53 protein-coding genes and 2 tRNA genes (2 of these 55 only partly in view) are annotated in these 56772 nt (G+C 68.7%); 27 read left to right on the top strand and 28 right to left on the bottom strand.

Going from position 1 to position 56772, the window contains the following annotated elements; all coding sequences use genetic code 11:
- The 6 genes from AWB89_RS06295 to AWB89_RS06270 form a co-directional block, all read right to left on the bottom strand.
- Positions 1–660: the 5' portion of an oxidoreductase gene (locus tag AWB89_RS06295; RefSeq protein WP_085172258.1), read on the bottom strand. The gene continues 213 nt to the left of window position 1, outside the view; only the first 660 of its 873 coding nucleotides appear in the window; it begins with the start codon at positions 658–660; the stop codon falls past the left edge of the window.
- A gap of 94 nt (positions 661–754) precedes the next feature.
- A complete protein-coding gene (locus AWB89_RS06290) occupies positions 755–1405 on the bottom strand; it encodes an LpqN/LpqT family lipoprotein (RefSeq protein WP_085172256.1) in 651 nt (216 codons plus the stop codon).
- Positions 1402–1746 carry an arsenate reductase (glutaredoxin) gene (gene arsC / locus AWB89_RS06285; protein ID WP_085172254.1) on the bottom strand — a complete coding sequence of 115 codons (345 nt, stop codon included), beginning with the start codon at positions 1744–1746 and terminating at the stop codon, positions 1402–1404. The genes AWB89_RS06290 and arsC overlap by 4 nt, the downstream gene beginning before the upstream one ends.
- Positions 1747–2727, bottom strand: a complete 981-nt coding sequence (locus tag AWB89_RS06280; RefSeq protein ID WP_066915287.1) for a ribose-phosphate diphosphokinase — start codon at positions 2725–2727, stop codon at positions 1747–1749. It abuts the gene before it with no gap.
- 88 nt (positions 2728–2815) lie between these two features.
- Entirely contained in the window at positions 2816–4291 is a 1476-nt protein-coding gene (glmU, locus tag AWB89_RS06275) for a bifunctional UDP-N-acetylglucosamine diphosphorylase/glucosamine-1-phosphate N-acetyltransferase GlmU (protein ID WP_085099283.1), read from the bottom strand.
- A gap of 174 nt (positions 4292–4465) precedes the next feature.
- Positions 4466–4537 (bottom strand) — tRNA-Gln (locus tag AWB89_RS06270).
- A gap of 143 nt (positions 4538–4680) precedes the next feature.
- Here AWB89_RS06270 and AWB89_RS06265 point away from each other — a divergent pair.
- On the top strand, positions 4681–5274 hold the full coding sequence (locus AWB89_RS06265) for a TetR/AcrR family transcriptional regulator (RefSeq protein WP_139830735.1): 594 nt from the start codon (positions 4681–4683) through the stop codon (positions 5272–5274).
- A gap of 3 nt (positions 5275–5277) precedes the next feature.
- On the opposite strand, the gene AWB89_RS06260 is transcribed toward AWB89_RS06265, so the two are convergent.
- The 3 genes from AWB89_RS06260 to AWB89_RS06250 are packed head-to-tail and all read right to left on the bottom strand — an operon-like array spanning position 5278 to position 7840.
- Positions 5278–6171: an SDR family NAD(P)-dependent oxidoreductase gene (locus AWB89_RS06260; RefSeq protein WP_085172250.1), complete on the bottom strand. Its 894-nt coding sequence runs from the start codon at positions 6169–6171 to the stop codon at positions 5278–5280.
- 2 nt (positions 6172–6173) lie between these two features.
- Positions 6174–7220 carry a TIGR03617 family F420-dependent LLM class oxidoreductase gene (locus tag AWB89_RS06255; RefSeq protein ID WP_085172248.1) on the bottom strand — a complete coding sequence of 349 codons (1047 nt, stop codon included), beginning with the start codon at positions 7218–7220 and terminating at the stop codon, positions 6174–6176.
- A 14-nt stretch (positions 7221–7234) separates the two neighbouring features.
- Positions 7235–7840 (bottom strand): TetR/AcrR family transcriptional regulator, encoded by a 606-nt coding sequence (locus tag AWB89_RS06250; RefSeq protein WP_172405592.1) that lies wholly within the window; start codon positions 7838–7840, stop codon positions 7235–7237.
- 144 nt (positions 7841–7984) lie between these two features.
- Between AWB89_RS06250 and AWB89_RS06245 the strand changes: the two genes are divergently transcribed.
- A complete protein-coding gene (locus AWB89_RS06245; protein WP_241520433.1) occupies positions 7985–9238 on the top strand; it encodes a sulfotransferase family protein in 1254 nt (417 codons plus the stop codon).
- Complete coding sequence (locus tag AWB89_RS06240) at positions 9235–10395, top strand: hypothetical protein (protein ID WP_085172244.1); 1161 nt, start codon at positions 9235–9237, stop codon at positions 10393–10395. The genes AWB89_RS06245 and AWB89_RS06240 overlap by 4 nt, the downstream gene beginning before the upstream one ends.
- Before the next feature lie 9 nt (positions 10396–10404).
- Here the strand turns inward: AWB89_RS06240 and lysA are convergent, their stop codons facing one another.
- The gene (gene lysA, locus AWB89_RS06235; protein ID WP_085172242.1) at positions 10405–11745 is read right to left on the bottom strand and encodes a diaminopimelate decarboxylase; all 1341 of its coding nucleotides are present in this window, start codon (positions 11743–11745) and stop codon (positions 10405–10407) included.
- Positions 11746–11852: 107 nt separating this feature from the next.
- Here lysA and mfd point away from each other — a divergent pair, with 107 nt between their 5' ends.
- From mfd to AWB89_RS06195, 8 genes are all read left to right on the top strand, one after another.
- On the top strand, positions 11853–15506 hold the full coding sequence (gene mfd, locus AWB89_RS06230; protein ID WP_085172240.1) for a transcription-repair coupling factor: 3654 nt from the start codon (positions 11853–11855) through the stop codon (positions 15504–15506).
- Complete coding sequence (locus tag AWB89_RS06225) at positions 15503–16537, top strand: nucleoside triphosphate pyrophosphohydrolase (protein WP_085172238.1); 1035 nt, start codon at positions 15503–15505, stop codon at positions 16535–16537. The genes mfd and AWB89_RS06225 overlap by 4 nt, the downstream gene beginning before the upstream one ends.
- A 116-nt stretch (positions 16538–16653) precedes the next feature.
- On the top strand, positions 16654–17382 hold the full coding sequence (locus tag AWB89_RS06220) for a lytic transglycosylase domain-containing protein (RefSeq protein WP_142282473.1): 729 nt from the start codon (positions 16654–16656) through the stop codon (positions 17380–17382).
- A 44-nt stretch (positions 17383–17426) separates the two neighbouring features.
- Entirely contained in the window at positions 17427–18716 is a 1290-nt protein-coding gene (gene eno / locus AWB89_RS06215) for a phosphopyruvate hydratase (RefSeq protein ID WP_085172234.1), read from the top strand.
- 12 nt (positions 18717–18728) lie between these two features.
- Positions 18729–19364, top strand: coding sequence for an FtsB family cell division protein (locus tag AWB89_RS06210; RefSeq protein WP_085099309.1), 636 nt, complete (start codon positions 18729–18731; stop codon positions 19362–19364).
- Positions 19357–19845: a DUF501 domain-containing protein gene (locus AWB89_RS06205; RefSeq protein ID WP_085099312.1), complete on the top strand. Its 489-nt coding sequence runs from the start codon at positions 19357–19359 to the stop codon at positions 19843–19845. Before AWB89_RS06210 ends, AWB89_RS06205 begins: the two co-directional genes overlap by 8 nt.
- Positions 19839–20783: a Ppx/GppA phosphatase family protein gene (locus AWB89_RS06200; protein ID WP_139830712.1), complete on the top strand. Its 945-nt coding sequence runs from the start codon at positions 19839–19841 to the stop codon at positions 20781–20783. The genes AWB89_RS06205 and AWB89_RS06200 overlap by 7 nt, the downstream gene beginning before the upstream one ends.
- Positions 20784–21001: 218 nt before the next feature.
- The gene (locus AWB89_RS06195) at positions 21002–21289 is read left to right on the top strand and encodes a hypothetical protein (protein WP_085172232.1); all 288 of its coding nucleotides are present in this window, start codon (positions 21002–21004) and stop codon (positions 21287–21289) included.
- Between the two features lie 301 nt (positions 21290–21590).
- On the opposite strand, the gene AWB89_RS06190 is transcribed toward AWB89_RS06195, so the two are convergent.
- From AWB89_RS06190 to AWB89_RS27885, 7 genes are read right to left on the bottom strand one after another with little or no spacing between them, the layout of a single operon-like run.
- Positions 21591–22271: a response regulator gene (locus AWB89_RS06190; protein WP_066965965.1), complete on the bottom strand. Its 681-nt coding sequence runs from the start codon at positions 22269–22271 to the stop codon at positions 21591–21593.
- Entirely contained in the window at positions 22268–24844 is a 2577-nt protein-coding gene (locus AWB89_RS06185) for a sensor histidine kinase (protein WP_085172231.1), read from the bottom strand. The genes AWB89_RS06190 and AWB89_RS06185 overlap by 4 nt, the downstream gene beginning before the upstream one ends.
- An 11-nt stretch (positions 24845–24855) precedes the next feature.
- Positions 24856–25779 carry a potassium-transporting ATPase subunit C gene (locus tag AWB89_RS06180; protein ID WP_085099324.1) on the bottom strand — a complete coding sequence of 308 codons (924 nt, stop codon included), beginning with the start codon at positions 25777–25779 and terminating at the stop codon, positions 24856–24858.
- A gap of 1 nt (position 25780) precedes the next feature.
- A complete protein-coding gene (gene kdpB, locus AWB89_RS06175) occupies positions 25781–27931 on the bottom strand; it encodes a potassium-transporting ATPase subunit KdpB (protein ID WP_085099327.1) in 2151 nt (716 codons plus the stop codon).
- Entirely contained in the window at positions 27931–29601 is a 1671-nt protein-coding gene (gene kdpA / locus AWB89_RS06170; protein ID WP_085172228.1) for a potassium-transporting ATPase subunit KdpA, read from the bottom strand. The genes kdpB and kdpA (AWB89_RS06170) overlap by 1 nt, the downstream gene beginning before the upstream one ends.
- Positions 29601–29690, bottom strand: a complete 90-nt coding sequence (gene kdpF / locus AWB89_RS27890) for a K(+)-transporting ATPase subunit F (protein WP_139830713.1) — start codon at positions 29688–29690, stop codon at positions 29601–29603. Before kdpF ends, kdpA (AWB89_RS06170) begins: the two co-directional genes overlap by 1 nt.
- Positions 29687–29788: a potassium ABC transporter ATPase gene (locus AWB89_RS27885; RefSeq protein ID WP_241519386.1), complete on the bottom strand. Its 102-nt coding sequence runs from the start codon at positions 29786–29788 to the stop codon at positions 29687–29689. Before AWB89_RS27885 ends, kdpF begins: the two co-directional genes overlap by 4 nt.
- A 270-nt stretch (positions 29789–30058) precedes the next feature.
- On the opposite strand from AWB89_RS27885, the gene AWB89_RS06160 reads away from it, so the two are divergent.
- Positions 30059–30628 (top strand): DUF6611 family protein, encoded by a 570-nt coding sequence (locus tag AWB89_RS06160; RefSeq protein ID WP_085172223.1) that lies wholly within the window; start codon positions 30059–30061, stop codon positions 30626–30628.
- Positions 30629–30644: 16 nt separating this feature from the next.
- On the opposite strand, the gene kdpA (AWB89_RS06155) is transcribed toward AWB89_RS06160, so the two are convergent.
- From kdpA (AWB89_RS06155) to AWB89_RS06145, 3 genes are all read right to left on the bottom strand, one after another.
- A complete protein-coding gene (gene kdpA, locus AWB89_RS06155) occupies positions 30645–32297 on the bottom strand; it encodes a potassium-transporting ATPase subunit KdpA (protein ID WP_085172221.1) in 1653 nt (550 codons plus the stop codon).
- 162 nt (positions 32298–32459) lie between these two features.
- Positions 32460–34007 carry a sensor histidine kinase gene (locus tag AWB89_RS06150; protein ID WP_085172219.1) on the bottom strand — a complete coding sequence of 516 codons (1548 nt, stop codon included), beginning with the start codon at positions 34005–34007 and terminating at the stop codon, positions 32460–32462.
- Positions 34004–34777 carry a response regulator transcription factor gene (locus AWB89_RS06145; protein ID WP_085099342.1) on the bottom strand — a complete coding sequence of 258 codons (774 nt, stop codon included), beginning with the start codon at positions 34775–34777 and terminating at the stop codon, positions 34004–34006. The genes AWB89_RS06150 and AWB89_RS06145 overlap by 4 nt, the downstream gene beginning before the upstream one ends.
- A 704-nt stretch (positions 34778–35481) precedes the next feature.
- Here AWB89_RS06145 and AWB89_RS06140 point away from each other — a divergent pair.
- Positions 35482–36804, top strand: coding sequence for a PPE family protein (locus AWB89_RS06140; protein WP_085172217.1), 1323 nt, complete (start codon positions 35482–35484; stop codon positions 36802–36804).
- 67 nt (positions 36805–36871) lie between these two features.
- Here the strand turns inward: AWB89_RS06140 and AWB89_RS06135 are convergent, their stop codons facing one another.
- The 4 genes from AWB89_RS06135 to AWB89_RS06120 form a co-directional block, all read right to left on the bottom strand.
- Entirely contained in the window at positions 36872–37156 is a 285-nt protein-coding gene (locus AWB89_RS06135) for a WXG100 family type VII secretion target (protein ID WP_085099041.1), read from the bottom strand.
- A gap of 51 nt (positions 37157–37207) precedes the next feature.
- Positions 37208–37504, bottom strand: a complete 297-nt coding sequence (locus AWB89_RS06130; RefSeq protein WP_066914021.1) for a WXG100 family type VII secretion target — start codon at positions 37502–37504, stop codon at positions 37208–37210.
- A 131-nt stretch (positions 37505–37635) separates the two neighbouring features.
- Positions 37636–38841, bottom strand: coding sequence for a PPE family protein (locus AWB89_RS06125; protein WP_085099349.1), 1206 nt, complete (start codon positions 38839–38841; stop codon positions 37636–37638).
- A gap of 57 nt (positions 38842–38898) precedes the next feature.
- Positions 38899–39744, bottom strand: a complete 846-nt coding sequence (locus AWB89_RS06120) for a PPE family protein, SVP subgroup (RefSeq protein WP_085099352.1) — start codon at positions 39742–39744, stop codon at positions 38899–38901.
- Positions 39745–40101: 357 nt separating this feature from the next.
- Between AWB89_RS06120 and AWB89_RS06115 the strand changes: the two genes are divergently transcribed.
- Both AWB89_RS06115 and AWB89_RS06110 read left to right on the top strand, forming a co-directional pair.
- A tRNA-Leu gene (locus AWB89_RS06115) sits at positions 40102–40178 on the top strand.
- 55 nt (positions 40179–40233) lie between these two features.
- Positions 40234–40998, top strand: coding sequence for a methyltransferase domain-containing protein (locus AWB89_RS06110; protein WP_085099355.1), 765 nt, complete (start codon positions 40234–40236; stop codon positions 40996–40998).
- A 31-nt stretch (positions 40999–41029) separates the two neighbouring features.
- Here AWB89_RS06110 and AWB89_RS26915 read toward each other — a convergent pair whose 3' ends face one another.
- Positions 41030–41455 (bottom strand): hypothetical protein, encoded by a 426-nt coding sequence (locus AWB89_RS26915; RefSeq protein WP_139830715.1) that lies wholly within the window; start codon positions 41453–41455, stop codon positions 41030–41032.
- A gap of 202 nt (positions 41456–41657) precedes the next feature.
- On the opposite strand from AWB89_RS26915, the gene AWB89_RS06105 reads away from it, so the two are divergent.
- Positions 41658–42437 carry a hypothetical protein gene (locus tag AWB89_RS06105; RefSeq protein ID WP_085099358.1) on the top strand — a complete coding sequence of 260 codons (780 nt, stop codon included), beginning with the start codon at positions 41658–41660 and terminating at the stop codon, positions 42435–42437.
- Between the two features lie 19 nt (positions 42438–42456).
- Positions 42457–44061: an esterase-like activity of phytase family protein gene (locus AWB89_RS06100; RefSeq protein WP_085099361.1), complete on the top strand. Its 1605-nt coding sequence runs from the start codon at positions 42457–42459 to the stop codon at positions 44059–44061.
- Between the two features lie 9 nt (positions 44062–44070).
- Here the strand turns inward: AWB89_RS06100 and AWB89_RS06095 are convergent, their stop codons facing one another.
- On the bottom strand, positions 44071–45261 hold the full coding sequence (locus AWB89_RS06095; RefSeq protein ID WP_085172215.1) for a cytochrome P450: 1191 nt from the start codon (positions 45259–45261) through the stop codon (positions 44071–44073).
- Between the two features lie 295 nt (positions 45262–45556).
- Here AWB89_RS06095 and AWB89_RS06090 point away from each other — a divergent pair, with 295 nt between their 5' ends.
- From AWB89_RS06090 to AWB89_RS06045, 10 genes are all read left to right on the top strand, one after another.
- Positions 45557–46324: a dienelactone hydrolase family protein gene (locus AWB89_RS06090; RefSeq protein WP_085172213.1), complete on the top strand. Its 768-nt coding sequence runs from the start codon at positions 45557–45559 to the stop codon at positions 46322–46324.
- 12 nt (positions 46325–46336) lie between these two features.
- Positions 46337–46612 (top strand): DUF6295 family protein, encoded by a 276-nt coding sequence (locus AWB89_RS06085; RefSeq protein WP_085172211.1) that lies wholly within the window; start codon positions 46337–46339, stop codon positions 46610–46612.
- Positions 46609–47376: a DUF427 domain-containing protein gene (locus AWB89_RS06080; RefSeq protein ID WP_085172210.1), complete on the top strand. Its 768-nt coding sequence runs from the start codon at positions 46609–46611 to the stop codon at positions 47374–47376. The genes AWB89_RS06085 and AWB89_RS06080 overlap by 4 nt, the downstream gene beginning before the upstream one ends.
- A 154-nt stretch (positions 47377–47530) precedes the next feature.
- The gene (locus AWB89_RS06075; protein ID WP_085099387.1) at positions 47531–48946 is read left to right on the top strand and encodes an ammonium transporter; all 1416 of its coding nucleotides are present in this window, start codon (positions 47531–47533) and stop codon (positions 48944–48946) included.
- A gap of 15 nt (positions 48947–48961) precedes the next feature.
- On the top strand, positions 48962–49300 hold the full coding sequence (locus AWB89_RS06070) for a P-II family nitrogen regulator (RefSeq protein ID WP_085099390.1): 339 nt from the start codon (positions 48962–48964) through the stop codon (positions 49298–49300).
- A 408-nt stretch (positions 49301–49708) separates the two neighbouring features.
- Positions 49709–50806 carry a YncE family protein gene (locus AWB89_RS06065; protein ID WP_085172403.1) on the top strand — a complete coding sequence of 366 codons (1098 nt, stop codon included), beginning with the start codon at positions 49709–49711 and terminating at the stop codon, positions 50804–50806.
- 143 nt (positions 50807–50949) lie between these two features.
- Complete coding sequence (locus AWB89_RS06060; RefSeq protein WP_085172208.1) at positions 50950–52581, top strand: long-chain fatty acid--CoA ligase; 1632 nt, start codon at positions 50950–50952, stop codon at positions 52579–52581.
- Positions 52582–52594: 13 nt separating this feature from the next.
- Positions 52595–53650 (top strand): NAD(P)H-dependent amine dehydrogenase family protein, encoded by a 1056-nt coding sequence (locus AWB89_RS06055; RefSeq protein WP_085172207.1) that lies wholly within the window; start codon positions 52595–52597, stop codon positions 53648–53650.
- A 34-nt stretch (positions 53651–53684) separates the two neighbouring features.
- Complete coding sequence (locus tag AWB89_RS06050; RefSeq protein WP_085099399.1) at positions 53685–54554, top strand: class II glutamine amidotransferase; 870 nt, start codon at positions 53685–53687, stop codon at positions 54552–54554.
- Complete coding sequence (locus AWB89_RS06045; protein ID WP_085172206.1) at positions 54551–55420, top strand: patatin-like phospholipase family protein; 870 nt, start codon at positions 54551–54553, stop codon at positions 55418–55420. The genes AWB89_RS06050 and AWB89_RS06045 overlap by 4 nt, the downstream gene beginning before the upstream one ends.
- A gap of 4 nt (positions 55421–55424) precedes the next feature.
- On the opposite strand, the gene AWB89_RS06040 is transcribed toward AWB89_RS06045, so the two are convergent.
- Together AWB89_RS06040 and AWB89_RS06035 are read right to left on the bottom strand one after the other, a co-directional pair.
- Complete coding sequence (locus AWB89_RS06040; RefSeq protein ID WP_142282464.1) at positions 55425–56450, bottom strand: patatin-like phospholipase family protein; 1026 nt, start codon at positions 56448–56450, stop codon at positions 55425–55427.
- A gap of 75 nt (positions 56451–56525) precedes the next feature.
- Positions 56526–56772, bottom strand: the 3' portion of a protein-coding gene (locus tag AWB89_RS06035) for a lipoprotein LpqV (protein WP_085099404.1). It continues 197 nt past the right edge of the window; only the last 247 of its 444 coding nucleotides appear in the window; its start codon lies beyond the right edge, outside the window — the gene reads right to left on this strand; it ends in the stop codon at positions 56526–56528.

Raw genomic sequence — 56772 nt, 5'->3', positions numbered from 1 at the left:
GGTGGCGGCCGACATCAGCGCGTCGCCCAGCTTGCGGCCCGAGGCGCCCTGCAGGTTGGTGTGCGAGTAGCCCGGATGCACGGCCAGCGCCCGCAGCGGCGACCCGGCGGCATCGAGGCGGCGCTGCAACTCGCTGGTGAACAGCAGGTTGGCCAGCTTCGACTGGCCGTACGCCAGCCACGGGGAGTACCGCCGGTTCTTCCAGTTCAGGTCGTCGAAGTTGATGCGGCCCGGCCAGTGGGCCATCGACGACACCGTGACGACGCGGTCGGTGAGCCTGGGCAGCAACAGGTTGGTGAGCGCGAAATGACCCAGATGGTTGGTGCCGATCTGGCTCTCGAAACCGTCGACGGTCAGCGCGTAGGGCGCGGCCATGATGCCGGCGTTGTTGATCAGCACATCGACGTCAAAGTCCACCCCGTCGGCGAACTCGCGCACCGACGACAGGTCCTGCAGGTCGAGCCGGCGCACCTCGACGTCCCCGGTGATCTGCCCCGCGGCGGCCTCGCCCTTGCCGGTGTTGCGGACGGCCATGACGATCTTCGCGCCCCGGCCGGCCAGCTCGCGGGCCGTCACCGCGCCCAGGCCGCTGTTGGCGCCCGTGATGATCACCGTGCGCCCGGCGAACGACGGCAGGTCGGCGGCGGTCCAGTTCGTCATGACTGATGAGCTTAATGAAGCCGTGCCGCGAGGGTGCAACTACCGACGGCGGCACTCGAGAAACGCGTCGCCAGTTGCACTTTCGCGACGCGAATTACTTTGCGGCCACCACGAATCCGTGGATGATCGCCTCGATGTCGGGGGCCTGCGCCGCCGCCTGGTCGGCCAGGCTGGTGATGGTCAACTGAACCAGGTACCGCTGGTTGGCGGGCGGCGACCCGGTGGGCAGCACGATCCGGTTCCAGCTGTGCAGCCGCGTGCCGTCGAGGTCGTAGCTGCCCTGGATCATCGACGACGGGAAGCCGTTGTAGTTCGCGGTCGAGGCGTCCAGCTGCTTGAAATCCTCGAACAGCTGCGCGTCGTCGTTGCCGTGCTTGATCACCTGGGCCGGGTCGAAATCCCCGACCAGCTTGAAGACCACCAGCCGGGCGGTCGGGTACTTGCCGCCCCGGGAGATCATCACCGTCTCCTTGGCGATCTTCGGGCTGGTGAACGGCGACCAGCCCGGCGGTGTCGGTATCGACACGGTCAGGTCGGGCAGCGAGCCCGGCGCCACCTGTTGCCCGGTGACGCCGTTGTCCTGCAGGTACTGCGACAGGGGGACGGGCTTCTGCGTCGTCGTGGGGGCGGCGCTGGTGGTCGAGCTCCTCGACAGCACCGACTGGTAGTCGGGGGCTTTGGGTGGCGAACAGGCCACCGCGCACAGCAGCACAGCCGCCGCGAAAGCGGCGGGCCGGACCTTCACAGAATCTCGCGCACCGCGTCGATCGGCCGCGCCAGCCGGGTGCCCTTCGGTGTGACGACAAACGGCCGTTCGATCAGGATCGGATGCTCGGCCATCGCGTCGAGCAACTGGTCGTCGGTCGCGTCGGCGAGATTCAGTTCGGCGTAAAGCGGTTCGCGTTTACGCACGGCCGTGCGCACCTCGATGCCGGCGTCGCGGATCATGCCAACCAGCTCGGCCCGCGACGGCGGCGTCTTCAGGTACTCGACGATGGTGGGCTCAAGGCCGTTGTCCCGCAGCAGATCCAGCGTCTTGCGGGAAGTGCTGCATTTGGGGTTGTGGTAGATGACGGTGTCGGCCATCTAGGCGTCCCCGTCGAAAAGCCCTGTCACGGAGCCGTTTTCGAAGACGGCACGAATGGTGCTGGCCAGCAGCGGCGCGATCGACAACACCGTGAGCTGCGGGAAACGCTTCTGCTCGTCGATGGGCAGCGTGTTGGTGACGATCACCTCGCGCGCGCCGCAGGACGCCAGGCGTTCGGCGGCCGGGTCGGACAGCACGCCGTGGGTCGCGGCGATGACCACGTCGCTGGCGCCGTCGTCGCGGAGCAGGTTCACCGCACCGGCGATGGTGCCGCCGGTGTCGATCATGTCGTCGATCAGCACGCACGTGCGGCCCTCGACCTCGCCGACGACGCGGTTGGACACCACCTGGTTGGGCACTCGCGGGTCGCGGGTCTTGTGGATGAAGGCCAGCGGCACGCCGCCCAGCGCGTCGGCCCATTTCTCGGCGATGCGCACCCGGCCCGAGTCGGGGGAGACCACGACCATGTTGCCGTCGGGGTAGTTGTCCTTGATGTAGCCGGTCAGCAGGTTCTGGGCCCGCATGTGGTCGACGGGCCCGTCGAAGAAGCCCTGGATCTGGTCGGTGTGCAGGTCGACGGTCACGATCCGGTCGGCGCCCGCGGTCTTGAGCAGGTCGGCGACCAGGCGCGCCGAGATGGGCTCGCGCCCGCGGTGCTTCTTGTCCTGCCGGGCGTAGGGGTAGAACGGCATGACCGCGGTGATCCGCTTCGCGCTGCCGCGCTTGAGCGCGTCGATCATGATCAGCTGTTCCATCAGCCAGTTGTTCACCGGCGCGGGGTTCGATTGCAGGACGAACGCGTCGCAGCCGCGCACCGACTCGTGGAAGCGAACGAAGATCTCGCCGTTGGCGAATTCCCGCGCCGTCTGCGCGGTGACGTGGACGTCGAGTTCCTTGGCGACCTGTTCGGCCAGCTCCGGGTGCGCGCGGCCCGAGAACAGCATCAGATTTTTTCGGTTATCGGTCCAGTCGTGGCTCAACGCACTGCCCTCGTTTGGGATCGAAATGGAAGCCTCATCGTACGTAGCGAATCGTACGGAAAGGCGGGCGGGTTACCAGGGACCAAATTCACGGTGTCGGTTCGGGCTCCGGTTTGTCTTGGGTTTTTTCCAGGGCTTTCTCGGCCGCCTGCGCCGCCGCGCTGCCCGGTCGCTTGCGCTGCACCCAGCCCTCGATGTTGCGCTGCGGGCCCGCCGACACCGCCAGCGCGCCCGGCGGGACGTCGTCGCGCACCACCGTGCCGGCGCCCGTGTAGGCGCCGTCGCCGACGGTCACGGGCGCGACGAACATGGTGTCCGAGCCGGTGCGGACGTGCGAGCCGACCGTGGTGCGCCGCTTGGTTTCGCCGTCGTAGTTGACGAACACGCTGGACGCGCCGATGTTGCTGTGCTCGCCGATGTCCGCGTCGCCGACGTATGTCAGGTGCGGGACCTTGGTGCCGGTGCCGATGTTGGAGTTCTTGGCCTCGACGAACGCGCCGAGCTTGCCCTCGGATCCCAGCGCCGTGCCCGGCCGCAGGTAGGTGTACGGGCCGACGTTGGCGCCGTCCCCGATCGACGAGGAGCTGCCGTGGGTGCGGACCACCGACGCGCCGTCGCCGACGGTGACGTCGGTCAGGGTGGTGTCGGGCCCGACGACGCAGCGGCCCCCGACCTGGGTGCGGCCGTGCAGCTGGGTGCCCGGGTGGATCACGGTGTCGCGGCCGATCGTCACGTCGACGTCGATCCAGGTGCTGGCCGGATCGACGATCGTCACGCCGGACATCTGGTGGGCGGCGACGATCCGGCGGTTGAGTTCGGCGCCCAGTTCGGCCAGCTGGACGCGGTTGTTGACGCCCGCCACCAGCGCGCTGTCGGCGACGTGCTGGGCGTGCACGGTCCGGCCGTCGCCGCGCAGGATGGCGATGGCGTCGGTCAGGTAGAGCTCCTGCTGGGCGTTGTTGGCGCTCAGCCGGCTCAGCGCCGACCGCAGCGCCGCGATGTCGAAGGCATAGACGCCGGCGTTGACCTCGTGGATCTCGCGCTGCGAGGGCGTCGCGTCGGTGTGCTCGACGATCCCCATCACCTCGTTGTCCTGGGTGCGCAGGATGCGGCCGTAGCCGACAGGGTCGCTCAGGGTCGTGGTGAGCACCGTGACCGCGGCCGCCTGGGCGCTGTGGCTGGCGATGAGCCCGGCCAGGGTGTCGGAGTCCAGCAGCGGCGTGTCGCCGGAGGTGACGACGACGATGCCGGCGTAGTCGTCGGGCAGGGCGGACAGGCCGCACAGGACCGCGTGCCCGGTGCCCAGCGGCCGGTCCTGCAGCGCCACGTCGATCGGGCGGCCGAGGGTCTCGCCCAGCTCGGCGACCAGCGGTTCGACGCGCTCGTGGTCGTGGCCGAGGACCACCACCAGGTGCTGGGGCGCCACCTTGGCGACGGCGTGCAGGGAATGCGACAGCATGCTGCGGCCGGCGATGGTGTGCAGGACCTTCGGGGTGTCGGAGCGCATCCGGGTGCCGGGTCCGGCCGCGAGAACCAGGACCGCGGTGTCACCACGAAACGACATCAACTCTCCTATTGCTTTGTGGCCGACGCCGTCCAGCGTGTCATCTCACCTGCGGTGAAGGCAAAAGCCGCGCCGTGCGGGCGGCCAGTGCGGCCGGTTCGCCGACCGTGGGCCGCAAGTACGCAGACTGCCTCGGATCCGTGCATAGGCCCCACGCTCGGCTGGGAAAGGTAGCTCCGTCGCCAGGACTCGAACCTGAACTCTCAGAACCAAAATCTGATGTGCTGCCGATTACACCACGACGGACTGCAGGGCCATCGGCCCGCGCCAACAAGACTCTAGACGGGACGGCCGCGCCGCGCCGAACCGATACGCTGATTGACGTGGCCGTTCTGGACCCCCAAACGCACAAGGAGCCGGACAAGGAAACGCGGGCGCCACGAGCCCGGATGACCGGTAGCGAGCGCCGCCAGCAGCTCATCGGCATCGCCCGCTCCCTGTTCGCGGAGCGCGGTTACGAGGGCACCTCGATCGAGGAGATCGCGCTGCGGGCCAACGTGTCCAAGCCCGTCGTCTACGAACACTTCGGCGGCAAGGAGGGCCTGTACGCCGTCGTCGTCGACCGCGAGATGTCGGCGCTGCTGGACATGATCACCTCGTCGCTGACCAACAACCGGTCCCGGGTGCGGGTCGAGCGCGTCGCCCTGGCGCTGCTCACCTACGTCGAAGAACGCACCGACGGCTTCCGGATCATGCTGCGCGACTCGCCGGCCGCGATCAGCTCGGGCACCTACTCCAGCCTGCTCAACGACGCCGTCAGCCAGGTCAGCTCCATCCTGGCCGGCGACTTCGCCCGCCGGGGCCTGGATCCCGACCTGGCCCCCCTCTACGCGCAGGCGCTGGTGGGCTCGGTGTCGATGACGGCGCAGTGGTGGCTCGACACCCGCGAGCCCAAGAAGGAAGTGGTGGCCGCGCACCTGGTCAACCTGATGTGGAACGGCCTGACCCACCTGGAGGCCGACCCGCGGCTGCAGGACGAGTAGGAGCTAGGGCCGCACCCCGTCGAGGAAGTTGTTCAGGGCATGTTTGCCGATCTCCCGAATGCCCAGGGGCCGCGGCAGCAGGCGGGTCACGACGAACATCATCCGCCGGTTCGGCGCCCCCACTTGCATGCTGGGTCGTTTGCCGAGATACAGGACCGCCTCCTCGACGTTTTCTTCGGGCGTATTGATCAGGCTGCCCCTGGCCCGCGCGACCTCGAGCGCTTCGGCGGCCCCCGGCGAACTCGTCAGGCCGGCCATGCAAGCGAGCACGTGGACGTTGTCGGGCTTCAGTTCGTACCAGAGCCCTTCGGCGAGAATGATGTTGTACGCCCTCGTCGCGCCGTAGTGCGTGTAGTACGGGCTGCCGATCAGCCCCGTGCCGCTGCTCATCAGGACGATGCCGCCGCGACGGCGCGCCTTCATCAGCGCCCCGTAGTGGTAGGTCAGCCCAAACGGGCTGCCGCAGTTGATGTTTATCCGCTGCCGCTCGAATTCGAGGTTGTCGGCCCAGAATCCCCCGACCGTGGCCAGCGCCGCGTTGGATACCAGCAGCCCGATTTCGCGGTCGCCGACGGCCGCGATGATGTTCTCCACGGCATCCGTCGCCCCCAGTTCCTGGGAGATGGCAAGCACCTCCACGCCGAACCGGGTCACCAGTTCCTGGCGTTTCTTCTCGAGCTTTTCGGGGTTGCGCGCGACGATCGCAACCGATAAGCCTTGGGACGCTGCGTAATCCGCCCAGGCGCCGCCGATGCCCTCGCTCGCGCCCGACACCAGCGCCCAGGGCCCGTACTGCGCGGCGAAGTTCTTCGGGGGGCGCCGGACGAGCGGGCTGTGCGCCTGCCATTGCCGGGCGACAACGGACTTCAACGCCAGAGCCGATTGTGCTGCGTTCATAGCTACCTTCCTGGTGTTTGTTCCCTCAGCGTGGGGATGACCTTGAGGCGATCGATGAGCGTGGCCAGCACGTCGTCCGGCACGTCGGTGACCGGCAGGCTCAGACCGGTGCACAGCCCGGAGTACCAGCGCGTGAGCACCGCGGGAATGTCGTCGTAGGTGCCTTGCGGCACAACCCGGTCCATCACCTCGTCGGTCAGATGCTTGGACAGGTCGGCCCATTCGTCCCGGCGCGCCATGCCGCTGAGTGCTTCGCCCACGTCCTCGAAGCCGAAGAATTCGAGCTGCCGGCGGTAGGCGGGGGTGCTGTAGAGGAAGGCCAGTTCCGACCGCCGGTGTTCCCGCAGCTGCGCCAGCTCACCGTCGGTGCCGGCCATCAGCGGTTGCGGATTGGCCACCACCGCGAGCGGCGCGGCCGGGCGGCGGCCGTTGCCGGCGCCCTCGGCCAGGGCCGGCAGGGTCTGTGCCCGCAGGATCGACGGGTGCGAATTGGTCGGATGGCAGACGAAGCCGTCGGAGAGCTCACCGGCCAGAACGCACATCTTCTTGTTGACCCCACCGGTCCAGATCTGTGGTGGCGCACACGGATTCGGCCCGGGATTGAAGTACGGCTGCAGGCGGTCGAATCGGTAGAACCGCCCGCCGTAGTCGAGGCGCTCGCCGGTCTGGAACGAGTGGAAGATGGCAAGCACCGCTTCGATGTACTCGCGCATGCGCAGCGCCGGCTGCGACCAGGGGACCGAGAATCGCCCGACAATGTTCCCGCGCACCTGGGTGGCCAGGCCGAGCTGGAAGCGCCCGCCGGAGTAGCGGGCGAGATCCCAGGCCGCGTACGCGGTGATCATGGGGCTGCGCGGAAACGCGAGCGCCATGCTGGTCCGCACGGTCAGCCGCGTGGTCTGCGCCAGCGCCATCGCCGCGACCATGAACGCGTCGTGGATGGTCTCGGGGACGTGGATGACCTCGAAGCCGATGCGCTCCATGCGCGCCGCCCACAGCCCGATCTCGGCCAGGCCCAGCTGGGCCGGCGCGGAGGCGACGACTTCCATCGGCCGCCCTGCCGTCACCGGCTCAGTCCCCGGACGATGAGGGTGGTGTTGTGCTCGAGCCAGGCGTCGTCGAGCGTGCGTTCGGTGGCCATCGACATCATGACCGTGCCGCCGATCATGTCCATCAGCAGCCGCGCGTTGATGCCGTCGGCCGCCGACCCGTGCGCGGCGGCGTCGTCGAGGTAGTGCTGCAGGCGCTCGTAGGTGCTGCCCTGCAGCCGATCCAGCAGCCGCGCCGACAGCCCGGGTTCGGAGGGCAGTTCGGCCGTCAGGCCCGACACCGCGCTGTGCACCGCCGGCCGGCTGAACAGCTGGATGGAGCCCTCGAGCAGGCTGCGCACGACGGTGCGCAGGTCGCCGGTCAACGGCAACTCCTCTTGTGGCGTCGGGGGAAACACCGCCGCGAAGACGAGCTCGATCTTGGTGGGGAACCGCCGGTACACCGCCGGGGGTGTGGCGCCGGCCCGGGCCGCCACCAACGGAATGCTCAGCCGCGCGTAGCCGATTTCTTCGAGCAGCTCGTTGGTGGCTTGCAGCACCGCGTCGTCGATGCGCGCATCGCGGGGCCGCCCCTGGGATTTGGTTTCCCGGCGCCGGCGCTGGACAGGTGTTGATTTCATTACGTTCAGATCGTAATGTTTTGCGGAGCCGGACACAACGGTTCAACCCGGCTTCGGGAGGCATCGAGCAATCGGCGCAGCCCCCTAACTCCATTGCGCGTCAACAGGTTTCGTATCCACTTCAACGATGAGGGGATGCCCGTCATGGCCATCGAGACCCCGCCCCGGCCGCTGCCGTTTCGGATTCTCAACGGCGGCTACCGCGCCGCGCGGAGGCTGAGTGCTCATCCCTTGCCGCTGCGCAAGTACGCGCTCATGGACCGGGCCAGCCGCCGCGCCGGCGGCCTGACCGACTTCAGCGACCCCCGCTTCGAGGAGGGCCTGGACCGGCTCATCGAGTCGATCAATGACGAGGACAAGCTCAACGGCTTCGGCCGCATCCTGGCCACGACGCACCTCACCAACCTGTTGCGCCAGCGGTTGCTGGTCATGGACCACGTCCGCAGGAACCCGTCGATCCGCGACGAGGTGATCGCCAAGCCGGTCTTCCTGGTCGGCGCGCCCCGCACCGGCACCACGATCACCCATCACCTGCTGAGCCAGGACGATCGGTTTCGCTTCCCCCTGACCTGGGAGTGCGACGAGCTGCACCCGCCGCTGGATCCCGCCACGATGCGCACCGACCCGCGCATCGCCCGCAGTGAAAAGCAGATCCGCCGGAGCCTGGCGCTGGCCCCCGACCTGGACGCGGCCCACCCGCTCGGCGCGTGGGAGGCCCAGGAATGCGCGCTGTTGCACGCCTACGCCTTTCACAGCGAGACGTTCCTCGTCATGTTCAACTGCCAGGGCTACGACCGGTGGCTGGCCGACCAGGACCGCACCTGGGTCTACCAGGAGGAGAAGCTGTTCCTGCAGTACATGCAGAGCGGGGGGCTGCGCCCCGAGGAGAGCTGGCTGCTCAAGACGCCACCGCACATGGCCAACATCGACAAGATCCTCGACGTCTTCCCCGACGCCCGCTTCGTCACCACCTACCGCGAACCCACCGAGGTCATCGCCTCCAGCTGCAAGCTGTCCGGCACCGTCTTCGCGATGGTGACCGACGACGTCGACTGGCATGACCACGGCCGCTACATGACCTGGCGCAACAAGGGCATGCTCGCCCGCAACGTCGAGCTGCGGCGCCGATTCGCCGACCGCTCAGCGCAATTCATCGATTTTCCGATGGATCGGATGGTTCGCGATCCCATGTCCTGCGTCAAGGAAATCTACGACCACTTCGGCATCGAACTCACCGCCGAGGTGCACCGCAAGATGACCGGGTTCATGGACAAGCGCGGCATGGCCGCCCGCAAGCCCAACGTCTACCGCGCCGAGGATTACGGGCTCGACATCGCGACGATGTGGCCCGAACTGCAGTACTACCGCGACTTCTACGGAATCGAGGACAACCGATGACCGCAGAGTTGAGCGACGCCCTGCGGGCGGCATGGCGGCGCTTCGGCGACCTGCACGACGAGCTGCTCGGCGTCGCGCTGGCGCAGGGCGACCTCGACGAAGGTTCTGCCGCTGCGCTTCTCGGGCGCCTGGTCGGCCACATCCAGTACATGGGGCTGCAACTGCGCAGCGACCCGGCGCGACCGACGCTGATCAATGCCCAGTACGCGCCGTGGAACTGGGGGCATTCCAACCCCGACACCCTGTACCTGTCGGCGCGCATCGACGACGCGCACGACTATCGGGTGTTCGGCACATTGGGCTCGGTCGCGCAGACCACCTTCGGCGTCTACGCCGGCAAGGATGACCAAGCGCGGGCGGTCAAGACGCAGTCAGAGGACCTCGACATCGCGCCGGACGGCTCGTTCGAGATCTACTTCAGCCGCGATAAGTTGGGGGATACCAACTGGTTTGAACTTCCCCCCGGCGCCGAGTCGTTCTGCTGCTATCAAACCTACGGTGACTGGCAGCGGCAGTCGAAAGGCGTCATCCGCATCGAATGCCTCAACCCGCAGACACCGGCGGAACCGCCGCCGCCGGCGCACGCCGTCGCCGCGTTCGACGAGCACCTGGCCGCGTCGCGGGACCTGTTCACCATGTGGGTCAACGACATTCCGGCGCGCGTGTTCGGCGCCCTGCCGAAGAACGTCGCCATCCCGCCGATGCAGCCGCCGTCGGCCATGGCCGGCGCGTGGTTCGTGCCCATCTCCTGGGAACTGGAGGACGGCCAGGGGCTGGTGATCGACTACGAAATCCCAACCGGCAGCCCGTATGTCGGCATCTGCCTGACCAACCGGTGGAGCGAGATGATCGACATCGCAACCCGCCAGACGAGCCTGAACCGCGCCCAGTCGCACACCGACGGCGATCGGGTGCGGGTGCTGCTGGCCGCCCAGGACGTCGGTGTCGACAACTGGCTCGACGCACGCGGCTACCGAAGCGGGGTGGTGACCTGGCGGACTACCGCGGCCGAGCAGCCCGCGACCCCGACGGTCACGGTGATCGACATCGACGACGTGGACGAGTATTTCGACCCGACGCGGCGGGTCACCGCCGACCAGCGGGCGGCGGCCTTGTCGGCGCGGCAGCGGCACTTCGCCGAACGCGACGCGCTCTGACGCCCGCCGCTAGCCGCAGTCGCGGGAGAGCAGATCGGCGATCGTTTCGCGGCGGACCAGGGCGCGGGCCCGGCCGTCCTTGACCGCCACCAGCGGCGGCCGTCCCACCATGTTGTAGTTCGACGCCATGCTGTGGTGATACGCGCCGGTGCAGGCGACGGCCAACAGGTCGCCGGGGCGAAGGTCCGCCGGCAGCTCGATGTCGCGGGCGATCTCGTCGCCGGCCTCGCAGTGCCGGCCGGCCACCGTGACGCGCTGCTTGGCCCCGCACGGGTGCCGGTTCGCCAGCGTGACGGTGTATTGCGCGCCGTACAGCGACACTCGCGGGTTGTCGCTCATGCCGCCGTCGACGGCGACGAAGGTGCGGCCGCCCGGCCGGGTCTTCACCGAGCACACCCGGTACAGCGTCAGGCCGGCCCGGCCGCAGATGGCCCGGCCGGGCTCGACCACGACGGTGGGGCGGGGGAAGTGCTCGGCCGCGCAGGCCTCGTCCAGGGCGTCCTCGATGACGCGGGCCAGCTCGCCCAGGTCGAGCTCGCGGTCGCCGGGGAGGTAGGGGATGGCGTGGCCGCCGCCGATGTTGAGCTCGGTGAGGATGACGCCGTGGCGGGCGCGGACGTCGGCCATGGCGGCGATCATCCGGCGGATCGCCTCGCCGTACGGGGCGGCGTCGCTGACCTGCGAGCCGAGGTGGCAGTGCAGCCCCACCAGGTCGAGGATCGGGTGCGCCAGCGCGCGCTTGACGGCGTTAGCGGCGTGGTCACCGGCGAGGGTGAAGCCGAACTTCTGATCGCTGATGCCGGTGGTGACGGCGCGGTGGCCGTGAATGTCGATGTCGGGCGTCACCCGGATGAGCACCGGCTGACGGCGGCGGGCGAGGCCCGCGAGGTAGGCGATCTCGATGCAGGAATCGACCACGACGCGACCGACCCCCACCCGCACGGCCTCGCGCAGCTCGTCGGGCGATTTCGCGTTGCCGTGCATGACGATCCGCGCCGGGTCCACTCCGCCGGCCAGGGCGATGGCCAGTTCGCCGGCCGAGCACACATCGACGCCGAGGCCCTCCTCGCGCGCCCACCGCGCCACCGCGGTGGTCAGCAGCGACTTCCCGGCGTAGACCACCCCGACACCGTGCAGCGCCTTGCGGTAGCGCCGGGCGCGGTGACGGAAATCGGCCTCGTCGATGACGTAGGCCGGGGTGTCGAACTCGTCGGCGATGTCGGCCAGCGGCACGCCCCCGACGCAGAGCTGCCCCTCCTCGTCGGAGTGGGCCGTGACCGGCCAGATCGTGGAATCGAACCGGCGAGGTGCCGCCCGGCCGAGCGACGGCACAATATCCAGCAGTGTCATGAGTTCAAAATGCGGCCGGCCGGGGCGGGGTGCCGCTTTCCTTACGATCCCTTGACGGCGCCGGGCCCAATCTTGACGCTGCCTGGCGTCCCTAGAATGGATTCATCATGACCGCACCGGGGCCTGCCCACCCAGAAACCCCGATCGCGGGGCTCGTGGATCTGGCGCTGACGGCGCCGACCTTCCAGCAGCTGATCGACAGCGCGGCAACCCGGCCCGCCGAATTGAGCCTGGTCGGACCGGCCAGCGCGCGGTTGTTCGTCGCCGGCGCGCTGGCGCGGCTGGGTCCCTTGCTCGTGGTCACCGCGACCGGGCGCGAGGCCGACGAGCTGGCCGCCGAACTGCGCGGGGTGTTCGGGGACGCGGTGGCGGTGTTCCCGTCCTGGGAAACCCTGCCGCACGAACGGCTTTCGCCCGCCATCGACACCGTCGGCGCCCGGATGCTGGTGTTGCGCCGGCTGGCTCACCCCGACGACGCCCGGCTGGGGCCCCCTTTGCAGGTGGTGGTGACGGCGGTGCGTTCGCTGTTGCAGCCGATGACGCCGCGGCTGGGCGACGTGGAGCCGGTCAGCCTGAGCGTCGGGCTCGAGATCGCCTTCGAGGAGGTCGTCGCCCGGCTGGTCGAGCTGGCCTACACCCGGGTCGACATGGTCGGCCGGCGCGGTGAGTTCGCCGTGCGCGGCGGGATCCTCGACGTCTTCCCGCCGACCGCCGAACACCCGGTGCGCGTCGAGTTCTGGGGCGACGAGGTCAGCGAGATGCGGATGTTCTCGGTCGCCGACCAGCGCTCCATCCCCGAGATCGAGGTCGACTCGGTGATCGCGGTGGCCTGCCGCGAACTGCTGCTCACCGACGACGTGCGGCAGCGCGCCGCCGCGCTGGCCGTCCGGCACGCCGGCCCCGAGCCCGCCGTCACCGGCAGCGTCACCGACATGCTGGCCAAGCTGGGTGAGGGCATCGCCGTCGACGGCATGGAGGCGCTGCTGCCGGTGCTGCGGCCCGGCGAGCATGTGCTGCTGACCGACCAGCTGGCCGCCGGCACCCCGGTGCTGGTGTGTGACCCGGAGAAGGTGCGCACCCGCGCCGCCGACCTGATCAAGACGGGCAGCGAATTTCTCGAGGCGTCGTGGTCCGTCGCGGCGCTGGGCACGGACGCGCCCGTCGACGTGGCGCAGTTCGGCGGATCCGGCTTCGCCGAACTGGACGAGGTACGCGCCGCCGCGGTCCGCGCCGATCATCCGTGGTGGACGCTGAGCCAGCTGTCCGACGAGTCGGCGGTGGAGCTGGAGGTGCGGGCGGCGCCGTCGGCCCGCGGGCATCAACACGACATCGACGGCATCTTCGCGATGCTGCGTGGCCACGTCGCGACGGGCGGGCACGCCGCGGTCGTCGCGCCCGGCACCGGGACCGCCCATCGGGTGGTCGAGCGGCTCGCCGAGTGCGAGACCCCCGCCGCCATGCTGGAACCGGGCGCCGCCCCGAAACCCGGGGTGGTCGGCGTGCTCAAGGGCCCGCTGCACGACGGCATCGTGGTGCCCGGCGCCAACCTGGTCGTCATCACCGAGACGGACCTGACCGGCAACCGGGCCACGGCCGTCGAGGGCAAGCGGCTGGCGGCCAAGCGGCGCAACACCGTCGACCCGCTCGCGCTCACGGCCGGCGACCTGGTGGTGCACGACCAGCACGGCATCGGCCGGTTCGTGGAGATGGTCGAGCGCACCGTCGGCGGCGCCCGCCGGGAGTACCTCGTCCTCGAGTACGCGTCCAGCAAGCGCGGTGGAGGCGCCGACAAGCTCTATGTCCCGATGGATTCGCTGGACCAGCTGTCGCGGTACGTCGGCGGGCAGGCGCCGGCGCTGTCCAAGCTCGGCGGCAGCGACTGGGCCAACACCAAGACCAAGGCGCGCCGGGCCGTGCGCGAGATCGCCGGCGAACTGGTGTCGCTGTACGCCAAGCGGCAGGCCAGCCCCGGGCACGCGTTCGGGCCGGACACCCCGTGGCAGGCCGAGATGGAAGACGCGTTCGGGTTCACCGAGACCGTCGACCAGCTGACCGCGATCACCGAGGTCAAGGCCGACATGGAAAAGCCGGTGCCGATGGACCGGGTGATCTGCGGCGACGTCGGCTACGGCAAGACCGAGATCGCGGTGCGGGCGGCGTTCAAGGCCGTCCAGGACGGCAAGCAGGTCGCCGTCCTGGTGCCCACCACGTTGCTGGCCGACCAGCACCTGCAGACGTTCAGCGAGCGGATGGCCGACTTCCCGGTGACCGTCAAGGGGCTGTCCCGGTTCACCGACGCCGCCGAGTCCCGCGCCGTGATCGACGGCCTGGCCGAGGGCACGGTCGACATCGTGATCGGCACCCATCGGCTGCTGCAGACCGGGGTGCGCTGGAAGGACCTGGGCCTCGTCGTGGTCGACGAGGAGCAGCGGTTCGGCGTCGAGCACAAGGAGCACATCAAGTCGCTCCGCACCCACGTCGACGTGCTGACCATGAGCGCCACCCCGATCCCGCGCACGCTGGAGATGAGCCTGGCCGGGATCCGCGAGATGTCGACGATCCTCACCCCGCCCGAAGAGCGGTATCCCGTGCTGACGTACGTCGGCCCGCACGACGACAAGCAGGTCGCGGCCGCGCTGCGGCGCGAGCTGCTGCGCGACGGCCAGGCGTTCTACGTGCACAACCGGGTCAGCTCCATCGACCGGGCCGCGGCGCGGGTCCGCGAGCTGGTGCCCGAGGCGCGCGTCGTCGTCGCGCACGGACAGATGCCCGAGGAGCGGCTGGAACGCACCGTGCAGGGGTTCTGGAACCGCGAGTACGACATCCTTGTCTGCACCACGATCGTCGAGACCGGCCTGGACATCTCCAACGCCAACACGCTGATCGTCGAGCGCGCCGACACGTTCGGGCTGTCGCAGCTGCACCAGCTGCGTGGCCGGGTCGGCCGCAGCCGCGAGCGCGGCTACGCCTACTTCCTGTATCCGCCGCACGTGCCGCTGACCGAGACGGCGTACGACCGGCTGGCGACCATCGCGCAGAACAACGAGCTGGGCGCCGGCATGGCCGTGGCGCTGAAGGACCTGGAGATCCGCGGGGCCGGCAACGTGCTGGGCGTCGAGCAGTCCGGGCACGTCGCCGGGGTGGGCTTCGACCTGTACGTGCGGCTGGTGGGCGAGGCCGTGGAGGCGTACCGGGCGGCCGCGGACGGCCAGACGGTCACCACGCCCGAGGAGCCCAAGGACGTGCGGATCGACCTGCCGGTGGACGCGCACCTGCCGCCGGACTACATCGCCAGCGACCGGCTGCGGCTGGAGGGCTACCGGCGGCTGGCGGCGGCCTCCGACGACGCTGCCGTCAGCGCCGTCGTCGAGGAGCTGATCGACCGCTACGGTGCGCTGCCCGAGCCTGCCGAGCGGCTGGTGGCCGTCGCGCGGCTGCGGCTGCTGTGCCGCGGCGCGGGCATCACCGAGGTGTCGGCCCCGTCGGCGGCGACCGTGCGGCTGTCGCCGGTGACGCTGCTGGACTCGGCGCAGATTCGGCTCAAGCGGATGTACCCGGCGGCGCACTACCGGGCCACGACGAACACGGTCCAGGTCCCCATTCCCCGGTCGGGCGGCGTCGGGGCGCCGCGCCTGCGCGACGTCGAGTTGCTGCAGATGGTGGCCAACCTCGTCACGGCACTGCAGGGAAAACCACAGATAGAGATTGGTATAACGGGGTCACAGCCGGCACCGACGAGCGGGGAGGAGCGGCGCGCATGATTGTCGTGTTGTGCGACCCCCGGCGCCCGTCGCTGGTACCGGTCGAGGCGATCGAGCACCTCGCCGGCGAGGTGCAATACACCGAGGAGATGCCCGTCGCGGTGCCGTGGTCGCTGCCCGCGGCGCGGCCGGTGCATTCCGGGGACCCCGATAATCCGGCGCCGGTGCTGCTGTCCTCCGATCCGGACCACCCCGCCGTGGCCGCCGCGCTGGCGGCCGGGGCCCGGCTGATCTCGGCGCCGGACCGGCCGCGCGGCGAGCGGCTGGTCGATGCCGTGGCGTTGATGGACAGGTTGCGCACCGCGGGCCCGTGGGAAAGCGAACAGACCCACGACTCGTTGCGCAGGTTTCTGCTCGAGGAGACCTACGAGCTGCTGGACGCCGTGCGCAGCGGCGACGCCGAGCAGCTGCGCGAGGAACTCGGAGACGTGTTGCTACAGGTCCTCTTCCACGCCCGCATCGCCGAGGACGCGCCGCAGTCGCCGTTCACCATCGACGACGTCGCCGCCGCGTTGATGCGCAAGCTGGGCAATCGGGTACCGGGAGTACTTGCGGGGCAAACGATTTCGCTCGAAGAGCAGTTGGCGCAGTGGGAGGAGGCCAAGGCCTCAGAGAGGGCGGCGAAGGCGCGCAACTCGGTGATGGACGACGTGCACACCGGTCAACCGGCACTGGCTCTGGCGCAGAAGGTGATTCAGCGCGCCGAAAAGGCGGGGCTGCCCGCCGACCTGGTCCCCGCCGAAATGACCTCCGTTTCGGTCGCGGCCGACATCGACGCGGAAAGCGCGCTGCGCGCGGCGGTTTTGGAATTCGTGGACACGGTCCGCGGCGTGGAGACGGCGATCGCGGCCGCGCGCCGCGGCGACAGCGTTCCGGTGGAACTCGACGTCGCGCAGCTGGGCGAGGTCAGCGAGGAGGAATGGCGCGCGCACTGGCCTTTCGCCGAATCGGCCGTCGAAGAAACGGGCGGCTCCGAGACCGCGTCCAAGGCGTCCGGTGGGGGCTCCAAGCGGCGCAAAGGGCGCAAATAGGGCCCTGCATCGGTGCGCCGGGGCGAGGAATCAACGGGGTAGCCGCAAAACCCGTGGGACGATGGTTGTGGCCGAAGTTGGTGCAGGGGAGCAGTAGGGGAGCTTAAACGGGCATGGTGTCGCCGGGGCGTTGGTTGCGTGCGGCCGCCGTCATCGGCGCGACCGCCATGCTTCTCGCGTCCAGCTGTACCTGGCAGCTCAGCCTGTTCATCCCCGCCGGTGTTCCGCCGCCGGTCGGGGATCCGGTGCCGCCGGTGGACACCCACGTCAGCGGCCGGCCCGCGGACCAGTTGCGCCAATGGGCCCAGCAACGGTCGGCAGCGTTGGAGATTCCGGTGATCGCGCTGGAGGCCTACGCGTATGCCGCCCGGGTCGCCGAGGTCGAGAACCCCAAATGCCACATCGCGTGGACCACGCTGGCGGGCATCGGTCAGGTCGAGAGCCACCACGGCACCTACCGGGGCGCGACCCTGTCGCCGAACGGGGACGTGAGCCCGCCGATTCGCGGCGTTCGGCTGGACGGCAGCGGCGGGACCCTGCGCATCGTCGACGCCGAGGAAGGCGGCGCCGGCGAGCCGGGCGTGGTGCGCGCGATGGGCCCGATGCAGTTCATCCCCGAGACCTGGCGGTTGTACGGAGTGGACGCCCACAACGACGGCCGCGTCAGCCCGGACAACATCGACGATGCCGCGCTGGCGGCGGCGGGTTACCTGTGCTGGCGCGGAAAAGACCTCGGGACACCGCGGGGGTGGATCACCGCGCTGCGGGCCTACAACAACTCCGGCGTCTACGCGCGGGCGGTGCGGGACTGGGCGACCGCCTACGCGGCGGGTCATCCGCTGTAGCAGGATGTATCGCTGACCCATGCTTTACGACGCAAGGAGAACCAGTGCCGATTATCGAGCAGGTCGGGGCCCGCGAGATCCTCGACTCCCGCGGTAACCCGACCGTAGAGGTCGAGATCGCTCTGATGGACGGGACGTTTGCCCGCGCCGCGGTGCCGTCCGGCGCGTCGACGGGCGAGCACGAGGCCGTCGAGTTGCGCGACGGCGGGGAGCGTTACGGCGGCAAGGGCGTGCGGAAGGCGGTGCAGGCCGTGCTCGACGAAATCGGTCCGGCGGTCATCGGCCTGGCCGCCGACGACCAGCGGCTGGTGGACCAGGCGCTGGTGGACCTCGACGGCACCCCCGACAAGTCCCGGCTGGGCGGCAACGCCATCCTGGGCGTCTCGCTGGCCGTCGCGAAAGCGGCCGCCGATTCCGCCGAGTTGCCACTGTTCCGCTACCTCGGCGGCCCCAACGCGCACATCCTGCCGGTGCCCATGATGAACATCCTCAACGGCGGTGCCCACGCCGACACCGCCGTCGACATCCAGGAGTTCATGGTGGCGCCGATCGGCGCGCCCAGCTTCGCCGAGGCGTTGCGGTGGGGCGCCGAGGTGTACCACGCACTCAAGTCCGTGCTGAAGAAGGAGGGGCTGTCGACCGGCCTGGGCGACGAGGGCGGGTTCGCCCCCGACGTGGCCGGCACCACCGCGGCGCTGGACCTGATCGGCCGGGCCATCGAATCGGCCGGCTTCAAACTCGGCACCGATGTCGCCCTGGCACTCGACGCGGCGGCCACCGAGTTCTACACCGACGGCACCGGTTACACCTTCGAAGGCTCGACCCGCACCGCCGAGCAGATGGCGGAGTTCTACGCCGGGCTGCTAGGCTCCTATCCGCTGGTGTCCCTGGAAGACCCGCTGTCCGAGGATGATTGGGACGGATGGGCGGCGCTGACCGCCTCGATCGGCGACCGGGTGCAGATCGTCGGCGACGACATCTTCGTCACCAACCCCGAGCGCCTGGAAGAGGGGATCGACAAGGGCGTCGCAAACGCCTTGCTGGTCAAGGTGAATCAGATCGGGACGCTGACCGAGACGCTCGACGCCGTCGCGCTGGCCCACCACAGCGGATACCGCACGATGATGAGCCATCGCAGCGGCGAGACCGAAGACACCACGATCGCCGACCTGGCCGTGGCCGTCGGTTCCGGCCAGATCAAGACCGGCGCGCCCGCCCGCAGCGAGCGCGTGGCCAAATACAATCAGCTGTTGCGGATCGAGGAAGCCCTCGGTGACGCGGCACGATACGCAGGCGATCTGGCGTTCCCCCGGTACGCGCTGGATCAGAAATAGGTTGAAACACCTTTGACGCCCAAGCCCGATCCGAAGCGGCGGTCCCCGGCATCGCGCCCGGGGAAGGCCGGCGATTCGGTTCGGCGCCGCCGCGCCGTCAAGCCTTCCAAGCCTGGGCAAACGGCCAACCACACGACCCGCTCGCTGCAGGAGCGTGTCGTCGAGCCCATCAAGCGGCAGGTCGCGGAATCCGTCGAACAGCGGTCCGATCAGCGGCTGGGGTTCACCGCGCGGCGGGCGGCGGTGCTGGCCGCGGTGATCTGCGTGCTCACGCTCACCATCGCGGGCCCGGTGCGCACCTACTTCGCGCAGCGCACCGAGATGAACCAGTTGGCCGCCAGCGAGGCCGCGTTGCGCCGTCAGATCGCCGACCTGGAACAGAAGAAGGTGAAGCTCGGTGACCCCGCGTACATTGCGGCGCAGGCCCGCGAGCGCCTGGGTTTCGTGATGCCCGGGGACATCCCGTTCCAGGTTCAGCTACCGCCCAGCGCGGCGGTGCCCTCGCAGCCCGGAGCGGACGCGACAAAGCCGGCCAGCCACGACCCGTGGTACACGTCGCTGTGGCACACCATCGCCGATGCCCCGCACCTGCCGCCGGCGCCGCCGGCGCCGCCCGAGCCGCCGACACCCCCGACCCCCGGTGGTTGACCGTGCCGACCTGGATGCGGTGGCGCGTCAGCTCGGGCGTGAGCCGCGCGGAGTGCTGGAGGTCGCCTACCGTTGTCCCAACGGCGAGCCGGGCGTGGTGAAGACGGCGCCGAAACTTCCTGACGGCACGCCCTTTCCGACGTTGTACTACCTGACGCATCCGGCGCTGACCGCGGCCGCGAGCCGGCTCGAGACGACGGGATTGATGCGCGAGATGACCGAGCGGTTGCGGCAGGACCCCGAACTGGCCGCCGCGTACCGCCGAGCCCACGAGTCGTATTTGGCCGAGCGCGACGCGATCGAGCCGTTGGGGACCACCTTCTCCGCCGGAGGAATGCCGGACAGGGTCAAGTGCCTGCACGTGCTGATCGCGCACTCGCTGGCCAAGGGTCCGGGCGTGAATCCGCTTGGCGACGAGGCGTTGGCCGTCCTGGCCACCGACCCCGCGATGGCCTCGGTGTTGGTGGCGGGGCAGTGGTGAGCCGGCTCGCCGCAATCGATTGCGGTACCAACTCGATTCGCTTGCTGATCGCCGACGCCGACGGTGGCCGGCTGCGCGACGTGCATCGCGAGACGCGGATCGTGCGGTTGGGCCAGGGCGTCGACGCGACGGGTGAGTTCGCGCCGGACGCGATCGCCCGAACCCGCGCCGCACTGGCCGATTACGCTTCGCTGCTGAAGGAGCACGGCGTCGAGCGGGTGCGCATGGTGGCCACCTCGGCGGCTCGCGACGTCGCGAATCGCGACGTCTTCTTCGCGATGACGGCCGAGGTGCTGGGCGCCGTGTTGCCGGGCGCGGTTGCGGAGGTGATCACCGGTGCCGAGGAGGCGGAGCTGTCCTTCCGCGGCGCCGTCGGTGAATTGGACAGTGCCGGAGCGCCTTTCGTTGTTGTTGACCTCGGTGGCGGCTCGACCGAGATCGTGGTCGGTGGGGATGCGGTGGTGGCCAGCTACTCGGCGGACATCGGGTGTGTCCGGCTCACGGAGCGCTGCCTGCATTCGGATCCGCCGACGCCGCAGGAAGTGGCGGCTGCCCGCGGGGTGGTGCGCGAGCGGCTCGGCGTCGCGCTGGGCGTGGTGCCCGTCGAGGGGGCGCGGACCTGGGTCGGGCTCGCCGGGACGATGACGACGCTGTCCGCGCTGGCGCACAACATGACGACGTATGACTCTGCGGCCATTCATCTTTCGCGCGTCCCGGGCGGCGACCTGCTGGCCGTCTGCGAGCGGCTGATCGGCATGACGCGATCGGAGCGGGCGGCGCTGCCGCCGATGCACGAGGGCCGGGCCGACGTGATCGGCGGCGGCGCGATCGTGGTGGAGGAATTGGCGCGCGAGCTGCGCGAGCGCGCCGGCATCGACGAGCTGATCGTCAGCGAACACGACATTTTGGACGGCATCGTGCTGTCGATCGCCGACTGAGTCACATCCGGCACACTGGCCCCTGCGCGGAAGGGGGCACCCTTTGTGCCCGCCTCATAGCGACAATTTGAGGCGACGCGATCGCGCGGTTGCCGACTAGTCACGTCGGCCACAATGATCACGTCCGCCACACTGACCCCTGGGCGGAGCGGCACCCTTTGTGCCCGCCTCATAGCGACAACGTCGGTTATGTCAGACCGGTATGCCACCCTGCGGCAATGAACCTCAAAGGAATCGAGCTGCGCTACGTGCTCGCGATGCATCTCGCTCACAATGGCCCGGCGACGGTGGCCGAAATGAGGGAGGCGCTTGAGAGGCAGGGCTTTTGCGTCCCCGGCAGGGCGTCGAAAACCATTTCGGACGCGCTGCGTTGGGAGATGGGTCGCGATCGGGTGCGCCGCATGGGCCGAGGCCGGTACGGGCCGCGATACATACCGCGCGGCACCGAACACCGAATACACCAACGGGTGCTCGCGCTGCGGGCGGCGGCGAAGTTGTCGCTGTGAGGCGGGCACAAAGCCAAGTCCCTCCGGGCGGAGGCGCATGGTGCGCATGGGACTTCGGCAGGATTGGTGGCGGCACGGCGGGCGACGGCGAAGTTGTCGCTATGAGGCGGGCACAAAGGCAAGTGCCTCCGAGCCGAGGCGCATGGTGCGCATGGGACTTCGGCAGGATTGGTGGCGCCGCGGGCGGCGGCGAAGTTGTCGTCCCCCGCAAGCGGGAGGTACCCCCAGTGAGGTGGGCACAAAGCCAAGTGCCTCCGAGCCAAGGCGCATGGTGCGCATGTGACTCGGGCGTGATCCGGCGTCAGGCCTCGAACCGGTAGCCCATGCCTGACTCGGTCAACAGGTGCTTGGGATGCGACGGGTCATCCTCGAGCTTGCGCCGCAGCTGCGCCAGATACACGCGCAGGTAATGCGTTTCGGTGGCATACGCCGGCCCCCACACCTCTTTCAACAACTCCTCGCGACCCACCAGTTTGCCTCGGTTGCGCACCAGCACCTCGAGCATGCCCCACTCGGTCGGCGTGAGGTGCACCTCCACACCGTCCTTGGTGACCTTCTTCGCGGCCAGATCGACGGTGAACGCGTCGGTCTCGACCACCGGCTCGTCCACTTCGGATGCCGCCGCATTGCGGCGCACCGCGGCGCGGAGCCGCGCCAAAAACTCGTCCATCCCAAAGGGTTTCGTCACGTAGTCATCGGCGCCGGCGTCCAGGGCCTCGACCTTGTCGGACGAATCCGTGCGCGCCGACAGCACGATCACCGGCGCCGAAAGCCAGCCGCGCAAGCCGGCCAACACCTCGATGCCGGAGATGTCGGGCAGGCCGAGGTCCAGGATCACCACGTCGGGCTTGTGCTCGGCGGCCGCGCGCAGCGCTCCGGCACCGGTCGAGGCGGTGATGACCTCGTAGCCACGCACCGACAGGTTGATCCGCAGCGCGCGCAGGATGTGCGGCTCGTCGTCGATCACCAATACCCGGGTCATAGCGCACCAAACGCTTGCGGCGCGGCCAGATCCACCACGACGGTCAGCCCGCCGCCCGGGGTGTCGCCGGCGGAGATGGTGCCGCCCATCGCCTCGACGAACCCGCGCGCCACCGACATGCCCAGGCCCACGCCGGTCGTGTTGTCGTGATCACCGAGCCGCTGGAAGGCTTCAAAGATCTGGTCCTCGGTGCCTTTCGGTATTCCGGGACCCTCGTCGATGACGTTGATCAGGACGCGATCGCCCACCCGCCCGGCGTTGACTCGGACCACGCAGTTGGGCGCGTAGCGCAGCGCGTTGTCGATCAGGTTGGCCAAGACCCGTTCCAGCAGCCCGGCGTCGGCCATCGCCACGGCGTCGCCCACGTCGACCTTGACTCGATCGATGGCCGATCGGTAAAAGCCGGTGGCGCCCTTGCCGATACTGACGAGGGCGCGTTGCACGGTTTCCTCGAGATAGACGCGCCGCAGGTCCGGGTGGATCACGCCGGCGGCCAGGCGCGAGGAGTCGAGCAGGTTTCCGACCAGCGCGGTCAGCTGGTCGATCGACTCCTCGATGGTGGCCAGCAATTCGGCCGTGTCCTGCGCGGAAAAGGCGACATCCTCGGCGCGCAAACTGGACACGGCCACCTTGGCCGCGGCGAGCGGCGTGCGCAGGTCGTGGCTGACCGCCGACAGCAGGGAGCGACGCAGTTCGTCGGCTCGCACGATCGCCTCGGTGCGGCTGGCCTCCTCGGCCAACTCGCGCTGCCTGATCAGGCCCGCCGCCTGCTTGGCCACCGCGCTGAGCACCCGGCGGTCACGCGTGGAGAGCTTTTTGCCGGCCAGAAGCATCCAATACTCCTGGAAATCCCGGTCGCCGACCTCGATCGCGGTGTCGGCCGAATCGACGCTCACACAAGGATCTTTGCCCACGCAGGCGACGATGTAGCCCTTCCTCCCGCTGGCGCGCTCTTCTTCGCTGGGTTCGCGCAGCATGCTGACGGCGCGCTGCGAATAGGTCTCGCGCACGCGCTCCAGCAGGGTCTCGAGGTCGGCGCCGCGCAGCACCGACCCGGCGAACAGCGTGAGCAGCTCGGCCTCCTGGGATGCGCGCCGGGCCTCGCGGGTGCGTTTGGTGGCACCGTCGACGAGGACCGCGACCGCGATCGCGATCATCATCAGCACCAACTCGGTGATGGCGCTGTTGGGCTCGGCGATGGTGAAGCTGTGCCGCGGGGCCGTCAGATAGTAGTTCAGCAGTAACCCGGACAGCACCGCCGAAAGAACTGCCGGCGCAACGCCCCCGAACAGCCCGACAAACAGCACCCCGACGAAGAACAACGCGCTCTCGCCGGCGTTGTTGAGGTACGGGTCCAACAGCGACACCGTCACGGCGCAAATGACCGACGGCACGATGACGGCCGCCAGCCAGGAGGCGACCCGGCGCTCGCGTGGCGCGAGCGACGCCAGGTGAAAGCCGCGCTTGGATTCATCGTGGGTGACTATGTGCACGTCGATCTTGCCGGACCGCTGGACGATGGCCGAGCCGATGCCCTCCTCGAAGATGCGCGCCCATCTGGATCGTCGAGACGTGCCGATGACCAGCTGCGTCGCATTGTTCTCGCGGGCGAAATCGAGCAGGGCCGTGGGCACGTCGTCACCGACCACGGTGTGCAGGGACGCATCCAGGCTGTTCGCCAGCTCACGCACCTTGGTCATTCTGCGTTCCGAGAGACCGGCCAACCCGTCACCGCGGATGACGTGCACCACCATCAGCTCGGCGCTGGACTTCGACGCGATCCGGGATGCCCGTCGCACCAACGTCTCCGATTCCGGCCCACCGGTGACCGCCACCACGACGCGCTCCCGTGCCTCCCACAGGTCGGTGATCTTGTTCTCGGCACGGTATTTGGCCAGCGCGGTGTCCACCTGGTCGGCCAGCCACAGCAGCGCCAATTCCCGCAGTGCGGTGAGGTTTCCGCGGCGGAAGTAATTCGACAGCGCCGCGTCGATCCGCTCGGGAGCATAGACGTTGCCGTGGGACAGCCTGCGGCGCAGGGCTTCCGGGGTGATGTCGATGAGTTCGACCTGCGAAGCCTGGCGCACGATCGAATCCGGGATGGTCTCCTGCTGTTCGATGCCGGTGATCTGGGCGACGACGTCGTTGAGGCTTTCCAGGTGCTGGATGTTGACGGTGGAGATGACGGTGATCCCGGCGTCCAGCAGCTCTTCGACATCCTGCCAACGCTTTTCGTTCTTGCTGCCGGGCGTGTTGGTGTGGGCGAGCTCGTCGACCAGTACCACCTGCGGGCGCCGCGCCAGCACGGCGGGAACGTCGAGTTCCGCGAAGGTGCCGCCGCGGTATTCGACGAAGCGCGGCGGAATGACCTCGATGCCCTCAATCAGCTCAGCGGTTTTCGCGCGGCCGTGGGTCTCGACCACCGCCGCCACCACGTCGGTGCCGCGTTCCAACCGCCGGTGGGCCTCGCCGAGCATCGCGTAGGTCTTGCCGACACCGGGTGCCGCACCGAGGTAGATGCGTAGTTCCCCGCGCTTGGGACGGTGGTCGGTCACGCTCACGTCAACCATCATCCCCCTAGGGGCTAGCCCGAGACCGGATACTGGCGATCGAGTTGCAGGTTGAGCTCTAGGACGTTGACGGTCGGCTCACCGAAGAAGCCGAGGTCGCGGCCGCTGCGGAAGCGCGCGAGGACCGCCCGGATCTGCTCCGGGCTGACGTGGCGGGCCTTGGCCACCCTGGCGACCTGGATGTCGGCGTAGGCCGGCGAGATGTTCGGGTCCAGGCCGCTACCGCTGGCGGTGACCGCGTCGGCCGGCACGGCCGGCTGTTCGGGCGCGGCGCCGCGGACGGGCACGATCTGGCCGATCGTGTAGTCCTCGCCGTACTTGGCGCACTCGACCCGCACCCCCTCGTAGATCGACAGGAACGGGGCCTGCGTCGACTGGCACGGCTCGTTGACGCTGACCACCCGGGTCGGATGCGCGACGTTTCCGCCGGCGTCGCGCGGGCCGATCACCGACAGCACCGCGCCGACGCCGCCGCCGGTGCAGAACGGGCGTGACCCGTCCACCCCCTCCAGCTGCCCGATCGCGGAGCTGCGCGTGCAGACCTGGGTGAGCAGGCTCGGCTTGAAGCCCGCGTCCGACGCGGACTTGCCGCCCGTCATTTGCGACGGGTCGGCGGGTGTGTCGACGATGCTCTCCGGCCCGAGGTTGCTCGCGCTCGACGAGAGCGGGTCGTAGCCGGTGCCGGCGGCCGACGGGCGGCTCTGGAAGTACTTGGGCAGCGCGTTGCCGTCCTTGTCGGTGAACAGCTGGCCGATCAGCCGGCTGCCGACCGGCTTGCCGTTCGCGGTGAGGATCGACCCTTCGGCCTTGTCGTGCAATCCCGGGATCTGCGCGACGAGCCAGATGAGCAGGGGATAGGCCAGGCCGGTGAGCACCGTCAGCACCAGCAGCGCGCGCAAGGCCGCCCAGTGCATGCGGACGAAATTGGAGAACTTCATGTCAGGACATCCCGGGGACGAATTGGATGAGGAGGTCGATTGCCTTGATCCCGATGAACGGGGCGACGATGCCGCCGAGCCCGTAGACATACAGGTTGCGGCTCAACAGCTTTGACGCGCTGCTCGGCGTGTAGCGCACGCCGCGCAGCGACAACGGGATCAGCATGACGATGATGATGGCGTTGAAGATGACCGCGGACAGGATCGCCGACTGCGGGCTGTGCAGCCGCATGATATTGATCATGTCCAGCCCGGGGAACAGGGCGACGAACATCGCCGGGATGATCGCGAAGTACTTGGCGATGTCGTTGGCGATCGAGAAGGTGGTCAGCGCCCCGCGGGTGATCAGCAGCTGCTTGCCGATCTCGACGATCTCGATCAGCTTGGTCGGGTCGGAGTCCAGATCGACCATGTTCCCGGCCTCTTTGGCGGCCGAGGTGCCGGTGTTCATCGCCACACCCACGTCGGCCTGGGCGAGGGCCGGCGCGTCATTGGTGCCGTCGCCGGTCATCGCGACCAGCTTGCCGCCCTCCTGCTCGCGCTTGATCAGCGCGAGCTTGTCCTCGGGGGTGGCCTCGGCGAGGAAGTCGTCGACGCCGGCCTCGTCGGCAATCGCCTTGGCGGTCAACGGGTTATCACCGGTGATCATCACCGTGCGGATGCCCATCTTGCGCATCTCGTCGAAACGCTCGCGCATGCCCTGCTTGACGACGTCCTTGAGGTGGATGACTCCGAGCACGGCCGCTTCGCCGTTCAGGCATTCGCCGACGACGAGCGGGGTACCGCCGCCCGCCGAGATGCCGTCGACGATCTCGCCGAGCTGATGCGGAACCTTGCCGCCTTGTGCGCGTACCCATTCCGCGACCGAGCTGGCCGCGCCCTTGCGCAGCAGGTGCCCGTCGAGGTCGACGCCCGACATCCGCGTCGTAGCCGAGAAGGCCACCCATTGGGCCTGCGAGAGCTCGCCCGGTGTGCGCGCCCGGAGCCCGAAATGCTGCTTGGCGTATACGACGATCGAACGTCCCTCCGGGGTTTCGTCTGCCAGGCTGGACAATTGGGCCGCGTCGGCCAGCTGCTCGTTGGTGACCCCGTCGAGGGGGACGAAGGCCGCGGCCTGCCGGTTGCCCAGGGTGATGGTGCCGGTCTTGTCGAGCAGCAGCGTGTTCACGTCGCCGGCGGCTTCCACCGCGCGCCCCGACATGGCCAGCACGTTGCGCTGCACCAGCCGGTCCATGCCGGCGATGCCGATCGCCGAGAGCAGCGCGCCGATCGTCGTCGGGATCAGGCACACCAGCAGCGACACCATCACGATGCCGGTGACGCCGCTGGCGTCGAGGGCCTGGGTGTCCGGCACACCGGGATTGTTCGCCTTGGAGTAGATCGCCAGCGGCTGCAGGGTCGCGACGGCGAAGATGAAGATGATCGTCAGCGCGGCCAGCAGAATGTTCAGCGCGATCTCGTTCGGGGTCTTCTGCCGGTTGGCGCCCTCGACGAGCGCGATCATCCGGTCGATGAAGCTTTCCCCGGGCTTTTGGGTGATCTGCACGACGATGCGGTCGCTCAGCACGGTGGTGCCGCCGGTGACCGCCGAACGGTCGCCGCCGGACTCGCGAATCACCGGCGCCGACTCGCCGGTGATCGCCGATTCGTCCACCGACGCAATGCCTTCCACCACGTCGCCGTCGCCCGGTATCACCTGCCCGGCCTCGACCACGACGATGTCGCCCTGCTGCAGCAGCGGCGCCGCCACTTCCTCTTCCACCCCGGGGGCGCCGGGTTCCCACCTTTTCAGCCGCCGGGCCACGGTGTGGGATTTCGCCCGGCGCAGAGTCTCGGCCTGGGCCTTGCCGCGACCTTCCGCCACGGCCTCGGCGAGGTTCGCGAAAAGCACTGTCAGCCAGAGCCATATCACGATCAGCCACGCGAACCAGGTCTCGTTGACGATCGCCAACCAGGTGCTCCACGCGGCGCCGATTTCGACGATGAACATCACCGGGTTGCGCCACAGGGTGCGCGGGTCGAGCTTGCGCAGCGCGTCCGGCGTCGAGCGCCACAGCATCTTCGGGTCGAGCAAGCCACCCTGGACCCGCTTCGGGCCGGTGTGGTCCGCCGGCTGCGTCTGCTCAGCCGGATCGATGGTGGTTGCGGTCATCAGTGGATTCCTTCGGCGAGGGGCCCCAGCGCGAGCATGGGCAGGAACGTGAGGGCGACGAGGATCACCGTGACGCCGGCGACCATGCCGACGAATTGCGGCCGATGGGTCGGCAGCGTGCCCGCCGATTCCGGCGTGTGGCCCTGCTTGGCGAGCGAGCCCGCCAGGGCGAGCACGAGCACCATCGGCAGGAACCGGCCGAACACCATCGCCAGGCCCAGGGCGGTGTTGTACCAGTTGGTGTTGACGCTGATCCCGGCGAACGCGGAGCCGTTGTTGTTGGCGGCGGAGGTGAACGCGTACAGCACCTCCGACAGCCCGTGGGGGCCGGTGTTGGCCATGCCGGCACGCTCGCCCGGCAGCGCCATCGCGACGGCGGTGCCGGTCAGCACGATCAGCGGGGTGACCAGGAAATAGCTTGCGGCGAGCTTGATTTCGCGAGGATTGATCTTCTTCCCGAGGTATTCCGGGGTGCGCCCGACCATCAGCCCGGCGACGAAGACGGTGATCACCGCCAGGATCAGCATGCCGTAGAGGCCCGACCCGGTGCCGCCGGGGGCGACCTCGCCGAGCTGCATGTTGAACATCGTGATCATCCCGCCGAGGCTGGTGTAGGAGTCGTGGAACGAGTCGACGGCACCGGTGGAGGTGAGCGTCGTCGAGTCGGCGAACACCGCCGAGTCGGCGACGCCGAACCGCTGTTCGACGCCTTCCATGGCGGCGCCGACGGCGGTCGGCACCGTGCCGTGGTGTTGCAGCTGGAACCACATCATGAAGGACACGCTGATCGCGTACAGGCTCGCCATCACCGAGGCGATCGCGTAGCCCTGCTTGGTGCTGCCCACCATGCGTCCGAAGGTGCGGGGCAGCGAGAAGCTGATCACCAGTAGCAGGAAGATCTCCACCCAGTTGGTCCACGTCGTCGGGTTCTCGAGCGGGTGCGCGGAGTTGGCGTTGTAGAACCCGCCGCCGTTGGTGCCGAGCTCCTTGATCGCCTCCTGGCTGGCCACCGGACCGCCGGTGATCGTCTGCTGGACGCCGCCGAGGGTGGAGGCGACCTGGTCGTGCAGGTGGAAGTTCTGGATTGCGCCGCCGGCGACGAGCAGGATCGCGCCGATGATCGAGAGGGGCAGCAGGATGCGCAGCACCGTGCGCACCAGGTCGACCCAGAAGTTGCCCAGATCCCCGGTGCGCTTACGGGCAAACCCGCGGACCAGCGCGATCGCCACCGCCATCCCGACGGCGGCCGAGACGAAGTTCTGCACCGCGAGCCCGGCCATCTGCACCAGATGGCCCTGCGTCGACTCGCCGGAGTAGGCCTGCCAGTTGGTGTTGGTGACGAAGCTGATGGCGGTGTTCCACGCCAGTCCGGGGGTCATTTGGGTGGCCGGATCGTGCAGGTGCAGCGGCAATTTGCCCTGCACCAGCTGGAACACGAACAGGAACAGGATGCTGACCGACGAGAACGCCAACACGCTGCGCGCGTAGGCGCCCCAGGTCTGCTCCGAGCGCGAATCGACACCGATCAGCCGGTAGATCGCCCGCTCGGCGGCGGAGTCCTCCTCCGACGCGTACACCCGATACATGTAGTCGCCCAGCGGCACATGCACCACCACCAGTGCCGCGACGAGGACGACGAGGAAAATGATCCCCGCTGTTGTTGTGCTCACTAGAACCTCTCCGGGAACAGCAGCGCGGCCGCGAGATACACGGCGAGGAGCACGGATAGCGCCAAGCCGATGACGTTTTCGTAGCTCACAGCCGCTCGACCAGCTTTTGCGTCAGCCCGAGCACGGCGAACACCGCGATCGTCAGCACGACGTAGATCAACACGCCCATCGTGTCTCCATTCCGCATAAGTTCCGCGCACACCTATCGGCCCCATCGAGTCAGCCGCAGCGCAGTACTCGGAGGCAATGCCAGATTGAAACTAGGCAGCGTTCATCCGAAAGGGCCTTTGGTTGACACTTTCCTAACGGCGGCGCAGTGCGCCTTTACGGTTTCTTTACGCCCCCGAGCGCGCGTCCCCGCACCCCAACCGGGCCGGCGTAAAGGTCGGACCGTTGCCCGTATAGATGTCGTTTGGATTGCTAGTGGGCGTTGCGAATTGGGCGTAAACCGAAGCCCATGCGAAAAGCCGAGCAGCGACACGCCGAATCGAGCATCCGCCAGCCGACCGAGAGCGCCCCGGCGCGACCGCAGTGGTGGTCGCGGCTGCTCGACGGACCTCACCAGTGGGGATCCTTCGATGCCACGGTTGGTAGATACGGCGCGCAACGCGACCGATTGATCCTCTACCCGCCCGGCAGCACCGCCGCCGACCGTCGGATGGCGCGGCTGTGGCGGGGGTGGCCGACAACCGGCGCTGCGCTCGGGTTGCTTGCGATCATGCTGCTGGGCCACGCCGGCGTCTCGCCCGACGAGGTGCTCGCGGTCTTCGTCGTCGCGTACGTGGGCATCGGCGCCCTGCTGTTCCTGCGGGCCGGGCCCCTGCGCGTGCCCGTCAGGTCGATGTTGGTCATCCTGTTGCCCAACACCGCAGACGCGCGTGGGCGGCGCAGCCACACCGAGTGCCGAGCCCTGGCCGACATGCTGGTCCGCGCCGACGATCTCTTGGCGAGCGGGGCGATCTCAGTCGTTGAGCGCGAGGCGATCTGGTGGGAGGCCTATGACCGTCTCGAGGCCGCCAGACGGTAGGAGCGCCGCCGCGGACTCATCTGCGCAGCGCGTCGGCCGCTGGGCCGAGTGCCAGCGCCGGCAGGTACTCCAACCCGACGATGATGAGGGTCGCGCCGACGATGAGGAATACGAACGACGGCGCTTGTGTGCGGAGGGTTCCCGCGGTGATGACACCGGCGCGCTGCGCGGCGAAAGTGCCGGCGAGCGCGAGCACGACGATGATCGGCAGGAACCGTCCGACCACCATCGCGAGGGCAAGCCCGACGTTGTACCAGGTGGTGTTGCCGGACAATCCGGCGAAGGCGCTGCCGTTGTTTGCCGCGGCGCTCGTGAAGGCATACAGCACCTCGGAAAGCCCGTGGGGACCCGTGTTGAGCATGGCGGCGCGTTCGCCGGGGAGCGCCACGGCGACCGCCGTGCCGACCAGGACCGCCGCGGGCAGGGTCAGTATGTAGAGGCTAATCAGCTTCATGTGGCGGGAATGAAGCTGCTGCTTCAAGTATTCCGGCGTACGCCCGATCATCAGGCCGCCGAGGAAGGCCGCGAGCAGGGTCATCATCACCAGGCCGTAGAGCCCACTGCCCGCACCGCCGGGCGCGACTTCGCCAAGCATCATGTTGAGCATCAGCACCGCCCCGCCGGCGCCCGCGAAGCTGTCATACGCGGAGTTTGCTGCGCCGTCAGCGCTGGCCGTCGCGGCCTGACCGAAGATGGCGCTGCCGGGCACGCCGAACCGTGCCTCGGTTCCTTCGGTCGCGGCTCCGGCGGACTGGATCACGGTGCCATGCGCTGCGAACTCCGACGCGGCGACCGCACCGGTGCCAACGGCGAACAATATTGCGGCCACGGCAAAGAGAGCCCATCCCTGCTTCTTATCACCGACCATCACTCCGAAGGTCCTGATGAGCGCGACCGGAATGATCAGCATCGCAACGATTTCGACGACGTTGGCGAGCGGCGTCGGGTTCTCGAAGGGGTGCGCGCTGTTCACGTTGAAGGCGCCGCCACCATCACCGGATATCAGCTTGATCGATTCCCACGTGGCCACGGGTCCGCCGAGAATGCGCTGATGCCCGCCCGCTATGGTCGTGATGCTCTGTGCGCCATGCATGTTGTTGGTCGCGCCGAGCGCGATCAACAACACGGTGACAGCGATCGACAGCGGGATCAGAATCCGCAGCACGGTCCGCACCAGGTCGACCCAGAAGTTGCCGATTTGTTCGCGCCGCTGCTGCGAAAGTCCACGGATCAGGACGACAGCGACACACATTCCGACCGCGCAGCTGGCGAACGCCTGCACACCCAAACCGGTCAGCAGCCCGACATGACCAAGGGTGGTTTCGCCGGGGTAGTTCTGCCAACTGGTGTTGGTGACGAACGAGATTGCAGTGTTGAAAGCCAACGCCGGTGTCATGCCCTTGCGCCCCCACGGCTCCGCCAGCCGCGTCTGCGTCAGCAACAGCGCGTACAGGAAGAGCACGCTGACCGCGGAGAACGCGAGCACAGAGGTCCCGTATTTGACCCAGCGCTGCTGGTCGTCGGGTTGCGCCCCGATCAGGCGGTAGCACAGCTTTTCTATGCGCCAATGCCGCGTATCGGCGTAGACGCTCGCCATGTAGTTGCCCAGCGGCACGTGCAGGGCCACAACGAGGACCGCTATGGCGGCGATTTGCAGCCAGGCGGCCATTCCCGGGGATGGATCGTCGATAAGAAGCTCCTTGTTCCGGTCCCGGCGTGTACGAGGAGAAGTTACGCGGGTGCCGCCCCCAAATCCTCGCGGTTACGGAATCCCTACGTCGTATCCGCCTCTCTTGACGGAATATTGATCGACGTTTGGCGATCTGTGCGATCACACGCCGTTGGGGCGGGCGGCTGCATCCGGCGTTGAATCCTCGATCAGCGGCAGCCGCACCCGGAAAACCGTTCGGCCATCCGCGGATTCGGCGGTCACCGAGCCGTGATGGGCCTTGACGATCGAACTCACGATGGCCAGGCCCAGCCCGATGCCCGAGCCGTTGGACCGGGACGTGTCCGCCCGGGCGAACCGCTCGAACAGCCGGGGCATCAGGTCCGCGTCGATGCCGGGCCCGTCGTCGGCCACGGTCAGTTCCGCATAGGGAGATTCGGGACCGAAGCGGTGGCAGGTGATTCCGGTCGTGACCGTGACGCCCGGCGGTGTGTGCACCCGCGCGTTGCTGAGCAGGTTGCTGACCAGTTGGTGTAGCCGGGCGTGGTCGCCGCGGACCCACACCGGCTCGTCGGGCAGGTCTTTGACCCACTGGTGGGTGGGCGCCGCGACGGCGGCGTCGTTGACCGCATTGATGACGAGGTCCGCCAGGTCGACGTCCTGGGTCTGCAGATCCTGGCCCTCGCCCAGGCGCGACAGCAGCAGCAGCTCGTCGACGAGCACCGCCATCCGCCGCGCTTCCGATTCGATGCGCGCCAGCGCGTATTCGGTGGTCGGCGGCAGCGCCGAGCTGTCCTGGCGCGTCAGCTCGGCGTAGCCCTGGATCGCCGCGAGCGGCGTCCGCAACTCGTGGCTGGCGTCGGTGATGAACTGGCGCATCCGCATATCGGACTCGGCGCGATGCGCCAGCGCGCTATCGACGTTGTCCAGCAACCGGTTCAGCGTGTGCCCGACGATCCCGACTTCGTTGTCCGGGTCGGTGTCCTGTGGCCGCACCCTGACACTGATCCGGTGGTCGCCGTCGGTCAGCGGCATGGCGGCGACCTCGGCGGCGGTCGCGGCGAGCCGGCGCAGCGGGCGCAGGGTGGACCCGACCACCCAGACAGTCAGCCCCGCGGTGACCGTCAGGGCCACCGCGACAAGCGTGGTGGTGGTCAGCTGCTTGCGAACGATGATCTGGTCGGCCCGGGCCAGCGACACGCCGACCACCAGGAGGTCGGAACCACTGACGCGGCTGTCGACGCGATAGGAACCGAGGCTGCCGAGCTTTTCGGTTCGTGGCGGCGCGTCGGGCCAGGACTGCGTTTCCAGGGCGCGGACGACGTCGGGTGGCGCGGGCCGCGCTTCGGCTTCGGAAAAGACGGCCGAGCCGATCACCTTGCCGTCGTGCAGCACGGCGATGAGGTTGCCCGGCGTTTGATCGGTGAATTCGAGCATCGCCTGCGCGACCGGCTGGGCGCCCCGTTGCGTGGCGGGGTGTTCGCCGTTGCGGTATCTGGTGTACGAATTGGTCAGCGCGTCAAGGGATTGGTCGACGTCGGCGTCGCTCATCGCGGTGACGTAGCCGCGCAGGCTCAGCACCGAGACGATGCCGACCGTCACCAGCACCACGCTGACGACGGCCAACACGCCCAACAGCAACTGGCGGCGCAGCGAGCGGGGAAGCCACCGCGGACGGTCCCTGGACGCGTGGTGTCCCGCGCCGGTCATTCCGGCGGTCGCAGCATGTATCCCACGCCACGGACGGTGTGGATCATCGGCTCGCGGCCGGAGTCGATCTTCTTCCTCAGATACGAGATGTACAAGTCCACGATGCTGGTGCGGCCGGCGAAGTCGTAATTCCAGACGCGGTCCAGGATTTCGGTGCGGCTCAGCGCGCGGCGGGGATTGCGCATCAGAAAGCGCAGCAATTCGAACTCGGTGGACGACAGCGAGATCGGTGTGCCGCCGCGGCTGACCTCGCGGCTGGCGGTGTCGACGTGCAGGTCCCCGATCTTCAGGGATTCGGCCGCCGGCGGGGTCTGCTGGGTGGAGCGGCGCAACAGCCCCCGCAGTCGCGCGACGAGTTCCTCGAGGCTGAACGGCTTGGTCATGTAGTCGTCCGCGCCTGCGGTGAGCCCGGTGACGCGGTCCATGACCGAGTCGCGCGCGGTGAGGAACAGCGTGGGGGTGTAGGCGTCGGATTCGCGGATGCGCTGCAGGATCCGCAGCCCGTCCACGTCGGGCAGCATGATGTCGAGCACGAGCACGTCGGGGTTGACGCTCTCGAACTTCGCGAGGGCCTCGCGCCCGTTGTGGGCGATGTCGACGACCCAGCCCTCGTAGTGCAGCGCCATCTTGACCAGGTTGGTCAGCGCGGGTTCGTCGTCGACCAGCAAAACCCGGATGGGTGAGCCGTCGGCACGATAAATGCGGGGCAGCTGCCCCAGGATGGCCTGGCGTGGCCGTTGGCTGCCTGCGTGTCCCGTCATCACGGTCATGTTCCTACATTCTCCCAAGCGCACATGTCATTGTCACGGACCTCATAGAGTTCTCAAATAAAACGCTGTTTTGTGGCTCACATAAGGACACGCTCAAATATGTGTTTCATATGTGTCGCATCGGCGTACTTGAGGTGAGATGATTATCCAAAAATACTGGTATGCATGGATGTTGGTTTGACAAGGCGGAGGCGCTTCGGGCGGTAGTGCCCCAAATCACAGCCATACGAACGGAATTCATTGACCATCAGGCGCTGCGCTTCAGCAGATGCCGTCGTAGCCGGACAGGTTTGCTCGACGGCCGAGGACAACGGCGTCCCGAATCTCGTTAACGTGACGTTACGTGATGTTACGAATATTGGTATCCCTCAATGAGTTTCGTAGCAGGACTATTGTGCGTACCACCAGGCGCGGCTGCTGCGACGGGCACTGAGTGTGGGGCGTTTCGGCTTTGCCGACGCACGGACTCGGGGCGGAAAAATGACCGGCCCGGTTTCGGTCGAGCGGGCAATGCCGGCGGCATCGACGGGGGTGTCCGCCCGTCGGCCGGCGCGCTGCCTCGCGGTCGCCGTACCCGGGCGGCCGGGCACCGCCCGCGGTGTAGACGTGCCCGCGCTCACCACGGCCGTCCGCGGCATCGGCGCCGCGGACGCGAATTCCGGATCACTGAACCAGCAAACTCGAGCAAAGGATAGGAACGGGCGATGGACTTTGGCGCGCTGCCACCGGAGATCAATTCCGGTCGGATGTATCTGGGGCCGGGGCCCGGGACTTTGTTGACCGCTTCGGCGGGGTGGGAATCGCTGGCCGCCGAGCTGGCCGATGCCGCCAGCGGGTACCAGTCGGTGATCGCCGGCCTCACCGACGAGTCCTGGCTGGGGCCGACCTCGCTGTCGATGGCGGCCGCGGTGACCCCCTACATATCGTGGATGACGGCGACCGCCGCGCAATGCGAGCAGTCGGCCACCCAGGCCACCGCGGCCGCGGCGGCCTTCGAGACGGCGTACGCCATGACGGTGCCGCCGCCGCTGATCGCGGTCAATCGCGCCCAGCTCATGGCGTTGATCGCGACCAACATCTTCGGGCAGAACACGCCCGCGATCATGGCCACGGAAGCCGAGTACAGCGAGATGTGGGCGCAAGACGCCGCGGCGATGTACGGCTACGCCGCCAATTCCGCCGCGGCGTCGGCGTTTTCGGCCTTCACCTCGCCGCCGCAGACGACCAACCCGGGCGGCGTCGCCGGGCAGGCAGGCGCACAGGTCGGCAGCAACGCCCAGACGGCGACCTCGCAGTTGATGTCGTCGGTGCCCCAAACGCTGCAGACCCTGGCGACCCCGGGGGCCGCGTCCGGCACCGGGCTGTCGCCGGCGGCGGCGGGCACCGCGGTGTCGCTGGGCTCGTCGGGGGCCTCGGCCCCGCTCAGTGCGCTGTCGAGCCTCACCGGGGCGACGGGCAAAACCGCCACCAAGGGTGCCAGCACCGGCGCGAGTGCGCTGTCCGGATTGACCGCGAGCCTGACGCCTCTGCTCAGTGGCAATACCGGCAGCGTCGGCCTCGATGCGATCGGCCTGGGCTCCGACCTGGCGGGGCTCGGCGGTGACGGTGCCGGCCTGGGCGCCGATGGCGCGGGGCTCGGCTTCGACGGGTACGGCCTGAGCCTGGACTTCGCGGGCTTGGGATCGCTCGAGGGGGCCGACGGCGGGGCCGTCAGCGGTCTGGGAAACCTTGGGCCCCTTGGTGGTCTGGGTGCGGGCGCGTCGGCGAGCGTGGGTCAGGCTCCTTCGCTCGGCACGCTGTCGGTGCCGCCGACGTGGGCCGACGCGGTCTCGTCGGTCACGCCGCTGCCGGCCCTGGACGCCAACGCCATGCCGGGCGGCTGGGGCGCGGCACCCGCGTCATCACCCACCACCGCGGGGATTTCCAAGTTGCCGCTGGGCGGCATGGTCGGCCGGGAGTCCGAGGGTGCGGTCCAGCGAATCGGGTTCCGCCCCAGCATGTTTCCGCGTTCTCCGGTGGCCGGGTAGCGCGGGCGGACAAGCGACGGGGCCGCACACCCGATCGGTGTGCGGCCCCGCTGCGGAACGTGCGGTGTCAGGCCCAGCTGGATCCGACGGCGCTGTCGGTGCTGGCCATGTTGCTGCCGGCGGTCTGCACCTTCTGGCCGTGGGCGTTGGCCTGCTCGTAGATCACCTGGAAGTTACGACCCAACTGGGTGATGAACTCCTGGCACGCCACCGAACCGGCGCCACCCCAGAAGTCACCAGCAGCCAACACATCGCGAACGATGGCCTGGTGCTCGGCCTCCAACGACGCCGCCTGCGCGCGAATCGTCGCGCCATGGGCGTCCACATCGCCGAATTGGTAATTGATGGTCATGTTTTAGGTCCTTTCAAGTCCTGGAAAGTTGGGGACGACAGCGCTTGAGAGCTAGCTGCCGAGGATCTGCTGGGAAGCCTGCTCTTGCTGCTCGTAGTTGTTGGCGTCGCGGATCAGCCCGTCGCGCACACCGTGCAGCATGTTCACGATGTTGCGGAAGGCCTGATTCATCTGACCCATGGTGTCGTAGGAGGTCGCCTGCGCCTGGCCACTCCAGCCGGCACCAGCGATGTTCATCGACGACGCCCACATCTTGCGAGCCTCGTCCTCAACGGTCTGAGCGTGCACCTCGAAACGGCCCGCCATCGCCCGCATCTCGTGCGGATCGGTCATGAAACGTGTTGCCATGTCTTCTTTCTCCTTGTCTTGGAAGCCTTCAGCTTGACGAAGTCTTGTCGATTGTGATTAAGGCGCAGCGGTTACGCGCTCGCCTCGAACGGGTGACATATCCTTTCTTTTTTGCCTCCCTGGTGTCGGGATCAGACGACAACCTGCTTGGGCATGACGATGGGCTTGAAGCCGTACCGTGGGCCGGAGCCGTAGGCGGCTGCGCCCTTGGCGGCACCCGCCATTCCCGGCATGCCGGGCATGGCCGCGACCGGCTCGGCCTCGGTGGCCGCGGTCCAACCGGAACCCTCCAGCGGGGCAGTGGACGAAGCCAACGTCGCCGGGGCCGCCGACGACCAGCCCGCGGGCACCGAGAGGCCGCCGACCGCGGAGGCCTCGCCGAGTGCGGCCGATGCGCCGCCGCCGGTAACGCTGTTCACCAGGGCGCCTTCCCCGATCACCGCGCCGCCGGCCAGCGGCGCGACGTCACTCGCCGTCGCCGCCGGTGCGGCGGCAGCGAGGGTGTGGCCCAACGACACCGCGGTCGGAATCGTGTTGCCGACGAACCATGCGGCGGTGACACCAACCTGCTGGACGAGGTTGAAGTTGAACAGGGTGCCGCCCAGACCGTCGAGCGCCGAGATGAGGTTCGCCGCCTGGGGGAAGTTGGCCTGCACAAAGTTCCAGACCGGCAGACCAAAGGGCTGCGTCGGGTCAATCAGCGACCCCAAATTGCCCAGGATCCCGGTCAGGCTCGCCGCCGGATTCGCGCCGGCGTTCGCATACGCCGCCGAAACCGCGGCACCTTGCGTGGCGGCCGCGGCCGGGCTGGCCGTCGGCGATGCCGGCGTCAACGGTTGCAGCACACCGGAAGCCGCGGAGGCGGCGGTGTAGGTGTACATCGTGATCGCGTCTTGGACCCACATCTCGGCGTACAGAGCCTCAGTGGCCATGATCGCCGGTGTGTTAATGCCCAGGAAGTTCGTCGCGACGAGCGCCGCCAGCTGGGCACGGTTCGCGGCGATCACCGGCGGTGGCACCGTACCCGCGAAGGCCGCCTCGTACGCGGCCGCCGACGCCGTAGCCTGCGCACCCGCCTGCTCGGCCGCCGCGGCGGTGGTGGTCAGCCAGCTCACGTAGGGCTGTGCTGCGGCCGCCGCCGCCGCCGAGCCCGCGCCGGTCCACTGCTCGCCGGTCAGGTTGCCAATGATCGACTCCCAGGAGGACGCGGTGGTGCTCAGCTCGGCGGCCAGGTTGCTCCAGGCCGTCGCTGCCGCCATCAGTGGCCCTGAACCGGCGCCGGTGTACATCATTGCCGAGTTGATCTCGGGGGGCAGAGCCGCAAAATCGAAAACCATTTTTGTGTCCGTTTCTGTTGTCTGAAGTTGGTGGGGTTTACGTGACGGCCCGCTGGCTTAGACGGCCCTGATCTTGGGCATGACGATCGGCTTGACGCCGTAGCGCGGTGCACCGAAGCCCGCGCTGTTGCGCGCGGCTGCGCCCAACCCGGGCATTCCGGGGACGATCGTCCCGGGGCCGGCCTGCGGCGCGGCGCCGGTCCACCCGACGGTCTGCACAGCGGTGGCGGGGCTGACTCCCGGGGTGAAGGTGCCCGCCCAGCTCGGCGGCACGGACAATTTGCCGACCATGGTCGCCTGGCCGAGCCCGCCGACGGGCATCGCGGCCATCCCGCCCATGCCGCCGGCCGGCGCGGTCACGTTGACGGCATCCGCAGCGCCCGCCGCGGCGCCGGCCGCGTCGCCCGCGTCGGCCGCGTCGGCCGAGGCGGCAGGAAGCAGCCCGCCACCGGCCATGCCGAGGCAGTCGGACATGGCCGACGCCCAGTTGCCGCCCTCGAAGCTCAGGAAGTTGGCCGCGTTGCTCGACAAGCCGAACGGGTTGCCGCCGACGCTGTTGCCCGGACCGCCGAGGAACGTGCTCAGTTGGTTGATGAGATCGACGGGCGTCGTGGCGGCCACGTTGGCCGACTCGGTCTGCGTGTAGGTGCCCGAGCTCAACCCCAAGGTGCTCACGAACTGCTGTTGGATCGACTGAGCCTCGGCGGCGAGCTGCTGATACATGCTGCCGTAGGTGCCGAAGATCGTCGCCTGCAGGGCCGATACCGGGTCGGCGGCGGCTGGAGCGATGGCGGTCGTCGGTGCCGCGGCACCCGCGTTCTGTGCCGTCAGCGAATTGCCGATTCCTTCCAGCTGCGCTGCCGCTGCTAGCAACTCTTCGGGGATTGCTGTCAGAAATGACATCTAGTGCTCCTAGTGTTCGGAAAATGCCGATCTCCCTGGCGGGCGATCGACCTGTGTGATGGCGTAACGGCTCCTGTGCGTCGGCGTAAGGTTAACGAGGCACGACTCCACATTCCCGACGGAAAAGGCTAGGGTGACGGGCGTTTACGGCTTTTTAACGCTGGCGCGGGCAGTTTTAACAAGGTCCTGTCGGCCGACATAGCGTTGTCATCTGAGATTCGCCGGCAAACGATCAAACGGCGCGCCGCGCGCGCATCCTAGGCCAGCGGCGCCGGGCTCGCATCTGGAAAATTTCGCCGGTTTCGGGTGCGATGCGGCGCCCCGCGACCGCGCTTCGCGCGCTAGATTCGCCGCCGGGCCCCCATAGCCCAATTGGCAGAGGCAGCGGACTTAAAATCCGCCCAGTGTCGGTTCGAGTCCGACTGGGGGCACCACACAACAGGGGACCGCACAGTGAACAACGAACCTTCGGCCGAGCGTCACGAATCGATGCTCCGCGGTCATCAGCGACGCACAGCTGAGGACTCCGTGGCCTACCTCCTGCCGCACCTGAAGCCGGGATCAACCGTCCTCGACATCGGATGCGGTCCCGGCACCATCACCGCCGACCTCGCCGAGCGCGTCGCGCCCGGACTGGTGCTGGCCGTAGACCTTTTCGACAATGTTCTCGACATGGCTCGCGCGGAGGTCCAGCGCCGCGATCTGTCAAACGTCTCCTTCGCGACGGCCGACGTGCACCAGCTCGGCTTCCCCGACGGCATGTTCGATGTCGTTCATGCCCACCAGGTGCTGCAACACGTCGCCGACCCGGTGCAGGCCCTGCGGGAGATGAGAAGGGTCTGTCGCCCAGGCGGGATCGTGGCAGCCCGAGACGCCGACTACGCCGGTTTCGTCTGGTTCCCGCAGCTTCCCGCGCTGGATCTTTGGCGGGACCTGTATCGGCAGGCGGCACGCGCCAACCGCGGCGAACCGGACGCGGGCCGGCGGATGTTGTCCTGGGCGCTCGAGGCCGGCTTCGACCACGTCACGCCGACCGGGAGCCTCTGGTGCTACGCGACCGCCGCCGCAAGGGACTGGTGGGGCGGCATGTGGGCCGACCGTATCCTTCATTCGGGCGTCGCTCGCGAGTTGTTGGCCCTGGGTCTGGCCACCACCGCCCAGCTCGAGGAGATCTCAGCGGCGTGGCGGGCCTGGGCCGCGGCGCCAGACGGCTGGCTGTCAATCCCCCACGGCGAGATCCTTTGCCGGGCATAGGACTTTGGGTCGCGACGACCCGGTGCCCGCGTCAAGATGCCTGTTTGATTTCCAGCTTGTTGGTTTGCGTATATCCGGCCGGCCGGCCACAGGCCGGGATCAGGTAAGAGATTGTCGACGTGCCCACGAGGCTACTGGGATCCCACGTCATGTGGGAGGCGGTGGCCATTTGAAGATAGCTACCGTCCGGGCACATCAAGTCATTCTCGCCGTCGAGCACCCATTGACCGTCGACCAACCGCGCCTGACTACCTCCCGCCCCGGCCTTCACATAAACGCATCCGTCACCGCAGGAACTGACCGTCCAAGAGGTGACAACGGCTTTACCACCCGGCGACGTCGAGGTCGCGTTGTAACTGCCGTTCATCGTCGGTGAGTCTGCCCAAGCCGTGCCGGCCAAGCCGACCGCTGAACCGGCAAACACGGCGATTGTCGCCAAGCCACGTGCGATAGCCATGCTGTTGTCCTCCCCGAGGTCAATTAATAGTCAGCGCAGTCGATGGTTTATCACAGTTAAGGGGTCGCGGCGACTTGGCAATATTTCTGAAACTTTCACGAGCGTCATTGGCAGCCGAGTTGAAGATGAAGCCCGGCACGGAAAATGGGATGCAACCCACCGCCGAGACCACCGCGAACCGTCGCCCATAAACTGACCCCTCGTGGGCATGCTCTTTTGCTTGGCGCCGTGGATCGTCTATTGGGTGCTGGTCGGTAACGTTCCGTTCGTCGCCTCCGCGCTCGTCGCGCTGGCGCTCGCCGTCGCGGTGATCGCGTTGGGCCGCTGGGCGGGAACTCCGTGGGAGGCATTCCAAATCGGTTCCGCGGCAGTGCTTGTGGTTCTTACCGTGCTGGCTTTGTCGCTCGATGACGCGTTCAACCAGCGGTGGATACTGCCGCTGGGGAACGCCGGGGCCTTCGCGGTCGCCCTGGTCGGCTCCCTGACCGGCAAGCCGTTCGCGCGTGCGGCGGCCGCCGGCGAGCAGCCCGACGACGTCGTCAAGACGGAGCTGTTCGCCCGGATGGTGAGCGCGCTGACCTGGGTGTGGATCGCCGCGTTCGCCGGCATGACCGTGTCGTCGGTGATCCCGCCGATCGTGGACCCCAACGCCGGCCTGCAGGACACGGCCCCGTTGTCGTACGTCTGCTACTGGGTCATTCCGTTCTCGCTGCTGGGCGTGGCGGCGCTGGCGTCGCGGGTGCTGCCCGACCGGATGCTGGCGGGCATCGACGACGTCGCCCGCGAGACGTCGTTCGTCGCCTACGACGAGGCCACCATCGACGAGCTCTACTACCTGGCGCAGGAACACGCCAACCGCGAGGTCGGCCCCGGCAAGGAGGCCTACAACGTCAAGGTCGGCGGGATGGGAACGCCCCTCACCGGCGACGAGTCCCGAAAGTCGTGGCCGTCTACCTACAAAGTGCGCGATAAGCGGCGGTAAAAGCGCAAAGATCGGCTCCATGGCATCACCTCGCCCGACATCGCTGCCCGGGTGGCTCGCGGCGGCGACGGCGTTGATCACCGTCGCGGCCTGCTCGTCGGATCCCGCGCCGTCGCTGTCGGTGCCGTCGCTGAAGGAACTGAGCACCGGCGCGGGCAGGGTGTTGACGATCTCGCCCGAGCAGCTGTTGGCGGCTACCAGCGGCGTCACGCCGGTGGCCTTCGGCAAGCCCGCGCACGGCAACATCGCGTACGGCGCGTACGGGTCGATGGTCTACACGCCGGACGCCGGCTTCACCGGCACGGATCAGCTTCCGGTCACCGTCAGCCACGCCGTCAGGCTCTACGCCGAGGACGAGGCGCCGCTGCTGATCGTCGGCGAGGTCGCGGTGCAGGCCAACGCGCACGGCTCCGCGATCGCCGCGGTGCCCGGCAGCACCGACGAAATCTACGGCCTGTCCGATCGGGGACCGAACGTCGACGGGCGCACCCCGGGCGAGAAGGTGCTTCCGGTACCGAATTTCCATCCGCAGATCGCCAAGCTCAAACTGGCCCGCGGCGTGGCCTCGCTGGAGCAGATCATCACGCTGACCGGGAAGGACGGCGTGCCGCTGGTGGGGCTCATCGACCCGCGGGCGGCCACCGGCGAATCGATGGTGGACCTCAACGGCAACCCGCTGCCGCGTTCGGATCACGGGCTCGACACCGAGGGTCTGGTCGCGATGCCCGACGGCACGTTCTGGGTGTCCGACGAGTACGGCCCGTTCGTCGTCCACTTCGACGCCAACGGCAAAGAGCTGGAACGTCTTTCACCGTTCGACGGCAGCCTGCCCGCCGAGCTCGCGCTGCGCAGCCCGAATCAGGGCATGGAGGGGCTGACCATCACCCCCGACGGCGGCACGCTGGTGGGCGTCATGCAATCGGCCCTGGCCACCCCGGGCTTGGCCGGCTCGTCCCGGTCCGTTCCGCTGACCCGGATCGTGACCATCAACCTGGCCAACCGCGGCGACGTGCGCGAGTACCTTTATCCGCTCGCCGACCCGCAGCAGACGAAGGTCGCGGTCTCCGAAATCACCGCCCTGAGCGCCACCACGTTCCTGATCGACGAGCGCGACGACGCGCCGCAGCCCAAGGGCAACAAGAAGATCTACGTGGCCGACATCTCCGGGGCCACCGACGTCGGGCCGCACTCGACGGCGCCGGGCGCCACCTATCAGGCCGGTGCGGGCGGGCTGCTGATCGGCGGCGTTCCCGTCGAGACCTTCGTCGGTGTCGGCACCGATGCGGCGGCCGCCGCGAAGCTCAAGGCCGCCGGGATCACGCTCGCCACCAAGGCGCTCAAGCTCGATGTGGGGGAGCTGGTGCGAACGCTCTCGGCCGACGGCAATTTCTTCGGGCATGACCATATCGAGGGGGTCATCAGCCGGGACGGCGGCAACACGCTGATCCTCGCCAACGACAGCGACTTTGGGCTGGCCGGCCTGGCCTCCGACTCGCCGCCGTTTCAGCTCAGGCCCAAGATGCTGCCCAACGGCACCCAGGACAGCGGCGAGATCCTCGTCGTCGACACCACGCGGCTGCCCGCCACCACCGAATCCGTGACGGTGCCGATCAAGGTGGGGTGAGCCGAGTCCTCAGGCCGATTCGAGGGTGACCGGCAGCGATCGATGCCGTCGGATGATGTTGTTTTCGGCCCACGTCGGCTGGCCGCTGACGTGGATGCGGTCCACGCGATCGATCAGCGCGCGCAGCATGGCGGCCGTCTCCAGGCGGGCCAGGGCTTGGCCGGCACACGCGTGCGCACCGTTGCCGAAGCCCAGGTGTCGTCCCGCATCGCGGCGAATGTCGAAGGTGTCCGGGTCTTCCCATTCGCTTTCGTCGCGGTTGGCCGAGGCGTAGATGACGAGGACGCGCGCGCCCGCCGGAATGGCGGCACCGGCGATCTGGGTGTCACGCCGGGCCAGCCGGGTAAACGCGCGCAGCGGCGATTCGTAACGCACGATCTCGTTGACCGCGTTGGGAATCAGACCCGGGTCGTCCCTGAGGAGTCGCCACTGCTCGGGGAGGCTGGCCAACAGGTAGACGGCGTTTGAGATGGCGCTGATGGTGGTGTCGAGCGACGGCGCGATGTAGTCGATCATCAGCGCCGTGCACTGCGCGCGGCTTACGGTCCCCGCGTCGACCGCGGTGAGCAGTTCGTCGACGATGCTGCCTTCGAGCACGGTGCGGCGGCGGACCACGCGGCGAGCGAATCGCAGCATCTGCAGGCTGCGCGGGAACGACTTGACGGCTCGCCGATTCAGCGGGCCCAGCATGTCGAAGGTGGCTCCGCCCCAGTCGATCAGCAGTCCCCGCTCGTCGCGGGGCCATCCGACCAGATCCGGCACCACGGCCAGCGGCAATGCCGAGGCGAGGTCGTCGACGGCGTCAACCGTGCGGCGGCGCACGGCGGCGTCGACGATGGCCGCGGCCTGTTGATCGACGGTGTCGGCGAGCTCGCGCAACGCCCGCGGAAGTAGCCGGTGCGCAACCAGTTTGCGTCGCCGGTCGTGGGCGGCGGCGTCGCTGTTGAGCGTGGTGCCGCGCGACAGCCGATTGCTGATCGGGTTGAGTGCCACGCCGTTGCCCGAGATGAACGTCGCGTCATCCCGCAGCGTCGCTTTGCACTCGGCGTAGCGGGGCAGCGCGTAGACGCCGTGCCCGCTCAGCCACACCACCGGTCCGAGCCGGCGGAGCCGGCGGTAGTGCGGGTACGGGTCGGCCACCGCCGACTTCGTGTAGATGTTCGGACTGTAGACCGCGACGTCACCGGGGCCGCTCCGCATCAGGCCGGCCTCACCGGGCGCCCAAACCTATGGAAGGTGTTGCGCCGCAGCGCATCACCCTGCGCTGCGGTGACCCGGCGCTGCCCGGCCACGCTCGATGCGGGGGGCGCGGTGGCCCTGTGCCCGGTTCGCCGATGGTGCTCATGGCAGCGCTGACCCCTTCCATACTTGACGATATCGTCACATACGAGCATATCGTCAGTCAACTGTCTTTCCTGCACGCGCGATCGGATGTGTCTGGCGCGGTTGGGCTACGTTGGTGTCGTCGGAGCGCACCCCGCGAAGAGGAGCAGCGATGAACGCGCCCAGTCCTGACGCCATCCGCGCCGAAACGGTCACCATCACCGGCCACGGCGGCGACGAGATCGAGGCCTATCGGGCTTGCCCAATTGGTGAGCCGCTCGCCGAGGGATCGCGCGGCGGGATCGTGTGGATCCACCACATGCCCGGCTACGACCGGGAAACCAAGGAGTTCGTCCGCCGGCTCGCCGTCAGCGGCTACCACGCGGTGGCCCCCAACCTGTATTCGCGCGAGGCCCCGGGTGCCGCGCCCGATGACGCGGCGGCGACGGTGCGCGCGGCCGGCGGGGTCCCCGACGAACGACTGGTCGGCGACGTCGCGGGTGCGGTCGAGCACCTGCGCTCGCTGCCCGGGGCGAACGGGAAGTTCGGGGTCATCGGGCACTGCTCGGGCGGGCGGCACGCGTTTTTGGCGGCGTGTTCGCTCCCGTTCGACGCCGCGGTGGACTGCTACGGCGCGTTCATCGTCGAGGACCTGCCCGAGGGCATGCCCAAGGCGATGCAACCGATCCTGCACCTGGCCTCGAACCTGAGCTGCCCGATGCTGGGGCTGTTCGGGGCCGACGACCGCTTCCCCGCGCCGCCCGCGGTGGCGGCCCTGGATGCCGAGCTGACCAAGTTCGACAAACCGCACGAGTTCCACTCCTATGAGGGCGCGGGCCACTCGTTCTTCTCCGTCGACAGGCCGGCGTACCGGCCCGAGGCGGCGGTGGACGGCTGGCGCCGCATCGACGAGTTCTTCGCCACCCACCTGAAAGGCTAGGCGTACCAAGGCATGTGCACTTACCTCACCGAACGCGTGCAGGTCGACGGGAGCGGCAAGGGGGCGACGGGGTGGTTCGGCGCCAGCGCCGCCACCGTGTACGTCGACCACCCCGTGCACGCGCCGTACGGCCACACGGTCAACATCGACGTGATCAACCCGGAGCTGGGCCCGTCGGCGCGGGTCGCCCTCGAGCTCACCGAGGAGAGCGCGCTGGCGCTCGCCGACGCCATCCACCGGGCCATCGCCAACGCGCCGGCCGGGCTCGCCTCGAAGGACCAGCCATGAGCGCCGAGCGCGACTATCCCGAAATGGCCGCCGCCCGCGGACGCATCGAGCCCGCGCCGCGCCGCGTCCGCGGCTACCTCGGCCACGAGCTGGTTTTCGACACCACCGCCGCCCGCTATGTGTGGGAATTGCCTTACTACCCGGCCTATTACATCCCGCTGGCCGATGTGCGCACCGAGTTCCTCGTCGACGAGGACCACCCGCAGAAGGTGCAGCTCGGCCCGTCGCGGCTGCACTCGCTGGTCGGCGCCGGCCGGACGCATCGCTCGGCGGCGCGGGTGTTCGACGCCGGTGACGGCCCCGTGGCGGGCACCGTTCGCTTCGAGTGGGATCCGCTGCGGTGGTTCGAGGAGGACGAGCCGATCTACGGCCACCCCCGCAACCCGTATTCGCGGGTGGACGCGCTGCGCTCCCACCGCCACGTCCGCGTCGAGCTGGACGGAATCACCCTCGCCGACACCGGGTCTCCGGTGCTGCTGTTCGAAACTGGTTTGCCCACAAGGTATTACATCGATCCGACCGACATCGCGTTCGAGCATCTGGAACCCAGCCCCGCCCAGACGCTGTGCCCGTACAAGGGAGTGACGTCGGGCTACTGGTCGGTGCGGGCCGGCGACACCACGCATCCGGACCTGGCGTGGACCTACCACTACCCGCTGCCCGCGGTCGGGCAGATCGCCGGCCTGGTGGCCTTCTACAACGAGAAACTCGACATCAGCGTCGACGGCGTGGCGCTGTCCCGGCCCCGGACCCAGTTCAGCTAGCGGGGTCGGCACCAGCCGTGCCGAACGAAATGAACATTTAAAACGCCGAACACACGGCCGCAACATATGGGGCCGACGCTTCACCCGTCTACGGCGTCACTTCGCACCGCAGCTGATTTATAGCCTATGGCTCGAATTGGGGTGTGTCTGAACCATGTTGCCCTATCCCGATTGGCTGAACCCCGGAGACAACGCGTGGCAGTTGGTCGCCGCGACCCTGGTCGGCCTGATGAGTATCCCCGGCATCGCCGTGCTGTACGGCGGCATCGTGCAGAAGAAGTGGGCCGTCAACACCATGCTTATGGCCTTCACCGGGTTCTCGCTGGTGCTCGTCGTGTGGGTGCTGTGGGGTTTCAAGATGGGCTTCGGCGAGCCGCTCAAGCTCGGCCCGGGCATCCTCAGGGCGGCCGTCGGCATCCCCCACACGATCCTGTCCAGCAACAACCAGGGACAGGCCGTCATCCCGCTGTTGGACGGCACCATGCCGAAGTTCCGCTTCTCGCAGACCACGCTGGCCTACTTCCAATTCGTGTTCGCCGCGATCACGCCGCTGCTGTTTCTCGGCAGCGTGATCGGCAGGATGAGCTTCAAAGCGTGGCTCGTCTTCGTGCCGCTGTGGTCGACGATTGCCTACTCGGTCAACGCCTTCCTGCTGTGGGGCGGCGGCTGGTGGGCCCAGGCGGGTGCCCTGGACTACAGCGGCGGCTACGTCATCCATCTGGCCGCCGGCACAACGGGATTCGTCGCCGCCGCGGTGATCGGACCGAGGCTGGCGCGCGACCGGGAGCGCGCGGTGCCCAACAACCTGCCGCTGGCCGCGGTCGGCGCCGGCGTGCTGTGGTTGGGCTGGAACGGGTTCAACGGAGGTGACCCGTACTTCTCGGGCGCGGACGCGTCGCTGGCGGTGCTGAACACCAACCTCACCACCGCCGTCGCGCTGCTCACCTGGGTGCTGTGGGACATCTTCGCGAGCAGGCAGCGCAAACCCACGTTCCTCGGCGCGATCAACGGCATGATCACCGGCCTCGTCGCCATCACCCCGGCGGCCGGGTTCGTCAACAGCTTCGGCGCGATGATCATCGGGGTGGTCGCCTCGTCCATCGTCTGGATGTCCTGGAACTGGCTCGGCAAGACCAGGCTGTTCCACAAGGTCGACGACACCCTGGGCGTCTTCCACACCCACGGCGTGGCCGGCCTGTCGGGCGGGTTGCTGGTCGGGGTCCTCGCCGACCCGAAGATCGTCGAATACCTCGGTGGCAGTGCGGGATCCGACGTCACGTTCTCCGGGTGGCTGTGGGGCCACCATCCCAAGCAGATTTTGATCCAGGCGGGCGCCGCGGCCACCGTCATCGTCTGGGACGCGGCCGTCACCTTCGTGATCCTGAAGGTCCTGGGCCTCTTCATGAAGCTGCGGCTCCCCGACGAGGTCCTGGAAACCGGTGACCTCGGCGTCCACGACGAAGAGGCATACCCCGACGAAGCGCTCGTCACGGGCCGGCGGGTCGAGCCGCTGGCGGCCGCGCGGTCCCCGGTGGTGGCCGCCGAGCCGGTCGAGACGGCGGACGATTGAGCCGGTGGTGGCGCCATGAAGCTGGTCACCGCGATCGTCAAGCCGTTCACGCTCGACGATGTCAGGCACGCCGTGGAGTCCGTCGGGGTGCTCGGCCTGACCGTCACCGAAGTGCAGGGCTACGGCCGCCAGCGCGGACACACCGAGGTGTACCGCGGAGCCGAGTACGTGGTGGAGTTCGTCCCGAAGGTCCGCGTCGAGGTGCTGGTCGATGCGGAGTTCGCCGAGCGGGTGGTCGAGGCGATCGCCAGCACGGCGCACACCGGAAAGATCGGCGACGGAAAGGTCTGGATATCGCCGGTGGAGCAGGTGATTCGCATCCGGACCGGGGAACGCGACCACGACGCGCTCTGACGCGGGCGCCGTCGGCAAAAATTAATTTCGCAACCGACGCGCCGAAATTCGCAAAATGTGACATTGACCTCTTTTGGCCGGGAATTCTAAGAGGTCCTTATTTATCGGTCCCGGCCAGGGGTGACACTTCCGGTTCGCCCGGCGGCCGAAAGCGCTGGTAATTGCCGGAATTCGGTTCGCCGGCGACCGCGCGCCGGCGTCGCCGATAAATATCTCTTAAGCGCGCGTCGGGCGGTGGGTGTGACGTGTCCAACAGTGCCGATATTGAATTCTTTTTCGGCGAAATTCGCTCGGTAAAATTTCTCTTCAAGCAGCCATCTACGGGTGGCGGGGTTCGGTTCGGGCAGGGCGCGGGCGCCCGTCAAAGGGATCCGGACGTACTACCAAGACAGCAGAGGCGGTGCCAGCATGCTCGCAGTTAACCACCGACACCAGGCCGGAGACGGCGGGGTCATCGAGTTGGGAGCGGCGGCCGGGTTCCCGATCGTCGTCCAGATTGCCGTGCAGCAGGGCCCGATCAGCGGCATCGCCGCCAGCCCCGACGGCACCCGGCTGATGGTGGCCAACTATGCCGACGACAGCGTCTCGGTCATCGACACCGAGACCTGCCGCGTCGTGCAGACCGTCGCGGGGTTGCCGGAGCCGTTCGCGCTCGCCGTGGCCGGCCACCACCCCAGCCGCGCCTACGTGAGCACCGTGACCCCGGCCTACGACTCGATCGGGGTCGTCGACGTGCCGACCAACACGGTGGTCGCCACCCATCCGCTGGCGCACAGCGTGAGCGACCTGGCGGTGAGCCCGGACGGCAACTACGTCTACGCGAGCCGCAACGGCGCGGGCGGTGCGGACGTCGCGGTCCTGGACGCCAGGACCGGCCGCGTGGCGGAGGTCGCGTGGGCGAACCGGCCCGGAACCACCACCGAATGCGTGCGGGTCAGCGCCGACGGGGGGCGGCTGTACGTCGCCACGAACGGTCCCGCCGGCGGCCAGCTCGTCGTGATCGACACCCGCGCGCCGTCCCGGCCGCGCGTGCTGGGCACCGTCGAGATCGGCCTGCCGATCCGCGACGTCGCGCTCAGCCCCAACGGCGCGCTCGCGTACGTGGCCAGCTGCGCGCCCGAGTTGGGCGCGGTGATCGACGTCGTCGACACCCGCACCGCCAAGGTCACCGGCACGCGCAAGATCGGCGAGATCGGCATCCTGACCGGCCTGACGCTCAGCGGCGACGGCGACCGCGCCTACCTGGTCAGCGACGGCGGCGTCACGGTGCTGTGCACGCTCACCCACGACGTCGTCGGCACCATCGGCGTCGCCGGCCAGCCCTCGTGCGTGGTCGAGAGCGCCGACGCGAAATACCTCTACATCGCCGACTACGCCGGCATCGTGACCGTGGCGCCGGTCGCCTCGATCGTCGCCCTGGGCATCGAGACGCCGGTGCACGAGAGCGAGACGCCGACCGAGTGGGTCGTGCCCGAGTTGCCGCAGTGGGAGCCGGCCCTCGCCTGAGCTTTCGCCGGGCCGGCCCGGCGACTCGCGCTTAAAACGCGCATTGTCGGGGGAACCCGTTTTCTCATAGCCGCCTGCGGCGATAGCATTCGCCCGACCGCAGAGGTGGCGGTGTCGCGCCGAGAGAGTGAGGCGGTACCTCGATGGACAGCACGATGCAGGACTTTCCGTTGACGATCGCCGCCATCATGCGGCACGGCTGCGGCGTCCACGGCGCGCGGACGGTCACCACCGCCACCGGCGACGGTTACCGGCGGATCACCCATCGCGAGCTGGGCCAGCAGGCTGCCCGGTTGGCAAACGCGTTGCGCCGCCTCGGCGTTGCCGGGGATCAGCGCGTCGCGACCTTCATGTGGAACAACGCCGAACACCTGGCGGCCTACCTCGCGGTGCCGTCGATGGGCGCCGTCCTGCATACCCTCAACATCCGGCTGTTCCCCGAGCAGATCGCCTACGTGGCCAACGAGGCCGAGGACCGGGTCGTGCTCGTCGACGCGTCGCTGGTCAAACTGCTGGCCCCGGTGCTGGGCGAACTCAAGACCGTCGAGACGGTGATCGTGGTCGGCGACGACGGACAGGCCGGGCCGCTGGAGGGATCCGGCAAGACCGTGCTGAACTACGCCGAGCTGATCGACGCCGAATCCCCCGACTTCGCGTGGCCGGACGTCGACGAGCGGTCCGCGGCCGCGATGTGCTACACCAGCGGCACCACCGGCAACCCGAAAGGCGTTGTCTACAGCCATCGTTCGAGCTTCCTGCACGCCATGGCGGCATGCACCACCAACGGCATCGGGGTCGGGGCCATCGACAGCGTGCTGCCGGTCGTGCCGATGTTCCACGCCAACGCGTGGGGGCTGCCGTACGCGGCGCTGCTGGCGGGCGCCGACCTGGTGCTCCCGGATTGCCACCTCGACGCCCGCTCGCTGATCGGGATGGTCGAAAACCAGCGGCCCACGGTGGCCGGCGCGGTGCCCACCATCTGGAACGACGTCCTGCACCGCCTGGAGGACGACCCCGAGCACGACATGTCGTCGCTGCGCCTGGTGGTCTGCGGCGGCTCGGCCGTTCCGGTGTCGCTGATGCGCACGTTCGAGGAAAAGCACGGCGTCCAGATCCGTCAGCTCTGGGGCATGACCGAAACCTCGCCGATGGCCACCATGGCGTGGCCACCGCCGGGAACGCCCGAGGATCAGCACTGGGCGTTCCGCGCGACGCAGGGCCAGCCGGTGGGCGGCGTGGAGATGCGCATCGTCGACGACGAGGGCACGCCGCTGCCCAACGACGGCGAGGCCGTCGGCGAGGTGGAGGTCCGCGGCCCGTGGATCGCCGGCTCCTACTACCTCGGCCATGACGACTCCAAGTTCGACTCCGGCTGGTTGCGCACCGGCGACGTCGGCCGCATCGACGAGCGAGGCTTCGTCACGCTGACCGACCGCGCCAAGGACGTGATCAAGTCCGGCGGGGAATGGATCTCGTCGGTGGAGCTGGAGAATTGCCTCATCGGGCACCCGCAGGTGCTCGAGGCCGCCGTCGTGGGGGTGCCCGACGAGCGGTGGCAGGAACGGCCGCTGGCCGTCATCGTCGCCAAGCACTCGTCGTTGAGCGCCGAGGAGCTGCGAAAGTTCCTCGCGGACAAGGTGGCCCGGTGGTGGCTGCCCGAGCGGTGGACGTTCGTCGACGAGATTCCGCGTACCAGCGTGGGCAAGTACGACAAGAAGGCCATCCGGGCGCGATACGCCGAGCACGGCTATTGGGTGGTCGAGGCCCGCGACTGAGAGGGCCGGCGACATGAGCCTGCGCGTCGTTCAGTGGGCGACCGGATCGGTCGGCACCGCGGCCATCAAGGGAGTGCTGGAGCATCCCGAGCTCGAACTCGTGGGCTGCTGGGTGCATTCGGAGGCCAAGGCCCGCAAGGACGTCGGCGAGATCATCGGCACACCACCGCTGGGCGTCACGGCGACCAACAGCATCGACGAGGTGCTGGCGCTGGACGCCGACGCAGTGATCTACGCACCCCTGCTGCCCAGCGTCGAGGAAGTCGCGGCGCTGCTGCGCTCGGGCAAGAATGTCGTGACCCCGCTCGGATGGTTCTACCCGAGCGAAAAGGAAGGCGCCCCACTGGAAGTCGCCGCGCAGGCCGGCAACGCGACGCTGCACGGCGCCGGGATCGGGCCGGGCGCGGCCACCGAGCTGTTTCCGCTGCTGCTGTCGGTGATGTCGACGGGCGTGACTTACGTTCGCGCCGAAGAGTTTTCCGACCTGCGTACCTATGGCGCACCGGATGTGCTGCGCTATGTGATGGGCTTCGGCGGCACGCCCGACAGCGCGCTCACCGGGCCGATGCAAAAGCTGCTCGACGGCGGCTTCACCCAGTCGGTCCGGCTCTGCGTCGACCAGCTGGGCTTTGCCGCCGGCCCCATCCGGTCGTCGCAGGAGGTGGCGGTGGCGACCGCGCCGATCGACTCGCCGATCGGGTCGATCGAGCCCGGCCAGGTCGCCGGGCGCCGCTTCCACTGGGAGGCGCTGGTGGGCGACGCGGTGGTCGTGCGGATCACCGTGAACTGGCTGATGGGATCCGAAAACCTCGACCCGCCTTGGTCTTTCGGGCCGGCCGGGGAGCGCTACGAGATCGAGGTGCGCGGCAACCCGGACACCTTCGTGACGGTCAAGGGGTGGCAGCCGGAAACCGTGGAGGCGGGGCTGCAGAGCAACCCCGGCATCGTCGCGACCGCCGCGCACTGCGTCAACGCGGTGCCCGCCACCTGCGCGGCCCCGGCCGGCATCCAAAGCTTCTTCGATCTGCCGCTGATCACCGGCCGGGCCGCGCCCGGGTTGGCGCGCTGAAAGGCGTTGGACCGCCTTCGGTACGGTCGGAATCATGTGCCGACTTTTTGGCTTGCACGCCGGGACGGACGTGTGCACAGCGACCTTTTGGCTGCTCAACGCCCCGGACAGCCTGTCCCAGCAGAGCCGCAAAAACCCCGACGGCAGCGGCCTGGGCGTCTTCGACCGCGACGGCCGGCCACAGCTGCACAAGGATCCGATCGCGGCCTGGGAAGACAACCAGTTCGCCACCGAGGCGCACGAGCTGAGCGGCACCACCTTCGTCGCGCACGTCCGCTACGCGACGACGGGTTCGCTCGACGTCCGCAACACCCACCCGTTCCTGCAGGACGGCCGGATCTTCGCGCACAACGGCGTGGTCGAGGGGCTGGATGACATCGACGAACGGCTGCGCGAGCTCGGCACCGACGGCCTGGTCCTGGGCGAGACCGATTCGGAGCGGGTGTTCGCGTTGATCACCGGCTCGATCCGCGCCCGCGGCGGCGACGAGACCGCGGGCCTGGTCGACGCCATGCGCTGGCTGGCGGCGACGGTGCCGATCTACGCGGTCAACGTCTTGCTGAGCACCGCCACCGACATGTGGGCGCTGCGCTACCCCGACACCCACGAGCTCTACGTCCTGGACCGGCGACTGGACGGTGCCCCCGATTTCGATATGCAGACCAAGCGAATTCGCGCGTGGTCGCAGCCGCTGTGCGCCCGGTCGTCGGTGGTGTTCGCCACCGAGCGGATGGACGAGGACCCGCGCTGGAGCCTGATCCCGCCCGGCGAGCTGGTCCACGTCGACGCGGGGCTGCGTGTCACGAGGGAGTTGGTGCTGCCCGACCCGCCAAGCCATCAGCTTCGTCGAGAAGACCTCAGCGAGTCGGTTCAGCGCGCGCAGCACACCGGTGCGTCGGCGTGACGGCCAGGCGCGCGCTCGTGCTGGCCGGCGGCGGGATAGCTGGAATCGCTTGGGAGACAGGGGTTTTGCGTGGCATCGCCGACGAGGCGCCCGCGGCCGCCCGGGCGTTGCTGGATTCGGATGTGCTCGTGGGCACCTCGGCGGGTTCGGCCGTCGCCGCGCAGATCGGCAGCGGCTGCCCACTGGAGGCCCTCTACGACCGGCAAGTCGCGGAGTCGTCGGCCGAGATCGATTCCGGCGTCGACGTCGACGACATCACCGAAGTCTTCCTGAGCGCCCTGGCCGGACCGTACGACGATTCGCTGGACCGGACCCGGCAGCAGATGCAGCGGATCGGGGCCGTGGCACTGGCCACCGAGACGGTGGCCGAGCCCGTCCGGCGCCGGGTGATCGCCCAGCGCCTGCCGTCCCACGACTGGCCGGAGCGGGCGCTGCGGATCACCGCGATCGACGTCGGCACCGGCGAGCTGGTCGTGTTCGATCGGGAGTCGGGCGTCGGGCTGGTCGACGCGGTCGCGGCCAGCTGCGCGGTGCCGGGGGCGTGGCCGCCGGTGACGATCGGGGCTCGGCGCTACATGGACGGCGGGGTGGCCAGCTCGGTCAACCTCGCGGTGGCCGGCGATTGCGCCGCCGCGGTGGTGCTGGTGCCGTCGGGGGTCGACGCGCCGGCGGCGTTCGGCGCGGGCCCGGCCGCCGAGATCGAGGCATTCTCCGGCGCGACGTTCGCGATGTTCGCCGACGCCGACTCCCTCGCGGCGTTCGGACCCAATCCGCTGGATCCGCGCTGCCGCATCGATTCGGCCATCGCCGGACGCGAACAGGGCCGCCGCGAAGCCCGGGCCGTCGCAAGCTTTCTGGGCGCCTGAACCCTCAGCCGTCGAGCGCGGGCGGCGCGGCCTGTTCCGGCTCGGCCTCCAGACCGTCGAGGGCCTCATTGGCCAGCGCCCGGCCCGCGGCGATGACCTCCACCGCCCGGTGAAATTCCAGGCCCCGGCACGTTGAACGCGGCACCTCGATCAGCAGGTCCGGTGGATAGGCCGCCAGCGTGTGGCGCGCCAGCGCGGCCTGGGCGATGTCGATCGTGCGGTTCATCACCTCGAAGCTGCCCAGCTTGGGAACCGCGGGAAGGTCGGCGATGTCATCGGGGCCGACGTCCTCGGCCTCGGCATCGTCGGACCCGAACCGGCCGAGCACCGCTCGCGCGGTCGGCCGGTCCAGCAGCGACCGCGCCGCCGCGGTGTCCAGCAGCGCGGAGGTGCTGCGCACCATGCGGCTGAGCCACTCGACGGTGGCCCCCGGTTCCGCGTCGCGGTGGTCTTCGATGCCGCCGGCCTCGCTGCCGCTGAGGCTGACCGCGATGGTCAGGTCGGCGTTCACCGCTGCGATCGGCGCCATCGGCAGCGGGTCGAGGATGCCGCCGTCGGCCAGCAGGCGCCCGTCGAACGCGTGTGGCGCGATCACCCCCGGAATCGCGATGGACGCGCGGATCGCCTCGTCGAGGGGGCCGCGCTGAAACCACACCGACTTGCCGGCCAGCAGGTCGGTGGCGACCGCGGTGAAGGGGATGGGCAACTCCTCGATAGACACCGGCCCGAGGATGTCGCGCACCGCATCCAGGATCTTCCCGGCCCGCAGCACGCCGGCCGCGCTGATCGACGGGTCCAGCAGGCGCAGGATGGTGCGCTGCGTCAGGGACTTCGCCCAATCGGCGAACTCGTCGAGGCGCCCCGCCGCGTGCAGGCCGCCGACCATCGCGCCCATCGAGGAACCGGCGACCCCGACCACCTCGTAGCCGCGCGCCCGCAGCGCCTCGATGACGCCGATGTGGGCGTAGCCGCGGGCGCCGCCGCTGCCCAGCGCCAGCGCCACCCGGGTGGGTGATGAGCGACGCGGCATGCGTTCATTCTGCGCGGCGGCGGCCGCGATCCGCACTTTTCGTACGCGTGATCACAATTGCCGAAAGCGCCGGCCTTACCCGCATTCGTCGCCGGCGGCCGCCCGCGCGGCGGTGATCACGGCCGCCTGCCGGGCCAGCGTCAGCTCCGACCAGCGGGTGCCCCAGGTGCCGGGTGTCCCCGAAGGCGACGCCTGCACCATCGCCAGGTACGGCTCGAACAGCGACGCACCCGTCCTGGGCTGGGTTTCCATCCACACTTTTGCGGCGTGACAGGCCTGGAAATACTCCTCCTCGGTCGAATCCGCGGGGACGTCGACCCTG

Origin of the sequence: Mycobacterium paraense, assembly GCF_002101815.1 — a bacterium.
Lineage (GTDB): Bacteria > Actinomycetota > Actinomycetes > Mycobacteriales > Mycobacteriaceae > Mycobacterium > Mycobacterium paraense.
The sequence above is the reverse complement of the archived record's forward strand: the minus strand, read 5'-3'. Positions and strand labels throughout refer to the sequence as shown.

Bases quoted from the DNA above. Each gene is read 5' to 3' on its own strand.
- arsC (WP_085172254.1), bottom strand. From the start codon at position 1,746: ATGGCCGACACCGTCATCTACCACAACCCCAAATGCAGCACTTCCCGC.
- glmU (WP_085099283.1), bottom strand. From the start codon at position 4,291: ATGTCGTTTCGTGGTGACACCGCGGTCCTGGTTCTCGCGGCCGGACCC.
- AWB89_RS06265 (WP_139830735.1), top strand. From the start codon at position 4,681: ATGACCGGTAGCGAGCGCCGCCAGCAGCTCATCGGCATCGCCCGCTCC.
- AWB89_RS06260 (WP_085172250.1), bottom strand. From the start codon at position 6,171: ATGAACGCAGCACAATCGGCTCTGGCGTTGAAGTCCGTTGTCGCCCGG.
- AWB89_RS06255 (WP_085172248.1), bottom strand. From the start codon at position 7,220: ATGGAAGTCGTCGCCTCCGCGCCGGCCCAGCTGGGCCTGGCCGAGATC.
- AWB89_RS06250 (WP_172405592.1), bottom strand. From the start codon at position 7,840: ATGAAATCAACACCTGTCCAGCGCCGGCGCCGGGAAACCAAATCCCAG.
- AWB89_RS06245 (WP_241520433.1), top strand. From the start codon at position 7,985: ATGGCCATCGAGACCCCGCCCCGGCCGCTGCCGTTTCGGATTCTCAAC.
- AWB89_RS06240 (WP_085172244.1), top strand. From the start codon at position 9,235: ATGACCGCAGAGTTGAGCGACGCCCTGCGGGCGGCATGGCGGCGCTTC.
- lysA (WP_085172242.1), bottom strand. From the start codon at position 11,745: ATGACACTGCTGGATATTGTGCCGTCGCTCGGCCGGGCGGCACCTCGC.
- mfd (WP_085172240.1), top strand. From the start codon at position 11,853: ATGACCGCACCGGGGCCTGCCCACCCAGAAACCCCGATCGCGGGGCTC.
- AWB89_RS06225 (WP_085172238.1), top strand. From the start codon at position 15,503: ATGATTGTCGTGTTGTGCGACCCCCGGCGCCCGTCGCTGGTACCGGTC.
- AWB89_RS06195 (WP_085172232.1), top strand. From the start codon at position 21,002: ATGAACCTCAAAGGAATCGAGCTGCGCTACGTGCTCGCGATGCATCTC.
- AWB89_RS06190 (WP_066965965.1), bottom strand. From the start codon at position 22,271: ATGACCCGGGTATTGGTGATCGACGACGAGCCGCACATCCTGCGCGCG.
- AWB89_RS06185 (WP_085172231.1), bottom strand. From the start codon at position 24,844: ATGATGGTTGACGTGAGCGTGACCGACCACCGTCCCAAGCGCGGGGAA.
- AWB89_RS06180 (WP_085099324.1), bottom strand. From the start codon at position 25,779: ATGAAGTTCTCCAATTTCGTCCGCATGCACTGGGCGGCCTTGCGCGCG.
- kdpB (WP_085099327.1), bottom strand. From the start codon at position 27,931: ATGACCGCAACCACCATCGATCCGGCTGAGCAGACGCAGCCGGCGGAC.
- AWB89_RS27885 (WP_241519386.1), bottom strand. From the start codon at position 29,788: ATGCGGAATGGAGACACGATGGGCGTGTTGATCTACGTCGTGCTGACG.
- AWB89_RS06160 (WP_085172223.1), top strand. From the start codon at position 30,059: ATGCGAAAAGCCGAGCAGCGACACGCCGAATCGAGCATCCGCCAGCCG.
- kdpA (WP_085172221.1), bottom strand. From the start codon at position 32,297: ATGGCCGCCTGGCTGCAAATCGCCGCCATAGCGGTCCTCGTTGTGGCC.
- AWB89_RS06150 (WP_085172219.1), bottom strand. From the start codon at position 34,007: ATGACCGGCGCGGGACACCACGCGTCCAGGGACCGTCCGCGGTGGCTT.
- AWB89_RS06145 (WP_085099342.1), bottom strand. From the start codon at position 34,777: ATGACCGTGATGACGGGACACGCAGGCAGCCAACGGCCACGCCAGGCC.
- AWB89_RS06140 (WP_085172217.1), top strand. From the start codon at position 35,482: ATGGACTTTGGCGCGCTGCCACCGGAGATCAATTCCGGTCGGATGTAT.
- AWB89_RS06135 (WP_085099041.1), bottom strand. From the start codon at position 37,156: ATGACCATCAATTACCAATTCGGCGATGTGGACGCCCATGGCGCGACG.
- AWB89_RS06130 (WP_066914021.1), bottom strand. From the start codon at position 37,504: ATGGCAACACGTTTCATGACCGATCCGCACGAGATGCGGGCGATGGCG.
- AWB89_RS06125 (WP_085099349.1), bottom strand. From the start codon at position 38,841: ATGGTTTTCGATTTTGCGGCTCTGCCCCCCGAGATCAACTCGGCAATG.
- AWB89_RS06120 (WP_085099352.1), bottom strand. From the start codon at position 39,744: ATGTCATTTCTGACAGCAATCCCCGAAGAGTTGCTAGCAGCGGCAGCG.
- AWB89_RS06110 (WP_085099355.1), top strand. From the start codon at position 40,234: ATGCTCCGCGGTCATCAGCGACGCACAGCTGAGGACTCCGTGGCCTAC.
- AWB89_RS26915 (WP_139830715.1), bottom strand. From the start codon at position 41,455: ATGGCTATCGCACGTGGCTTGGCGACAATCGCCGTGTTTGCCGGTTCA.
- AWB89_RS06100 (WP_085099361.1), top strand. From the start codon at position 42,457: ATGGCATCACCTCGCCCGACATCGCTGCCCGGGTGGCTCGCGGCGGCG.
- AWB89_RS06095 (WP_085172215.1), bottom strand. From the start codon at position 45,261: ATGCGGAGCGGCCCCGGTGACGTCGCGGTCTACAGTCCGAACATCTAC.
- AWB89_RS06090 (WP_085172213.1), top strand. From the start codon at position 45,557: ATGAACGCGCCCAGTCCTGACGCCATCCGCGCCGAAACGGTCACCATC.
- AWB89_RS06085 (WP_085172211.1), top strand. From the start codon at position 46,337: ATGTGCACTTACCTCACCGAACGCGTGCAGGTCGACGGGAGCGGCAAG.
- AWB89_RS06080 (WP_085172210.1), top strand. From the start codon at position 46,609: ATGAGCGCCGAGCGCGACTATCCCGAAATGGCCGCCGCCCGCGGACGC.
- AWB89_RS06075 (WP_085099387.1), top strand. From the start codon at position 47,531: ATGTTGCCCTATCCCGATTGGCTGAACCCCGGAGACAACGCGTGGCAG.
- AWB89_RS06070 (WP_085099390.1), top strand. From the start codon at position 48,962: ATGAAGCTGGTCACCGCGATCGTCAAGCCGTTCACGCTCGACGATGTC.
- AWB89_RS06065 (WP_085172403.1), top strand. From the start codon at position 49,709: ATGCTCGCAGTTAACCACCGACACCAGGCCGGAGACGGCGGGGTCATC.
- AWB89_RS06060 (WP_085172208.1), top strand. From the start codon at position 50,950: ATGGACAGCACGATGCAGGACTTTCCGTTGACGATCGCCGCCATCATG.
- AWB89_RS06055 (WP_085172207.1), top strand. From the start codon at position 52,595: ATGAGCCTGCGCGTCGTTCAGTGGGCGACCGGATCGGTCGGCACCGCG.
- AWB89_RS06050 (WP_085099399.1), top strand. From the start codon at position 53,685: ATGTGCCGACTTTTTGGCTTGCACGCCGGGACGGACGTGTGCACAGCG.
- AWB89_RS06040 (WP_142282464.1), bottom strand. From the start codon at position 56,450: ATGCCGCGTCGCTCATCACCCACCCGGGTGGCGCTGGCGCTGGGCAGC.